Genomic DNA, 41,156 nt, shown 5'->3' on the forward strand with positions numbered 1-41,156 from the left:
CGCCCGAACGCACAGCCGCCAGCGGCTGGGCCGGCCTGGGGCTTTACGGCGTCCCCCGCAATCGGATCCACCCCGCCATCCCCCGGAATGCCAGCTCTTGACGTTGACGTTGCCTCTGCGGGTGCAGGGCGCAGCCCTGCCGCTTACCCAACCGGCTGCAGTGGCACCTTGGCCAGGATCCGCGCCCACGGGAACAGCGGCCCCGGATCGCGCTTGCGCGCCACCGTCAGCGCCGCATCGTCGCTGGCCGGCACCTGCTCCAGGTCCAGCTGGTCATGCCCGGCAATCCGCCGCAGCGACGGATAGTGCGCCACCAGCGCTTGCAGGAGGCCTTCCAGCGCCTGCAGCTGTGCCTCGGTGTAGGGCTCGTCCATCGCCTGGTGGCGGCTGTCGAACCAGTCCGGATAGCGCCCGCGGTTGACCAGCTCGATGCCCAGCGTATGCGCGTTCATGCCGCGCACGTGATGGGCCACGCGTTCCGGCGCCACGTACTGCACCACGCTGCCATCGCGGTCGATGTAGAAGTGCCCGCTGTTGCCGGCGCCGCTGTCGTACAGCACGCGCTCGCCGTACTCGCGGGCCATCGCCAGATCGGGCAGCTCGGTGCAGTGGATCACCACCATTTCCAGCGAGGCGGGATCCCGCAGCGGCAATCGGTCGTGATAGGGCAGGGGCTGCAGCTGCAGGCCGGGCAGGAGCGGGTTGGGCATCCGGCGATGCTAGCATTGCGGCATGAACCTGCCTTCCCTTTCCTCGTCGGCCCGCGCCTACGGAACACGCGCATGAGCCGCGGCCACTGCATCCTCTCCCATGGCTTCGAGAGCGGCCCGGAGGCGACCAAGGTCACCGCGCTGGCCGAGGTGGCGCAACGCCTGGGCTGGACCCACGAGCGCCCCGACTACTCCGACCTGGACGCGATGAGCGAGGTCAGCCGGGTGGGCGACGTGCCGACCCGCCTGCGCCGTCTGGTTGAACGCGCCGCCATCGCTGCCCGCCAGGGGCCGGTGGTGCTGGCCGGCTCCAGCCTGGGCGCCTACATCTCCGCCATCGCCTCGCTGCAGGTGCCGGTAGCCGGCCTGTTCCTGATGGTGCCGCCGACCACCATGGGCCCGATGCCGGCGCTGGACGCCGCTGCGGTGCCGACCACGGTGGTGCAGGCCTGGCATGACGATGTGGTACCGGCTGCCGGCGTGATTGCCTGGGCGCAGGCGCGTTCGGCGCAGTTGCTGCTGGTTGACGATGGCCACCGCCTGGAGCGCCACGTGGAGGCCTCCGCGCAGGCCTTCGAGCGCCTGCTGCGGCAACTGTGAAGCCAGGGCGCACGGCGCGCCCGCCCGCATTGACTACAATGGCAGCCCCGCCGCCCCCGGCGCGGGCCTGCCGGCCGTGCCTACGGCCCTCCTTTCCGACCGGCCCGGCCCCTGTGCCGCGCCCGACCACCTGCGAACCGATCCCGTGAAATTCTTCGTCTCCTGCGCCAAGGGCCTGGAATACCTGCTTGCCGATGAACTGTCGGCCCTGGGCCTTGGCAAGGCCACCGCCACCATTGCCGGCGTCAACGCCGACGGCGAACTGGCGCAGGCGCTGCGGATCGTGATGTGGTCGCGCCTGGCCAGCCGGGTGCTGTGGCCGATCGACGAGTTCGACTGCCCGGACGAGCAGGCCCTGTATGACGGCGTGCGTGCACTGCCGTGGCACGAGCACATCTCGCCGGAGATGACCCTGGCGGTGGATGCGCACGTGTCCGGCGACAAGATCACCCATGCACGCTTTGCCGCGCAGCGGATCAAGGATGCGATCGTCGACCGCATGCGCGACGAAGGCCTGGAGCGGCCTTCGGTCAATACCGATCTGCCCGACGTGCGCGTCAACCTCTCGCTGCGCAAGGGCCGCGCCTCGCTGTCGATTGACCTCGGCGGTGGCCCGCTGCATCGCCGTGGCTGGCGCGGTGCCGCCCACGAGGCGCCGCTGAAGGAAAACCTGGCCGCCGCGCTGCTGCTGCGCGCGCAATGGCCGCGCCTGCATGCCGCCGGCGGTGGCCTGCTGGACCCGATGTGTGGCAGCGGCACGCTGCTGATCGAAGGCGCGCTGATGGCCGCCGACGTTGCCCCAGGCCTGATGCGGCATGGCAGCCTGCCGCCGAGCCGTTGGCTGGGCTTCGACAAGGCGGCCTGGAAGTCCATCCAGAGCGAAGCACGTGAGCGCGAAGCGGCCGGTCTGGCCGCGCTGAAGCCGGTCATCCACGGCAGCGACATCGACCCGACTGCGATCCAGGCGGCCCGCGAGAATGCCGAGGTCGCCGGCGTCGCCCACGCGATCCGTTTCACCCGCGCCGATGTCGCCGACCTGGCCGCGCCGGAACAGGAGATCGGTGCGGTGGTCTGCAACCCACCGTACGACGAGCGCCTGGCCGCCGATCCGGCGTTGTACCGTGCACTGGGCAATGCCTTGCAGAAGGCGGTGCCGCAGTGGCGCGCCAGCCTGCTGTGTGGCAATGACGAACTGGCCTTTGCCACCGGCCTGCGTGCCAGCAAGAAGTACCAGATGTTCAACGGTGCGCTGGAATGCGCGCTGATCGTCTGCGATCCGATCGCTGTGCCAGGCCGTGATCCGGCACAGCCCCGGGAGCTGAGCGAAGGCGCGCAGATGGTGGCCAACCGCCTGCGCAAGAACCTGAAGAAGTTCAAGAGCTGGCGTGCCCGCGAGGACATCACCTGCTTCCGCGCCTACGACGCCGACCTGCCGGAGTACGCGGCGGCCATCGACGTCTACGAGGAAGAGGGGGGCAGGCGCCGTACCTTCCTGCATGTGCAGGAATATGCGGCACCGGCGGCGATTCCCGAGAACGACGTGCGCCGCCGCCGCAATGAGCTGCTGGCCGCCGCGCGCGAAGTGTTCGGCGTGCCACCGGAACAGGTGTCGATGAAATCGCGCGAGCGCGGCAAGGGCGGCAGCAAGTACGGCCGCTTCGAGCAGCGCGACGAGTTCATCGTGGTGCGAGAGAACAACGCGCTGCTGCAGGTGAACCTGTTCGATTACCTGGATACCGGCCTGTTCCTCGACCATCGCCCGCTGCGCCGGATGATGGCCGAGCAGGTGCGTGGCAAGCGTTTCCTCAACCTGTTCTGCTACACCGGCGTGGCCAGCGTGCAGGCCGCCGTGGCCGGTGCCGCCAGCACCACCAGCGTCGACCTGTCGGCCACCTATCTGCAGTGGTGCTACGACAATCTGGCGCTGAACGGGCAGGGCGGCAACCAGCATCTGCTGGTCCAGGCCGATGCAATGGCCTGGCTGGAAGGCGACCGCGGCCAGTACGACGTGATCTTCTGTGACCCGCCGACCTTCTCCAATTCCGCCCGCGCCGATGATTTCGACGTGCAGCGCGAACAGCTGAAGCTGCTGCGGGCGGCGGTGGCGCGGCTGGCACCGGGTGGCGTGCTGTACTTCTCCAACAACTTCCGCCGCTTCAAGCTGGAAGAGAACGCCATCGCCGAATTCGCCCAGTGCCGCGAGATCACCGCACGCACGATTGGTCCGGATTTCGAGCGCAACGCGCGCATCCACCGCGCGTGGGAACTGAAGCGGTTGGGGTAAGCCCGGTAGTGCCGGCCGCTGGCCGGCAACTGCGTCAGAACCGTGGAAGGTCCGCGGGATGCCGGCCAGCGGCCGGCACTACCCCATCTGGCCCGTAGATCCACGCCATGCGTGGATCGGCCTAAAGCACCAACAATCGCCCCGGCGCATGGGCCAGGGGCCAATGACCCTGTTCGTACAGCGCAAGCACAGGCTCCCAGTGTGCCGGCAGGCCGAGATGCGTTTCCAGCAGGCGTTGCCGGAAGGCGAACATCGCCCCATCGCGCGCCACCAGGTGCAGGTCATGCGCACCGCAGCGCAGTGCCGGCAGATCCAGTGCCGAAAGCGCGCGCATCAACGTGCGGTTGAGTTCGCGTCGGGCGTCGGCCAGTTCGGCGGGATGGGGCAGGGCGCCGTGAAACGGATCCGAATCGCCCAGTGTTGTGGGCATCCATTCGAAACCATTTGTATCGACGGTCCGCAGTGCTTCGGCCAGCGATCGAACGGCGACGACGCCGGCCGTTGTGGGCAGTGTTTCACCCAACCGGGAAAAGAAGCCGATTCCAGACATCCGCTGCAGCACGCTATCCATACCGGCATTGTAGTTCGACGCCATGCGTGGACGCCGCCGTCCACGTCCTGCGGCTACAGCAATTCCAGCACCAACCCCAGCACCGGCAGCGCGATCGCCAGAGGCGCAATCCACGTTGGACGATACGGATACAACCCGAACGACAGCGCCACGCCGGCCAGGGTCATCGCGCCCAGCCACAGCAACGGGCCCATCGCCCAGCCGTGGTCGGCCACGCACAGTGCGAACGCCGCCGCCAGCAGCGCCCAGCCCAGCACCCGCCACTGCACCCGCCGTGCGGGTGCGGCCGCGGCCTTGCCATGCAAGTCGTGCTGGTGCTTTTCCATCGACAGCGACAGCGCGGTGAACGCAGAGAACGACAGCGCCAGTGCCAGCAGCATCATGCGCTGGCCTCCGCTTTGGCCGCTTCTGCAGTGCTCACCGATGCCTTCGGCGCAGCCGCAGCGGCGGCACGCTTCTTCTTCTCGGCCGCACTCAGCGGTGGCGTCCAGCGCTGCATGCGCCAGCCGCACAGGGCCAGCATTGCGCCGAATGCGATCATCGAAAGATCGACGCCGGCCAGTACCCAGTCGCCGTTGCGCAGCGTGACCCCGAGGTGGGCATGGGTGGTCACTGCATTGACCACCGGCACCAGTGCGAACGCGGCCGCACCCAGGTACAGCTGCCACGCCCACATCATCCGCTTCGGCCAGATGAAGGCGGCCAGCAGCGCGGCGCCCCAGGCGCAGAAGAACACGTTGGCCTCGGCACTGGAGCGCTCGGCGATCTGCAGCGGCAGCAGGCGGTTGCCCCAGAAGTACGCCGCGAAGGCGATCGGCAGGCCGGCCACGGTGCCGATGTTCAGCGCATCGACCAGGCGCAGGCCGAATCCGGTACGCCCGTTCTTGGCATGCTTGGGACGCTCCTTCACCGCCCACAGCACCACGCCGCTGGCGACCATCAGGCAGCCGACCAGGCCGGACAGGAAGAACAGTGCGCGCAGGCCCCAGTCGGCGAAGCGCGCCAGGTGCAGGCCATACAGCACGCCACGGGTGGCGGTGGCGCCGCCGGACGGCGGCGTCTCTTCCAGCAGCGCACCGTTGACCATGTTGTAGCGCAGCGCCGGGGTGTCGGTGGACAAACGCCTGCCGTCACGTTGGCGGATGTCGATCACCGCATTGGCAGCGCCCGGGTTGGACACGGTGAAGCCGGCCACTTCCACGCCGTGCCAGTGCGCACGCGCGCTGTCCAGCAACTGTGCGATCGGCAGCGGCGTGGCGCGGCCCTGCTCCGGCGCGGTCACCTCTGGCATGCCGCCGAAGGCTTCGCTGAAGAACTTGTCCTCGTCCTGCGGGTAGGCGACTTTCACCCCCCACGGCAGGTACATGATCATCAGAGTGACGATGCCGGTGTAGGTGATCATCGCGTGGTACGGCAGGGCCATCACCGCGCTGACGTTATGGAAATCCAGCCAGGACCGCAGGCCCTTGTCCTTGCGGAAGGTGAAGAAGTCCTTGAAGATTTTCTTGTGGGTGATGACGCCGGTGATGATCGCCACCAGCATGAACATCGCGCAGAACCCGACCAGGTAGCGCGCCCAGTACACCGGGATGTAGTGCAGGTCGAAGTGCAGGCGGTAGAAGAAGTCGCCGCCACGGGTCTCGCGCGCCTTCAGTGCCTGGCCGTTGTTCGGGTCGAGCGTGGCGTCGCCGAAGCCACCGCGACGGCCACGACTGGGGTCGGCCAGTTCCGGTGGCAGCCGCCAGAACAGCTGCATGGCCGGGTTGCGCGGCTGCGGCAGGGTGACGAACCAGTTCTCGGCGTGACTCGCATTGGCCTGCAGGTAGGCCACCGCGCGCTGCGCGGCCACGTCGATGCTGACGTTGCTGGACGGCAGCTCCGGGCGCATCCAGCGACTGATTTCCTCGCGATAGTAGCTGGCCGTGCCGGCCATGAAGATCAGCAGCAGCAACCAGCCGACCAGCAGGCCCGTCCAGGTATGCAGCCAGGCCATCGACTGGCGGAATCCGTTCTTCATGCCCAGGCGCCCAACAGGCGTGCGACCGCCGCCATCAGCAGGGCGGGGGCGAGGATGCCGACCCAGGCCCGCAGTGCGCTGCGGGTGGCAAAGGCCCACAGCGCCGCGCAGGCAGCCACCACAATGGCCAGCAGCATGCCGGTCAGCACGGTCTGGCCGCGCGCGCCGGGCAACGCCACCGCGCAGAACACGCTGGTCATCGAGGCCAGCGCATAGCCGCCGAAAATCGCGGCCAAAGCGCGTGACAGCACGCCCCAGCGCGGGTTGGAGAACAAGGTGCGGGGGCTGGCGGGTGTGGGCGAGCGGTCCACGGCGTTCCTGAAGGTAGGAGAAGGGATGGAACGCGTCCGCGGCCCCCTTGCGCCCTGCGCATGTCGCCCAGCGTGTCCCATCGACGAAGCACTGCCCGCGCAGACGGGCAGCCCAGAAGTCGGGGCAGTACACGGGCGATGGGCACGTTTTTCGTGCCCGTTTGGCTAAGCGTACAACCGATCAGTAAATGATATGTATTCGCATTTCATGAATCAAGCGTGCTGATCGTGGGCGTTGGCCGGGGCTAGAACCTGAACACCACGGTTGCCGCATGCAGCAGCAGGCCGATCAACCCGCCCACCAGGGTGCCGTTGAAGCGGATGAACTGCAGGTCGCGACCCACACTCAGTTCCAGTTGCTCGACCAGGTGCCGCTCGTCCCAGCCCTTCACGGTCTGCGCGATATGCGTGGTCACGCCCTCGCGCAGGCGGCCGGTCAGGCGCTGCGCACCTTCCAGCAGGTGCTGGTTGAGGGCCTCGCGCAGGGCCGGGTCGGCCTGCAGGCTGCTGCCCAGCGACGCCAGGCTGCGCCGCAGGTGTCCGACCAGCGCCGAGTCTTCGCGTTGCAGGTCGACGCGCAGGCTGGCATGGATACGCGCCCACAGCCCCTGCACGTAGTCCTGCAGGGCGGGGTGGTCGATCATGTCCTGCTTGAGCTGTTCGATGCGCTCAGCCAGCGCCGGGTCTTCGCGCAGGCGCTGCACGTAGTTCTGCAGCCAGGTCTCGTAGTCCTGGCGCAGCGGATGCTGCGGCTCGGCCAGCACCTGTTGCAGCTCTTCCAGTACCGCCCGCGCCAGGCGTTCGGCCAGGCTGTCGCCGATCTCGTCGATTGGCTTGACCCAGTTCACCGTGCTCGACAGCGTCGGCCATTCGCGCTGGATGTAGCGCACGATCAGCTGCGAGGCGCGCTCCTTCACCTCCGGCTGCTCCAGCCAGCGTCCCAGGCGCTGCAGGCCCTCGTCAAGCACGCGCTGGTGGCGGCCATCGGCGGTCAGCAGGGCCAGCAGTTCACCGGCGGTGGCAGCAGCGTTCCACTGCCGCAGCTGCTGCACCACGAAGGCATGCAGTTGCCGCCGCACCGCGGTTTCGTCGAAGAAATCCAGTGCCTGCAGCGCCCAGCCGCGGGCCATGTCGGCCAGCATCCGCGAGCGTGCCGGGTCGGCCAGCCAGCTACCGAGACGACTGGCCGGATCGAACACCTGCAGCTTGGCCAGCAGCACACCCGGTTCCAGGAACTGGTCGCGCACGAACAGCGCCAGGCTGTCGCCGATGCGTTCCTTGCTGCGCGGGATGATCGCGGTGTGCGGAATCGGCAGGCCCATTGGCCGCCGGAACAGCGCAACGACTGCGAACCAGTCGGCCAGCGCGCCGACCGCAGCAGCCTCGCAGAAGGCCGACACCCAGGCCCAGATGCCGCGTTCGCCGTGCCAATGGCTGACCGCGAATCCGGCCAGCATCAACAGCAGCAGGCCCAGTGCGAGGGCTTTCAGGCGCCGCAGCTGGGCGCGGCGCGGATCGTGGGCAGGCGTCATCGCACGAGTCTAACCGCAGCCCGGTGATGCCTGCCTGTAGAGCCGAGCCCATGCTCGGCTGCCTTGCGCGCGGCACACCGCAGCCGAGCATGGGCTCGGCTCTACCTGAGAGGTTCGCGCGTTTTTAAAGCGCTTCCAGTTGCTTGCGCAGCGCGGCCAGCTGCGCGCGCAGGGTGTCGTTCTCGCGGGTCAACGCGACCACGCGGCGGCGCAGGGCCGGGGCATCCTCGCCCAGCTGTTCCAGTGCCAACAGTACCTCGGCGTCGCGGCTGGCGATCTCGTCCTCGCTGGGCTCCTCGAAGTCCATCTCGGCCGCGTCCCGCTTCGGCGCGCGCGGCTTGCGCTTGGATTCGCGCACGCGCTTGGCCGCCTGCTTCAGCTCATCCTTGCCGCCGGCGGCGGCGGCGCGTTGCTCCTCTTCGGGCAGATCGGCCACGGCTGCGGCGGCGCTGATCGAGATCACGCCGGCCTTCACTGCCTCCACCACTTCGGGTGCAGCCTGGGCATGGATGCGCTCGATCATGCCGACCTGGCTGGTACTCAGCTTGGCTTCGCGGGCCAGTTCGGCGCGGCTGAGCTTCGGTGCCGGCTCCCACGGCGGGCTGTCCTCGCCCGCCTCATCGGCAATCTCGGCGGTACCGTCGCTCTCGCGCTGCAGCTGCGCCTGCTCGGCCTGCTTGCGGGCGGCCAGGATGTCGCGCTTGCGCAGCGCCAGCACGCCGCGCTGGAAATCGGACACGCTGCGACGGCCCAGATGCTGCTCGATCATCCACAGGTGAACGTCTTCCATGCTCTGGAAGCGCGTGTTCTGCACGGTGTTGAAGGGCAGGCCATGCTTCTGGCAGATGCCGAAACGGTTGTGACCATCGACCAGCACATTACCCCACAGCACCAGCGCATCGCGGCAGCCTTCGGCCAGGATGCTGCGCTCCAGCGCGTCATGTTCGTCCGCGGTCAGCGGGTCGATGTAGGCCTTGAGTTCTTCTTTGACGACGATATCCATGGGCACGGCAACGAGCAGGAGCGGAACCGCCCATTGTACCCGCTCGCCACCGCCGGCCCGGGCTCAGGCGGTGACCCGGATCATCTCGCCCAGGGTGCCGGTGATCTGGTCGATCTGCGCCTTGTCCACGATCAGCGGCGGCGACAGCGCGATGATGTCACCGGTGCAGCGCACCAGCAGCCGGCCATCGTGGAAGCAGCGCCGGAACACCTCGTAGCCGCGGCTGCCAGGGGCATCGCGGCGCGGTGCCAGCTCGACCGCGCCGACCAGCCCGAAGTTGCGGATGTCGATCACGTTGGGCAGGCCCTGCAGCGCGTGCAGCCGTTCCTGCCAGTACTCGCCCAGTTCGATGGCGCGCTCGAACAGGCGCTCCTCGGCGTAGACGTCCAGTGTTGCCAGCGCTGCGGCGCAGGCCAGCGGGTGACCCGAGTAGGTATAGCCGTGGAACAGCTCGATGGCCTGCGGCGGGGCCTGCATCAGCGTGGCATGCACGGCGTCGCTGGCCAGCACGCCGCCCAGTGGCACCGCGCCGTTGCTGACCGCCTTGGCGAAGGTCAGCAGGTCCGGTGTGACCCCGAAGCGCTGCGCGGCGAAGGGCATGCCGACCCGGCCGAAACCGGTGATGACCTCATCGAACACCAGCAGGATGCCGTGGTGGTCGCACAGTTCGCGCAGGCGCTGCAGGTATCCGGGCGCGGGCAGGATCACCCCGGCGGAGCCGGCGATGGGCTCGACGAAGACGGCGGCAATCGTCGAGGCGTCATGCAGCCCGATCAGCCGTTCCAGATCGTCGGCCAGCTCCGCGCCCTGGCGCGGCAGGCCCTTGCTGAACGCGTTGCGCTGCAGGTCCAGGGTGTGGCGCAGATAGTCCACGCCCCCCAGTTGCAGGCCGAACGCCCTGCGGTTGTTGGGCAGACCGCCCAGCGCCATGCCACCGAAACCGACGCCGTGATAGGCCTTCTCGCGGCTGATGAAGCGCGTGCGCTGGCCCTCGCCACGCTGGCGGTGGTAAGCCAGCACGATCTTCATCGCGGTATCCACCGCCTCCGAGCCGGAGCTGGTGAAGAACACATGGTTGAGCGGGGCCGGAGCCAGTGCGGCCAGCCGCTGTGCCAGCGCGAATGCCGGCGGCGAGCCCACCTGGAAAGCGGGTGAGTAGTCGAGCGTGCGTGCCTGCCCGGCGATGGCCTCGACGATGTGCGGTCGCGCGTGGCCGGCGTTGCAGCACCACAGGCCGGCGGTGCCGTCGAGGATCTGTCGGCCATCGATGTCTTCGTAGTGCATGCCTTCGGCGCGGACCAGCATGCGTGGTGCCGCCTTGTACTGGCGGTTGGCGGTGAATGGCATCCAGTAAGCGTCCAGTGACTCGGGGCGCTGTGTGGTCAGGTCGTGCAGGTCGCTTCCGGGACGCTTCATGCCAGCTCCGTCGGGTCCGATGCGACGAATGTAGCGCAGCCACGTCACGGCGGAGTCGCGGTGACCCCGGTATAACCAAGGCTCGTTGAATGCTGGAGCTTCCCATGGCCGATGTTCCCGACCGCAGCCATTGGCAGGCACTGGCCCTCCAGCTGTCGATGCCAGGCCAGGCCTTCATCGATGGCCGCTATGTCGATGCAGCCAGCGGCGCCCGTTTCGACTGCGTCAGCCCGATCGACGGTCGCGTACTGGGGGCGGTCGCCGACTGCGACGCACAGGACGTGGAGCGCGCGGTACTGGCCGCGCGGCGCAGCTTCGAGGCCGGCCACTGGTCGCAGGCCAGTCCGGCCCAGCGAAAGCGCGTACTGTTGGCGCTGGCGGCATTGGTCGAAACGCATGCCGACGAGCTGGCCCTGCTGGAAACCCTGGACATGGGCAAGCCGGTGCGTGATGCGCGCTGCATCGACCTGCCAGGCGCGGTGCGCTGCCTGCGCTGGACCGCCGAGGCCGTGGACAAGCTGTACGGCGAGATCGCGCCGACCGGCCCGCACGAACTGGGACTGGTCACGCGCGAGGCCGCCGGGGTCGTGGCCGCGATCGTTCCGTGGAACTTTCCGCTGCTGATGGCCTGCTGGAAGATCGCGCCTGCATTGGCCATGGGCAACTCGGTGGTGCTCAAGCCGTCCGAGCGCTCGCCCTTGAGTGCGTTGCGGCTGGCGGCGCTGGCCGCCGAAGCGGGCCTGCCAGAGGGCGTGCTGAACGTGCTGCCGGGGCACGGTGCGCGCGTCGGTGAGCCGTTGGCCCTGCACATGGATGTGGACGTGCTCGCCTTCACCGGCTCCACGGCCACGGGCGCGAAGCTGCTGCAGTGTTCAGGGCGATCCAACCTCAAGCGGGTCTGGCTGGAGTGTGGCGGCAAGAGCCCGCATGTGGTGTTTGCCGACGCCCCTGATCTGGACGCCGCCGCGAAGGCGGTGGCACAGGGTATCTTCTTCAACCAGGGCGAGGTCTGTACCGCAGGTTCGCGGCTCCTGGTACAGCGTTCGATCCGCGAGGATTTCGTGCATCAGGTGGTTGCTTATGGCCAGCACATGCACCCCCGCCATCCATTGGACCCCGATGCGCCGATGGGCGCGCTGGTGGATGCCGCGCACCTGGACAAGGTGATGGACGATATCGCGCGCGCCGAAGGCGAGGGTGCCCGGTTGCTGCTGGGTGGGCGGCGCGCCGAAGTGGAAGCCGGCGGCAGCTACGTCCAGCCCACCGTGTTCGACCAGGTGCGCCCGGAGCAGGCACTGGCGCGCGAGGAAGTGTTCGGGCCGGTGCTGGCTGTGCTTGGTTTCGAAGACGAGGCCGAAGCGGTGCGCGTGGCCAATGACAGCCGCTACGGCCTGGCCGCCGGCCTGTGGACACGGGACCTGGGGCGAGCCCACCGCGTCGCGCGCCAGCTGCGTGCCGGCAGCATCTGGGTGAACGGCTGGGATGGCGGCGACATGACCGCTCCGTTCGGGGGCTACAAGCAGTCCGGCAACGGGCGCGACAAATCGCTGCATGCGTTCGACAAGTACAGCGAGATCAAGGCCACCTGGATGCAGCTGTAACGACGCGATTGCTGGACGGCTGTTCGCTCTCTGTAGAGTCGAGCGATGCTCGACTGCCGTTCGTTCTTCTGTAGAGCCGAGCCATGCTCGGCTGCATCTCGCGAAGAACCGTCGAGCATGGCTCGACGTTACAGGAGGCGCCTGCCCCCTCGTCGGCATCGGTGTCGGCTGAAACCATCGTGCCGTACCGCCGCCAGCCCGTGGCAGAATCGGTCGATCTGCCATTTCCCGTGTTGCCGATGTCCTCGATCACCGCTGCCGCGCCGCCCGTGAATTCCCCCCGTCGTGTTCTGCTGGCCAGCCTGATCGGTACCACGATCGAGTTCTTCGACTTCTACATCTACGCCACGGCCGCGGTGCTGGTGTTCCCGCACCTGTTCTTCCCGGACAGCAGCGAACAGGCAGCCCTGCTGCAGTCGCTGGCAACCTTCGCGGTGGCCTTCATCGCACGCCCGGTTGGGTCGGCAGTGTTCGGCCATTTCGGCGATCGCATCGGGCGCAAGGCCACCCTGGTGGCTGCGCTGCTGACCATGGGGCTGTCCACGGTGCTGATCGGCCTGCTGCCGACGCACGCACAGATCGGTCTGTGGGCGCCGGCGCTTCTGGCGCTGTGCCGTTTCGGCCAGGGCCTGGGTCTGGGCGGCGAGTGGGGCGGGGCAGTGCTGCTGGCCACCGAGAACGCACCGCCGGGCAAGCGTGCCTGGTACGGCATGTTCCCGCAGCTGGGTGCACCGCTCGGCTTCCTGCTGTCGGCCGGCATCTTCCTGGTGCTCGGCCGTTGCCTGAGCCAGGCCGACTTCCTGCAGTGGGGCTGGCGCATTCCGTTCGTGGCCAGCGCGCTGCTGGTCGGCCTCGGCCTGTGGGTGCGGTTGAACATCCACGAGACCCCCGACTTCAAGCAGGCGCTGGAGCGCAAGGCGCCGGTGCGGCTGCCGATGTGGACGGTGCTGCGCGACCACCCGGTGCCGATGCTGCTGGGTACCCTGGGCGCGTTCGCCACCTTCGTGCTGTTCTACCTGATGACCGTGTTCAGCCTCGGCCATGGCACGGCGGTGCTGGGTTACAGCCGCGAGCAGTTCCTGCTGATGCAGATGGCCGGCATGCTGTTCTTCGCGCTGGGCATCCCGCTGTCGGCGCGCTATGGCGACCGCTGGGGGACGCGCCGCACGATGATCGTGGCCAGCGTGCTGATCATCGGTTTCGGCGTGCTGTTCGCGCCGCTGTTCCAGCCGCACAGCCCGTGGATGGTCACCGCCTTCCTGTGCCTGGGCCTGTTCCTGATGGGCCTGACCTATGGTCCCTGCGGTACCTTCCTGGCCGAGATCTACCCGGTGGAGGTGCGCTATACCGGCGCATCGCTGTCATTCAACCTGGCCGGCATTCTGGGTGCGGCACCGGCGCCGTACCTGGCCACCTGGCTGGCCGAACGCTTCGGTCTGGTCGCGGTTGGCTACTACCTGTGCCTGACTGCGGCAGCGACGCTGTGCGCGCTGGTGGCACTGCACCGGCGCGCGCTGCGGTTCAGCCAAAGAAGCGCTTGAGCGTGCGTCCCAGCCAGCCACCGCCCTGGTGCTCGCGGGTGAACTGGTTCAGGTGTGCCTTGACCTGTTCGGCGTAGGCCTGGTCATCGCCGCGGATGTGGTTGAACAACCAGCGCGAGAGCATCGTGCGCAGTTCATCGCTGATGTCCTCGCCGGCCTGGAAGCGCAGCCGGTACTCGGCCACACGCTTGATGAAGATCTCATGCACGCGCTTGTGCGCGGCACAGAACGGGTAGCCCGCTTCCTCCATCAGCTCTTCCTCGAACGCGAAGTGCGACATGGTGTAGTCGACCACCTCGTCGATCACTTCACCCACTGCCGCGCGCTGCAGGCTGGACTGGGCCACGTGCAGGTGGTTGAGCATCTCGATGATGCGGCGGTGTTGTTGGTCGATCACATCGATGCCGATGTTCAGATCGTCCTGCCAGACCAGTAGTGCCATCCCCGGCTCCCCTTCATGCGTATGTCGGGGCCGACTGTAGAGCTGTCGTGCGGGAACGGCGTTGATCTGGATCAAAGCGAGCCGGTCAGGTCAGCGCAGGCTCGCGTGGACGCAGCGGGCTGGCCACCGTGGTGCAGCTGACCCGATTGCGGCCACCGGCCTTGGCCAGGTACAGCTGGCGGTCGGCCTCGGAGATCAGCCGGTGCAGCGCATCGCGCTGCGGGCGCAGGCAGCACAGGCCGATGCTGACCGTCATGCGCAGGGTAGCGGTGCCGATGTCCACCTCCAGTGCGGCGATGCGCTGGCGCAGCTCCTCGAAGTACAGCAGCGCCTCGTCCTGTTCCATGTCTGGCACCAGCAGGCAGAACTCCTCGCCGCCGAAGCGCGCGATCAGGTCGTGGCTGCGTGCATGCGCGGTCACCGCGCCGGCCACCGCGCGCAGCGCGTCGTCGCCCGCTTCGTGGCCATGGGTGTCGTTGATGTGCTTGAAGTGGTCGATGTCGATCATCGCCACCGCCACGCATTGGCCGTGCAGCTGCAGCTGCGGCAGCTGACGCTGGCTCTGCTCCAGGAAGAAGCGTCGGTTGGGCAGGCCGGTGAGGAAGTCGCGGGTGGCCAGATCCTGCAGGGTGCCGATCAGTTCCAGCTGGTCCACGTTCTGCGAGACGCGGCAGAAGAACTCCTCGCGCGAGAACGGCTTGCGCAGGAAATCGTTGGCGCCGTTCTTCAGGAAGCGCGGGATCAATGAGGCGTCGGTATTGCCGGAGATGCCGATCACCGCCACCTTGTCGCGCGAGCGCAGGGTGCGCAGACGACGGGTGAATTCCACCCCCTGCATGCCGGGCATTTCCTGGTCGACCACCGCCAGGCGGATCGCCGGATGCGCCTCGATTGCAGCCAGGCCCTCGTTGCCGTCGGCGGCTTCGTGCACCTCATGCCCATACATGCGCAGCAGGGCGGCGGCATAGCCACGCGCGGACGGCGAATCGTCCACCACCAGCGCGGCGATGCGTCGGTTGCGTTCCAGCCGCTGCACCAGCCACACCAGGTAGTCGATGCTGCCCGGGGTGTTCTTCAGCACGTAGTCGATGATCTGCTGCTGTAGTACGCGCTTGCGCAGGTCCTCGTCGTAAACGCCGCTGACCACCACCGTCGGCAGGTCGCGCTTGAGGAAGAACTCGACCACCGCATCGCGGTCGCCGTCGGCCAGCACCAGTCCGGTCAGCACCAGGAACCAGCCCCCGCCTTCGCTGAGCAGCCGGTCGGCCTCGGCCAGGGTGGAGGCGATCACTACCGGCAGTTCCAGGCGCTGCTCGATGGCTTCGCGCAGCATGCCGGTGAACGCACGGGAGTTTTCGACCAGCAGGATCCGCTGCGGCAGCGGATCGGCCAGGTCGCCATCGACGGCGGCCTGCGGCAGCACGGGCATGATGCGGTGGCTCACGAGGGAGGGGCTCGGCACGGATAGCGGCGGTTTCGGGTGTAACTTTAGCGGGGCAGTATGCCCTGCGTGTCGTTCGGCGATCAGGCGGGCGATGTGAATGACGCCGCTGTGCCCGCAATGGATTCGTGGAGGACGAACCGGAGCCGGTTGCCACGGCAATGCACCGTACCGCCGTAGGCCATTATCCGGCCGGCCAGACGCTCCGTGGCCTGCTGAACGGTCCCACTCGACAGCGTGCAGCTGCGGTCAAGCAGGCCCACGACCACCACAATGCCGCGGCGGTCGCCAGCCTGGCCGCTCCGGGCGCGCACGCTGACCTGTCCCGACTCCAGCTCCAGCAGCAGCGACACCGCCTCGATCAGCGAGCGATAGATGGCGAGCTGCAGGTCAACAGTCAGCATGCAGGGGTTCCCCTCCAGCCGGGGCGGTATCACGCGATGGGAGTTGTCCCAGTTCTCGCATGCGCCGCCAACGCGCAGCGCGATATACAGCCCAACCTGCTCCAGCCCCGTGGGGTAGACCAGACTGGCCTGTTCACGGAACAGCCGCGAGTGCACGGATGAGGCGTGCTGCAGGCTGTTGGCCACCGCATGATGCCCCTGCGCCTTCAGCCAGCTGACCATCTCGCCGAGCGAGCTGTCCATGCCTTCGCCGAGTTGCCTGAGATGGGAGGCGCGCGCGCGAAGTTCACGCTCACGGATCTGATGCGAACTACGTGCCAAGCGCAATGTGGTTTCCTCAGCCAGTCCACGGGACCGTGCACGTTCGTGGTGATAGCTGATGCTGGATCCCAGGGCGAGCAGTGCGACACTCATCACGGCCATGTTCTGCTGGGTGGCGAAGGTGCCCAGGTCGAACGAGGACGGTAGGCCGGTGCTGGGAGTGGCGAAATGGAGTGGAAGGTTCAACAGCGGAATCGCGATGGCAGCGCCACGCCACCCATGCATGAAGGTCAGGGCGATCGCCGGTAGGGAGGACAGCAGCACCAGGTGGGTGCGTGTGGTGTGGGCACTGATGGCCGTAAGCTGCATGCACAGGGCCAGGACCAGCATCACTAGGATGGCCGTGACCGTAGGTGCAGCAAAGCGGCGCGTCCAATTGGGGGCCGCCTCTCGTCGCGACCAGAGGAATGCCAGTGGCACGAGGGTAATGATGGCGGCGAAGTGGCCAAAGATCGTGCGATCAACTGCGCTAAGCAGGTTGCTCGGCGGCGGGTTCGACCACAGGGCGAATGAAATGCCCATATTGAGAACCGGGACGAACAACGCCGTGCAGAAGGTCAGCGACAGCAGCCAGAGGCCGGCGGCGGACTCCGATGGCATTCTCATGCGGTGCAGGTGGACCACCAGCATCGCCATCGGCATCAGCAGCGTCGAGGCGAGGATGACCCAGGCCAGGCCGTAGCTGTCGATCATGGGGATGCGCAGGGTTGCGAAGTAGGCGTACTCGCCAAGCAGCAGGTAGGGCCACAGGCGGGTCGGGACGATCAGGAGTGCCGCTGCCCGGATGCCCGCTGGCAGGAAGAACTGATCCAGCGAGAACTGACGCGAGACAAGGCAGCTCAAAGCGTAGACGGCCGCGAGTGCGATTCCGACGGGTCGGATCCGGAAGCTCAGTTCAATTGCTTCTTTGAATCGGTCCAAGCCCCGCCTCTTGCCTCCCGGCCAATGATGACTGGCCACGTCCGTAGACATTATCGACAGTCGGAGAAGGGCGCAATCGAGGTGTCTGGCCTCCCTTTGCGCTGCAATTGCCGGCTTCCTGCGCTTCGTGGCCCTACACGGTCAGCAGTGCGTCGGCATAGCCACCAGCGGACGGTGAATCATCCACAATCAGCGCGTCCTCGGTTCGATCACGTTGCAGCCGTTGCACCCGCTACATTCGGCAGTTGATGCTGTCCACTGTGTTCACTATCGCGCAATCGACAATGTCCTGCTGTTACACGCGCCTGTCCAGGTCATTTGTCGCAGATGCAGCTGACCCGCACCGTGGGCGGGTTTCGCTACGGGTATTGGCGATTTCGGACGCAGCATCGGCGTGGCATGGGTTTGCATCGATCCAGTCGATTATGTCCCATGGGCTTTACGGAGTCCGCCCGGTATATGCTGATGCGATTGGGGGTAGCATCCTGCTTGATCCGTATTGCATCCAACCTGGAGGTTAGTGTGGGAAATTTCCGAATTCATGCATTTGCTGGTGCGTTGATGTTGGTGCCGGTATCCGTTCTTGCTTTTGCCCCAAGTGACGACCATGGAATCAAGATGGCCGGCCAAGGACTCGGCCAGTCGATTCCGCAGGCACAGGACCTGAGCGTGGATCCCGGCTGGTTGGTCTATGGGTTCGAGCGCGATGGCATGGATTATTTCCAGGTAAACGATCTCGCGGGCCACGTGCACATCGTGATCGGCAATGCTGCGGGCACGTTCTGGGTACTGCCGGCAGGTGACCCATCTGCGAAGGTGTCGTTGCCTGAGCAGCGCCTGCCTGTTCCCGCCAAAGCCACCAGGACGGTTGTCTATCGGTCCCCCGCATTCACGCTGGTCAGATATGCAAGCGGAGCTGATGTCTTGTGGGCGGTAGAGGCACCCTGATACCGCCTGTTGCCGGGATATCGGAGAGCGCCAGTGTCAGACTGCATGGGCACCCGGATGTTCGCCGGGTGCCCATGACGCCTTTGGCCAGCGGGATGAGCGGGACGTTCATGCGATACCGCTGCGTTGGTTCGATCCGATCGCTTGACTGTGAAATGCGCTACTGCAGCGCAGAGGGTGCAGGGCAGCTGTACCGTGATGGAGCACTGGGCTGTGTCTCAAGTTTTGTTTCACGGTCGAGGAACAGGATCCTGACCCGGTTGCGATAGCAGTCAACGGTCCCGTCATAGGGCAGGGTTCGCCCGGTCAGCCGCTCGAACGCTGCCATGGTTGTCTGCTGGGAAAGGCGCCGACGCGACTCCAGCAGCGACACGATCATGAGGATTCCGCGCCTGGAGCCCATTCCGCCGCATCTTGCACGAATGCGAATCTGTCCACCTTCATGCTTGAGAAGAATGGAGACTGCATCAATCAGTGTCCGGTAAGCGGCCAACTGCAGTTCCACGCTCAGGTTGCAGGGGTCGCCTTTCAGATCAGGGCGGAGAACGCGCTCCGTCAGCGTCCACGACTCACGGATGCCACCAGCCTGCAAAGCCACGTAAAGCCCAAGATGCTCCAGGCCCGAGGGATAGACCATGCTTGTCTGTTCGCGAAGGAGCCGCGAATGTACATTCGAAGTATGCAGAAGGCTGCTGGCCACTGCGTGATGTCCCTGGGCCTTGAGCCAGTCGGCCAGCTCCACCAGTGAGGTATCAATGCCGTCGCCGAGCTTGCGAAGGTGCAGGGCACGCTCACGCAGCTCCATCTCGCTGGCCAATTGCGAGCTCCTCGCAAGATGGATGGCGTCCCTTTCCCCCATCTCGCGCAGCCTGTAACGATGGTAGAAGTGGGTGATGCGTGATCCGAGCAACAGCAATACGATGCCGCTGATCGCCATGATCTGCTGGGTGATGAAGGCCGCGGGATCGAATGCGGTGGGATGGGTGTTGGGCGTGGTCAGGCCGATGACCATGTTGAGCACCGGTACTGCAAGGGCGGCACCCTTCCAGCCATACAGGCAGGTAAGTGCGGCCGCGGGGAGTGCCAGCAGCAGCAGGAGCGTTGCCTTCAGCGCAACCCAGTCTGCGGGCAGTTGAGTTGCTGCTATCCCGATCAGGAGCATCGATGAAAGTGCCGCCAGCATCGGGGTCTTTCGTCCAGCGTTCCACTCCTGCCCCAGGTCCTGTCGCGCCCACAGCATGGCGATGGGTGCCACCGTCAGAATGCCGATGAAGTCGCCCACGCTGTAACGCGCCGCACTGGTCAGGAAGGGCGTGGAAGGGGGTGTTGGCCAGAGCAGATGGGAAAAGCTGAGGTTCAGCAGCGTAACTACGACGCTGGAAGCGGCGGCAATCAACAAAAGGCCGATCGTCTGCGACTCCGCCATCAGTCGCCGTTGCAGCTTCACAATCAACATCACTGCGGGCATGAGGAACGCGGAGGCAACAATGACCCATGTCAGGCCGTACTTCTCGATCATTGGCACGCGGGACTGTGCAAAGTACGCATATTCGCCCAGCAGCAGATACGGCCACAGGCGCGGCGGGCACAACAGTACGGCCGCCACCCGGATGCCGGCTGGCAAATAGAACTGATCCAGCGACAGCTGTCGGGTTGCCCAATAGGCAACTGCATAAAGCAAGGCAAGCATCAGGCCAGCCGGACGAATGCGCACCTTCAGCAACAATCCTTCTTTCCACCAGTCCAATCGCACGTCCCCCTCTCCTACGTGTCCCCTGTCAGCTTCCATTCGCCGCGAGGCCCGGTTTCTCAGGACGTTATCGGTCTGCGAACGATTATGCAATTGCACAGCGGCGCATTTAGGGAGTTGACCAACCATCCATCACAGATGTTGCGTGAAAATCTGTGACGTGTGCAGCACGATCAGCGCTGCGGTGCGCCTGTCAGAGCGTTCAATCCAGGAGATGCGGAATCTTCACCACAATGCATCCCGCAGCTTGTACCACGACATCGCCGCCACCAGCAGCGGCATGCGCAGCAGCCGGCCGCCGGGGAAAGGCGCATGCCGCAGGCGCTGGAACACGTCCAGGCGCTCGCTCTGGCCGGCAATCGCGGCGGCGATGACCTCGCCGGCCAGCCCGGCGGCGGCCACCCCATGGCCGGAGAACCCCTGCGCGAAGTACAGGTTGCCGTCCAGCCGGCCCCAATGCGGGGCGCGGTTGCGGGTGATGTCCACGTAACCGCCCCAGACCTGCTCCAGCGGCACGTCGGCCAGTTGTGGAAACACCTGGTGCATGCGCCGCTGCATCACCCCGTGCAGGCCGGGTGGGGGCAACGCCGAGTAACTGGCGCGACCGCCGAACAGCAGCCGGTGATCGTGGCTGAGGCGGAAATAGTCCAGTGCCCACGCGGTGTCGGCCACGGCCATGTTGTTGCCGATCAGGGCGCGGGCGCGCTCGGCACCGAGCGGCGCGCTGGCGCCGATATAGGTGCCGACCGGCATGATCCGGCGTTCCAGCTCGGGCAGCAGGCCCTGCAGCCAGGCATTGCCGGCAACCACCAGGTGCGCAGCGCGCACGCTGCCCCGCGCGGTATGCAGGGTGGGCTGCGGTCCGCGCTGCACGCGGGTCACTGCGGAGTTCTCGTGGATCACCACGCCGGCCGCGCGCGCCGCATCGGCCAGGCCACGCGCATAGGCCAGCGGGTGCAAGTGCGCGCTGTGCGGATCGAACATCGCGGCGCGGTAGCGCGGGCTGTCCAGCTGCGCGCGCAGGGCATCACGGTCCCACCACTGCATCGGGTAGTCGTAGTGGCGCTGAAGGTGCTCGCAGTTGGCGTGCAGGTCGCGCTCGTGGCGTTCGCGGATGGCGACGCTGGCGTGGCCCTCCACCCAATGGCAGTCGATACCATGGCGATCGATGCGCCTGCGCATCGCCTGTACCGCTTCGCGCGACCAGTCGAACAGGTGGCGCGCATCGTCACGGCCGAGCTGACGCTCCAGTTCGTCCACCTCGCAGCCATAGCCGGCCAGCGCCTGGCCACCATTGCGGCCGGACGCGCCCCAGCCGACCCGCTGTGCGTCCAGCACCACCACGCGCTGGCCACGCGCGGCCAGTTCCAGTGCGGCAGTCAGGCCGGTATAGCCGGCGCCCAGCACCGCAACGTCGGCCTGCACCTGCCCCTGCAACGAGGGCAGTGCGGGCGGTTCGGGCAGGCTGGAGGCATACCAGCTGGGCGGAAACGCGGCGCTCACTGCAGGCCTCGCGGGTGCAGTGCGGGAGGGCGGAGCAGGGCAGGTCGATCAGCGTTCACCCCGGTAGTTTCGCCGATGCGCGGCAGCTGCGGTGTGACGGCAGCGACTTGCCGCCGTTGCCAGGCGACGGGTAACGTGTCGGCACGCCAAGGAGTGTCCCCATGCGCCGCCTGCCCTGGGTGGGCCTGCCCACCGACAGCACCGTGCTCGGCCACCACCGTTTCGCGGTGGCCGGCGAGAAGTACGTGCGCGCGCTGGCCGAGGCGGCCGAGGTGACCCCGGTAGTGTTGCCGAGCCTGCAGCCACCGTTGCCGGCCAGCGACTGGCTGCTTGGGCTCGATGGCCTGCTGTTGACCGGCGCGGTCAGCAATATCGAACCGCAGCACTACGAGGGTGGCCGCAGTTGGCCAGGCAATCCGCATGATCCGGCCCGGGATGCCAATGCCTTTGCGTTGCTGCACGAAGCGCTGGCGCTGGACCTGCCGGTGCTGGCGATCTGTCGCGGTTTCCAGGAATTGAACGTCGCGCTGGGTGGCAGCCTGCATCCGCAGGTGCATGCGGTGCCCGGCCTGGCCGACCATCGCGAAGACCCGCAGGCGCTGGTGGAAGTGCAGTATGGGCCGGCCCATGCGGTGACCCTGGCCACCGATGGCTGGCTGGCGCAGTGGCACGGCAGTGGCCGCGCGCAGGTCAATTCGGTGCACGGACAGGGCATCGCCCGCCTCGCGCAGGGCCTGCAGGCCGAGGCCATGGCCGATGACGGACTGGTCGAGGCAGCGCGCAGCCTGCACCATGGATTTGTGCTCGGCGTACAGTGGCATCCGGAGTGGCGTGTCACGCAGACGCCGTTCTATCACGCTATTTTCCGTGCGTTCGGCCAAGCTTGCCGGCAGCACCAACAGAACCGACTGGATTCCCGATGAGTTCCCGAACGCGCCCGCGCAAGACGGCCACGCCTCCCGCACCGCAGGAAAGCAGCCTGCTGCGCTGGCTGAAGGAGCGGCGCATCACCGAGGTGGAATGCCTGGTGCCGGACATCACCGGCAACGCCCGCGGCAAGATCATTCCTGCCGACAAGTTCTCGCACGACTACGGCACGCGCCTGCCGGAAGGCATCTTCGCCACCACCGTCACCGGCGAGTTCCCTGACGATTACTACGACCTGACCTCGCCGTCGGACTCGGACATGATGCTGCGGCCCGATCCGGATACGGTGCGCATGGTGCCGTGGGCAGCCGATGCCACCGCGCAGGTCATCCACGATTGCTACACCAAGAGCGGCGAACCGCACGAGCTTGCGCCGCGCAACGTGCTGCGCCGCGTACTGGCGGCTTATGCGGAACTGGGCCTGCGCCCGGTGGTGGCGCCGGAGCTGGAGTTCTTCCTGGTGCAGAAGAACACCGACCCGGACTTCCCGCTGCTGCCACCGGCCGGTCGCTCGGGGCGCCCGGAGACCGCGCGGCAGTCGTACTCGATCGACGCGGTCAACGAGTTCGACCCGATCCTCGACCTGATGTACGACTACGCCGATGCGATGAAGCTGGACGTGGACACGCTGATCCACGAATCCGGCGCAGCACAGCTGGAGGTGAACTTCACCCATGCCGATGCGATGGACCTGGCCGACCAGGTGTTCCTGTTCAAGCGCACCATGCGCGAGGCGGCGATGCGCCACGGGGTGTACGCCACGTTCCTGGCCAAGCCCATGGAGAACGAGCCCGGTAGTGCCATGCACATCCACCAGAGCCTGGTGCGGGTGAGCGATGGCAGCAATGTGTTCGCTGGCGAGACCGATGCTGAGGGTGAGTTCAGCCCGGTGTTCGGCCACTACCTGGGCGGTCTGCAGAAGTACGCGCCGCAGGCGATGGCGTTCTTCGCGCCGAACGTGAATTCCTACCGGCGCCTGGTGTTCGGCGAGGTCTCGCCGAGCAACGTGCACTGGGGTTTCGACAACCGTACCTGCGGCCTGCGCGTGCCGCTGGATACACCGGAAAACATGCGCGTGGAGAGCCGGTTCGCTGGTTCCGACGCCAACCCCTACCTGGCGATGGCCGCGACCCTGGCCTGCGGCCTGCTCGGCATCCGCGAGCGGCTGGCGCCGGACGCGCCGGTGACCGGCAGCGCGAAGGAACTGGGCTACAACCTGCCGCGCTCGCTGGGCGAGGCGCTGGACGGGCTGGAGCAGTGCAGCGAGCTCCAGGCCCTGCTGGGCGAGCGTTTCTGCCGCGCCTACATCTCGGTCAAGCGCAAGGAATACGAGACCTTTTTCCGCGTCATCAGCTCGTGGGAGCGCGAGTTCCTGCTGCTGAACGTCTGAGCATCTGGAATAGAAAAATCCGCCGCCGGGGGGTAGGCTGGCACCCGTCGCCGGCCCCGCCGGCCCCCCTTCCCGCATTCTGGAGCACCCGATGAAGCTGCGTATCCTCACGCTCGGCCTGGCCTCCGCCATGCTTGCCGCCTGTGGCGGTGGCAACGGCGGCGCGCAGGACAGCCAGGTCCTGAACGTCTACAACTACAGCGATTACATCGCCGAGGACACCATTCCGACCTTCGAGAAGGAGAGCGGCATCAAGGTGACCTACGATGTGTTCGACAGCGATGAGATGGTCGAGACCAAGCTGCTGGCCGGCAACAGCGGCTACGACGTGGTGGTGCCGACCCTGAACTTCTTCGGCCGCCAGATCCAGGCCGGCGTGTTCCTGCCGCTGGACAAGAGCAAGATCCCGAACCTGGCCAACCTCGATCCGGCGGTGATGAAGCGCATCGCCACCCAGGATCCGGGCAACCAGTACGGCGTGCCGTACATGATCGGCACCACCGGCATCGGCTACAACGTGGACATGCTGAAGCAGCGCTTCGGCGGCAGCACCGATATCGCCAACAGCTGGGACCTGGTGTTCAAGCCGGAGAACATCAGCAAGATGAAGGACTGCGGCGTGACCATCCTGGACACGCCGGCCGACATGATCCCGATCGCGCTGCATTACCTGGGCCTGGATCCGCACAGCGGCGACCCGGCCGAACTGCAGAAGGCGGCCGACCTGCTGAAGTCGATCCGCCCGTACGTGCAGAATTTCCACTCCTCGCAGTACGTCGGTTCGCTGGCCAATGGCGGCACCTGCCTGGTGGTCGGCTGGTCGGGTGACATCATCCAGGCCCGCGACCGCGCCGAGGAAGCCAGCAATGGCGTGCACGTGGCTTATTCGATCCCGAAGGAAGGTGCGCCGCAGTGGTTTGACATGCTGGCGATCCCGAAGGACGCCAAGCACCCGGAAGCGGCTTACAGGTTCATCAACTATCTGCTGGAACCGAAGGTCGCCGCGGCCAACACCAACTTCATCCACTACGCCAACCCGATCCCGGCCGCGACACCGCTGGTGGACGAGGCGATCCGCACCGACCCGACGATCTATCCGCCGGCTGACGTGGCCGAGAAGATGTTCACCTACTCGATCAACACGCCGGAGACCGACAAGCTCTACACCCGGCTGTGGACCGAGGTGAAGACCGGCCGTTAAGCGGGTCTGGCGCCGCCGGGCGTTGCCCGGCGGCCGCCTTGCTTCACCGTGCCGGAATCGGTACCGCCGCCCTCGCCAAGGTGCCTCAGGATGGCCGGCAGCAGGTCGCGTGCATCGCGGCCGCCGTTGCACAGGAACGACGAACTCATCCGCTGCAGGTTGTGCATGCCGATGAAGAACAAGCCCGGTTGCGGGGAAACGCCAAACTCGCCCAGCGGATAGCCGTGGGCATCCAGCGCGCCCTGTACATCGAGCCAGGGCCACTCGGCGACGAAACCGGTGGCCAGCACCACCGAGCGGATGTCTGCGGACGGCAGATCCAGCTCGCACGGGGACGGGTCCGGCTCCCAGTGCAAGTAGACCTCTTCGGGAATGTAGCGGGCATCGTCGGTGCGCGGTTCGGGCCGCGTGGCGTAGTACGCGCTGGCCAGCGAATCGAGATAGGCATACTCGGCCCGAGTGGCCTTGATCGCGGTGCGGAGCTGCGGGCGGACATCGGCAAAGCGGGCGGTGTTTCCACTGAATTCCTGCAACCGGCCCAGCAACCTGATACCTGCGCGGTGCATCGCCAGCAGGCTGATCGAGCTGCCCCGGCCGCTGCTTCCCTTGCCCGAGATCAGCGGAAACTCCGCAGTGCGGGCCCTGCGCAGCGCATCCGGTTCTCCGGCCAGTACGGCGGCCGCTTCACTCACATGCTGGTGGATGCGCCCGGCCATGTCCCACCAGGTCATCGAGTCCTTGCCGCGCAGCCGGCGGGTGTGCGAGTGACGCTGGGCCAGTGACCAGTACACGCTGCGACCGCTGTCGCGCAGGTCCTGGGCGATCTGCGCGCCGGACTGGCCGCCGCCGATGACCAGCACCGCGCCCTCGGGTAGCTGGCCGGGACCGCGGTAGTCGCTGGAGTGCAGCACGGTGAGGCCTGGTGCGGGCGCGAACGGGGCCCGGGGCAACCGCGCCCGGCGGTATTCACCGGTGGCAACCACCACCGCCTGGGCATGGATCAGCCCCCGGCTGCTGTCGATGGCATAGCCACCGGACTCCGGCCCGACCCGATGGACCACGCACCCCTCGCTGATCGGCAACGCGCGCTCGTCGGCATAGTCGCGCAGCCGTCGGATCACTTCCGGGGCCCCCATGAACCCTTCCGGGTCATCCCCGGCATAGGCATGGCCATGCAGGGCCATGGTCGCGTTGGCGGTGTTGGTCTGGAACGAATCCCAGCGTCGCCGCCAGCTGGCACCCACGGTTTCGGCCTCCAGCACGCGATGCTCGACGCCGGCCTCCTGCAGGAGCGCGCTGAGCGACAACCCGGCCTGGCCGGCGCCGATGATGACCAGCGGCAGCCGTGCAGGCAGGCAGCCTGGCAGGCGGGGCGGGAAAGGGGAGGGGCTGTCCGGGGAAATCACCAGGGTCGGTCCATGCAAGGCCTAGATCCGGGGCATTGCGCGGGGAATGTCCCGGGCTTTCAATGGATCCCGCTCTGAAAAATGTTGCAGATCGGGCCGCCGCCCGTGGTGTCTGGCCGGGACGGCCGTCCGGGCGTCGAGGAGAGCTCGGGCCTTCCGGCGCAGAGGCCACCATGGCGGGGGAAAACCGACACACCTCGGGAGGCCTGGGCGCGCCAGCGGCCGCTTCCACCCACTGCCGTCATATCCCCTTCGGCCCCCGGCCGTTAGAATGGCCGCCGCTGTCCACCGCCCGCTCCCGGAGCCCCCATGCCCGTTGAAGCCCAGCCGGTAGCCGCCGTCGTCGACACGACCGGTGCGCCCGGCTATCTCTCCATTCGTGATCTGCGCAAGGAATTCGACGGATTCGTCGCCGTCGACGACGTCAACCTGGACGTGCGCAAGGGCGAGATCTTTGCCCTGCTCGGTGGCTCCGGCAGTGGTAAATCGACCCTGCTGCGCTGCCTGGGCGGCTTCGAGACGCCCACCAAGGGCAGCATCACCGTCGATGGCCAGCGCCTGGACGCGCTGCCGCCGTACCAGCGGCCGGTCAACATGATGTTCCAGTCCTATGCCCTGTTCCCGCACATGACGGTCGAGCAGAACATCGCCTTCGGCCTGAAGCAGGATGGCCTGGGCAAGGACGCGATCAGCAAGCGCGTCGGCGAGATGCTCGACCTGGTGCAGATGGGCCACCTGGGCAAGCGCAAGCCGCACCAGCTGTCCGGTGGCCAGCAGCAGCGCGTGGCGCTGGCGCGGTCGCTGGCCAAGGGGCCGAAGCTGCTGCTGCTGGACGAGCCGATGGGCGCGCTGGACAAGAAGCTGCGCTCGCAGATGCAGCTGGAACTGGTCAGCATCATCGAATCGTCGGGCGTGACCTGCGTGATGGTCACCCACGACCAGGAAGAAGCGATGACCATGGCCACCCGCATCGCGGTGATGGATGCCGGCTGGATCCAGCAGGTCGGCAAGCCGGACGAGGTCTACGAGCAGCCGGCCAACCGCTTCGTCGCCGAGTTCATCGGTTCGGTCAACCTGTTTGACGGGGTGATCGACGAGGACCTGCCCGAGTACGTGACCGTGCGCTCGCCGCTGTTCCCGGCGCCGATCTACATTGCCCATGGCATCACCTGCTATGAAGGGCAGCCGGTCGCGTTCGCGCTGCGCCCGGAGAAGGTGATGATCGGCAAGGACGAGCCGGAAGGGCACACCAACAAGGCGCAGGGCGTGATCGAGGACATCGCCTACTTCGGCAGCCACTCGGTCTATCACGTGCGCCTGCCCAGCGGCGCCAAGGTGCTGGCCAACTTCGCCAACTCGCAGCGCTGGGCCAGTGATGGCTTCACCTGGGGCGACGAGGTGTGGGTGCACTGGCGCGACAACGACGGCGTGGTGCTCACCTCATGAGCGTCGCCGGCCTGAAGCGCTGGCTGCCGGGGCTGCGTGCCACGGTGATCGGCATTCCGTACCTGTGGCTGCTGCTGTTCTTCGCAGTGCCGTTCCTGATCGTGCTGATGATCAGTTTCTCGCTCAGCCGGGTCGGCTCGCCGCCGTATACCTGGCTGCTGCAGTACGTGGACGGCGGGTTCTCGCTGAAGCTGAACCTGGAGAATTACCTGGCGCTGTTCCGCGATTCGATCTATGCGCAGGCGTTCCTGAGCTCGATCAAGATCGCGGCGATCTCCACCTTCTTCACCCTGCTGATCGGCTATCCGATGGCCTATGCCATCGCGCGCCTGTCGCCGGCCGCACGCAACGTGGCGATGATGCTGGTGGTGCTGCCGTCGTGGACCTCGTTCCTGATCCGCGTGTATGCGTGGAAGGCAATCCTGGACCGCAATGGCCTGCTTGACCAGTTCCTGCAGTTCACTGGCCTGCAGACGCTGATGACGTCGATGGGGCTGCCGAAACTGCAGCTGATCGATACGCCGACCGCCGCCTACATCGGCATCGTCTACTGCTACCTGCCGTTCATGGTGCTGCCGCTGTACGCCAACCTGGTCAAGCATGACCACCGCCTGCTGGAAGCGGCCTACGACCTGGGTGCCAAGCCATGGCAGGCCTTCCTCCGCATCACGTTGCCGCTGTCGAAGGCCGGCATCATTGCCGGCTGCATGCTGGTGATGATCCCGGCCGTGGGTGAATTCGTGATCCCGGAAATGCTCGGTGGTTCGGAGACGCTGATGGTCGGCCGCCAGTTGTGGAACGAGTTCTTCAACAATCGCAACTGGCCGGGCGCTTCGGCGATGGCGGTGGCGATGATCCTGTTGCTGCTGGTGCCGATCCTGCTGTTCAACCGTTCCCAGCAGCGCCTGCTGGAAGGGAAGCAGGCATGAGCCCGCGTACCGCCAAGGGCCTGGGGCTGGGCGTGCTGCTGCTCGGCTTCGCCTTCCTGTACCTGCCGATCCTGTTGTTGATGTTCTACTCGTTCAACAGCTCGCGGCTGGCGATGGTCTGGGCCGGGTTCTCCACCCGCGCCTACAGCGACCTGTTCGCCGACCGCGCGCTGATGGATGCGATGTGGACCAGCCTGGTGGTGGCGTTCTGGACCGCCTGTACCGCCACCGTGCTGGGCACGCTGGCGGCGATGGTGATGACCCGCTTCAAGCGCTTCCGTGGCAAGCCGCTGTTCGGTGCGCTGGTCACCGCGCCGCTGGTGATGCCGGATGTGATCCTGGGCTTCTCGCTGATGGCACTGCTGGCCTCGATGGGCGCGATTCCGGGCTTCCCGGCGCGCGGCCTGGCCACCATCTGGATCGCGCACGTCACCTTCACCCTGTGCTTCGTCACCGTGGTGGTGTCTTCGCGCCTGCAGGAAATGGACCTGTCGCTGGAAGAAGCCGCGATGGACCTCGGGGCCAGCCGGCTGACCGTGTTCACCCGCATCACCCTGCCGATCATCGCGCCGGCGCTGGTGGCGGGCTGGCTGCTGGCGTTCACCCTGTCGCTGGATGACGTGGTGGTGGCCAGCTTCGTCGCCACGCCGGGCTCGACCACGCTGCCGATGAAGGTGTTCGCGTCGGTGCGCATGGGCATCAGCCCGAAGATCAATGCACTGGCCACGCTGCTGGTGTCGGCGGTATCGATCGCCGCGGTGATCGGCTGGTACATCAATGCCCGCGCCGAGAAGCGGCGCCAGCGCGACCTGCAGCTGGCGCGGCAGGACAACGGCTGAGTACACGATCCGTCCACTGTGCCGGCAACACCCGGCTCACGGCCGGCGGCGCACAATGGGGGTCTTCCAGATGGAGATCCCCCATGACCGTCGAGATCGTCGACCCGGCCACCGGCCAGGTGACCTACCGCCATGAACTGATGGGCGCTGCCGACATCGAGCAGCGCCTGCAGGCCGCCGCCGATGCGTTCCCTGGCTGGGCCGAGCGTTCGCTGCAGGAACGCAGCGTGATCCTGCGCCAGATCGCGGCGCAGCTGCGCACGCGCCGCGACGACCTGCAGCAGGCGATGACCCACGAGATGGGCAAGCTCAAGGCCGAAGCGCTGGCCGAGGTCGACAAGTGCGCTGCCGCCTGCGAGTACTACGCCGACCACGCGGCCGACTACCTCAAGCCGCAGTTGATCGACACCGAAGCCCAGCGCAGCTACGTGCGCTACGAGCCGATCGGCTGTGTATTCGCGGTGATGCCGTGGAATTTCCCGATCTGGCAGGTGTTCCGCTTCCTCGCACCGGCGTTCATGGCCGGCAACGTGGCCCTGCTCAAGCACGCCAGCAACGTGCCGCAGTGTGCCGACCTGATCCTGGCGGTGTGCCGTGATGGCGGCCTGCCGGACGGCGTGTTCGACGTGCTGCACATCGACAACGACCAGGCCGCCGACGTGCTGCGCGACGCACGGGTGAAGGCGGTGACGCTGACCGGCAGCGAGCGGGCAGGGCGCTCGATCGCCTCCAACGCCGGCAGCCAATTGAAGAAGTCGGTGATGGAGCTGGGTGGCAGCGATGCCTTCGTGGTGCTCGACGATGCCGACCTCGACAAGACGGTTGCGGCAGCGGTGAAGTCGCGCTTCGACAACAGCGGGCAGACCTGCATCGCGGCCAAGCGGTTCATCGTGGTCGAGGCGGTAGCCGATGAATTCACCCGTCGCTTCGTTGAAGCTGCGGCCGAGCGCCAGTACGGCGACCCCGATGAGCGGGGCACCACGCTGGCGCCGATGGCCCGTGCCGATCTGCGCGATGAACTGCACAAGCAGGTACAGGCCAGCGTGGCCAAGGGTGCGCGGGTGCTGATAGGCGGCGAGCCGATTGCCGGCACCCATGCCGGCTATCCGGCCACGGTGCTCGACCAGGTCGGCCCGGGCATGCCGGCCTACGACGAGGAACTGTTCGGTCCGGTGGCTGCGGTGATCCGGGTCGCTGATGAGAGCGAGGCACTGCGCGTGGCCAACGACACTCGCTTCGGCCTGGGCGGCAGTGTGTGGACGCGCGATCCGGTACGCGGCGAAGCCTTCGCGCAACGCATGGAATGCGGTGCGGCCTTCGTCAATGCCATCGTCAAAAGCGATGCGCGGCTGCCGTTCGGCGGCAGCAAGCAGTCTGGCTTTGGCCGGGAACTGGCCGACCACGGCATCCATGAGTTCATGAACATCAAGACCGTTTACGTGGCTTGATGGATCATGCAATGCGCCACGACCAACGGTCGTGGCCTACCAGTCTGGTGGGTATCGACCGTTGGTCGATATGTCCCCGGTTTCGTGGGTATCGACCGCGGGTCGATACGCTCTACAGCCAGCCCGAACGCTTGAACAACCGGTACAGGCCCACGCAGACGCCGCCCACACCAACGATCATCAGTGGGTAGGCCCACGGTTGGCTCAGCTCCGGCATGTGGCTGAAGTTCATCCCGTACCAGCTGGTGATCAGCGTCGGTGCCGCCAGCAGCGCGGCCCACGCACCGAGGCGCTTGACCGTCTCGCCCTGCGCCAGCGTCACCAGCGACAGGTTCACGCTGAGCGCGGTGCCCAGCATCTCGCGCAGGGTGTCGATCACATCGCTGATGCGTACCGCGTGGTCGTGCACGTCACGGATGTACAGCTTCACTTCGTCCGGAACCAGCTCGCCCTGGTAACGGCGCAGCTGGGCCAGCACATCCTGCAGCGGCGCCACCGCCATCCGCATCTTGTTCAGTTCGCGCTTGAGCTCGTACAGGCGCACCACGGTGCTGCGCTTGTAGTTCTCGGCGAAGATGTCCTTTTCCAGCAGGTCCAGGGTGTCGCGGAAGCGGTGCACGATCGGCAGGTAATTGTCGACCACGAAGTCGGTCACCGCGTACAGGCAGTACGACGGGCCCATCTTCAGCAGCTGCGGCTCACGCTCGACCCGAGCACGTACCGGCGCGTAGGACAGCGAGGCGCCGTGGCGCACCGTCACCAGGAAGCGCGGGCCGAGGAAGGCATGGGTTTCGCCATACTGGATGCGCTCGTCGACCATCTGCGCGGTGGTGACCACCACGAACAGCGAGTTGCCGTAGGTCTCGACCTTGGGCCGCTGGTGCGCGTTGCGCGCATCCTCGATGGCCAGGTCGTGCAGGCAGAATTCTTCCTGCAGTTTCAGCAGCACATCGTCGTTGGGATCGTACAGGCCGACCCACACGAAGCCATTGCCACTGGCGATGACATCGCTGATGGCGTCCAGGCTGATATCGTGGCGTATGCCCTCGTCATCGTAGTGGACGCAGTTGATGACGCAGGCGGGGTTGGCCGAGGCAGGGGCGGAAGCGGAGGCGGGCAATGACATGCCCGCCATCGTGCGTCAGTGCCGTGTTTCGGACAAGTGAGGATGGCGCCCCAGTACCCACGCCAGCGCCACATGCACCGGCAGCAGCAGCACGATCCACTGCACGTTGTACTGCGCCTGCAGGCTCAGCCAGTGCAGCACCAGCGCGGCCACCGCCTGCACCGCCAGCAGCCACAGCACGATCCTGAACATGCGCCCCGGCACGCGCCGACGCAGCAGGCTTATCGCACCCGGCAGCAGCAATACGGCCAGCGGCGAAAGCAGCAGCAGGTTCCGGTTGGCCCAGGCGGCGTAGTGGGTGCTGAAGCCCCACAGGAACACCAGCAGGCTGCCGGCGACGGCGCACAACAGCCAGAACGGCAGGGCCAGCCCAGCCAGCAGGCGCGGGCGGTTGCGCAGCGCCAGCACGCCGCCGGCCACGACCAGACCAAGCAGCAGCCACGGCCACCAACGACGCGCGAACTCCTTCGGCTCCGGATCAATGCGGTGCGGCAGCAGTTCCTGTTCGGACTGCACCAGCGGCCGGCCATCACTGTTGCGTGCCTGGCGCAGCGCATCGGCCAGGCGCATCGGCACGAACGCTTCCTGCCAGCGCGACAGCGGCTGGTCGGCGAACGGCCCCAGGCCGACATCGAAGCCCAGCCACATCCACGGGGCGGGCGAGGCCAGGCGCACCGACTCGCTGCGGTAGGTGTTGCCGCGCGAACGCCCCGACAACTGCGACTGCAGGCCACCGCCCAGTGCCTTGTCCACCGTGTCGCGTACCATCGTGGCGCAGTTGGCGGTGTAGTAGTCGTAGTGGTAGCGCGCGTTTTCCGGCTTGGCCCGCTCGGCCAGGTCAGCGGCCAGGGAACGCGCCTGTCCGGGGCGCAGGTCCAGCCACTGCACGCTGGCACCGCGGCCGGTCTCGTCGTAGTACGACAGGTCCTGCTGCAGCGGCAGCGCCACCAGGTAATACATCATGTCGCCGCGCACGAAGCGGCTGATGAAGTCGTCCTCGGACGGATCGAAGTAGCCGAAGTTGTATGAGGTCGCTTCGCCACTGGCCGGATCGACCACGACGATGGCGTCATGGCCGAAGCGTTCGAAGAAAACCGTGCCCGGCTGCATGGTCACCACGCCGATGCGCGGGGCCGGGGCCTCCGCGTTGGCGGTGGCCGGTGCGGGCACGGCTGCCGCCGGCTGCGCGAAGGCCGCCAGCGGCAGGGCCATGGCCAGCACCCACAGTGCCAGCCACACCATGAGGATCAGGCCGCGGCGTTTCAAGCGTCGTCCTGCGCGTCCGGCGGCAGCACGGTCACGTGGAAGGCCTGAACCCGGCGCGCATCGGCGCGGGCCACGCGGAACATGAAGCGGTCCAGTGCCAGCTCATCGCCGACTTCCGGAAGGTGGCCCACGGCCTCGGTGACCAGGCCACCGATGGTGTCGTAGTCCTCGTCGGAGAACGTCGCGCCGAAGCGCTCGTTGAAGTCGCCGATCGGGGTCAGCGCGTCGACCACGTACTGGCCGTCGGACTGGATGGCGATCTGCGCGGACGGATCCTCGGCCTCGTCGTGCTCGTCGTCGATCTCGCCGACGATCTGCTCCAGCACGTCCTCGATGGTGACCAGACCGGCAACACCGCCGTACTCGTCGACCACGATGGCCATGTGGTTGCGCGACAGGCGGAACTCCTTCAGAAGCACGTTCAGCTTCTTCGCCTCCGGGATCAGCACCGCCGGGCGCAGCAGCTCGCGCACGTTGGCCGGGCCGTTGTCGGCGACCACGCCGCGCAGCAGGTCCTTGGCCAGCAGGATGCCAAGGATGTCGTCCTTGTTCTCGCCGTGCACCGGGAAGCGCGAATGGCCCGATTCGACCACCTGCTTCATCAGTTCCAGGAAGGGCGCTTCGACCGGCAGCGAGACCATCTGCGAGCGCGAGATCATCACGTCGCCCACGGTCAGCTCGGCCACCGAAATGGCGCCTTCCATCATCTTCAGGGTATCGGCGGCGATCAGACCCTCTTCCTGCGCGGTGTGCAGGACAGCGACCAGCTCGTCGCGGGTGTGGGGTTCGCCGGAGAAGGCCGAGGTCAGGCGTTCAAGCCAACCGCGCTTCTTTTCACTGTGCTCCGCAGGGGAGCTACTACTGTCGTCTTCTGACATCTCTGGAAAAAAGGCACCCGGCAGGCCGGGCGTTGGCCCAAGTCTAGCAGGATGTGGCGGCCTGTCAGTGACCGTCGCTGCCCGGTCCGGTGATCGGCGGCGGGGCCAGTTCAGGCCGGGCAGGGGCTTCTTCTTCAGGCAGGTCCAGGCTGTAGGTACAGCCGGCCAGGGTCTTGCCCGGATGGGAGGCCACGGTGGAGACGCTGAGGATGATCGACTCGATCTGGGCCTCGCCGCTCTTCGGGTCGGTCACGTCGCGGCTGACCAGCTCGCGGCCGGCCATGAACTTGCCGTCCTGGTCGTAGCCGGTCTCCAGCGCAAGGCGTTTGGCCAACGGCCGCGGGTCAGCCTGGTCGAGGATCGCCATGATGCTGGAGCCGGCCACGGCGACCCGTTCGGTGCGGTCGCCGAACACGCTGATCGGCTGGGCCAGTCGGTACTCGCTCATGAACTGGTTGCCCTGGGGCAGCGGCTGCAGGCCGTGGGCGACGGCCTTCAGCGGATCAGCCAGCAGCGGCGCCAGCGCAGCGTGATCGGCTACGCCCTGGCGGCATTCGATCAGCGCCGGCAGGTCCAGGCTGGTGGCGAAGGAGGGAGCGGCGAGGGCACAGAGCAGGGGCAGGCAGCAGCGCAGTGACACGGTTGGTTTCCGCAGGCGAAGGGCCGCCATCATAGCCCCGGTGAGCGCCTGAACAGTCCGGTGAGAAGGCGCAGGAAACCGGTCATCGCCCGCCGCACGACCATCAGTGAAAGGGACAGCACGACCGCAAGCATGGCGATGTGCATCGATTGACCCGCAATGCGCGCCACAGCTGGCCACAGGCCTGGGCTGGTAAGCCAGGGCATCAGTTCCGATGCGGCCGTCCTGGCCACTTTCATGTAGATCACGGCCAGCACGAACAGCACCAGCAACGAGGTGCGGCTGGCATGGAAGAACGGAAGCGCGTTGACCGGCCTGCCAAGCCGCTGCTGCAGCAGCGTTCGCCACAGCATTGGCAGGGTCAAGGCACCGACCAGTATCAGTACCATCGATGTTTCCCACAGCCCGGGTAGGTGGGCAGGTTCCACCTTGGTCGTGAGGCGGGGGCCGCTCATGCCGATCGCCAGTCCGGCCAGCAGGCACACGGGCGAGAGCAGGGCCAGGCTGCGCAGCAGCCAGTGCCTGCCGCTGGGGTCGCGGGCGCTGATGCGGCGCACGGCGTAGGCGCCCAGCACCAGCAGGCTGGCGAACAGGCCCGCGCTCATCGTAAACGTCGTGAAGCTGTTTCCCTGCTCCATCCCTTTTCCTTCCGCGTCCTGTCCGGTGTTGAACAAAAGTGCAGCGCATGGGCTGGCCGTCCAGCCCGGGCGCAGTCAGGGCGGATTCCAGCGCGTGGCCGCTGGGTACCAGCGCAGCCGGACCGGGTAGCCCAGATGCACCTGAAGGTGGTCACGCACGGCCGCCGCCGTCGCGCGGTTGGCTGGGGTATCCCGCAGCTCCACCTCCAGCTCCCCGGTCTTGACATCAAGGCTATAGCCGAACAGGTCGGGCAGCTGGGCGAGCAGCCCGTCCCGCTGAGCGTGCAGGCGGCGCCTCATCTCCGCTTCGGTCATCGCGGCACCGGTGATGTAGTGCACACGTTGCGGGCCATCCGCCCCTGGATGTGTCTCATCGGCCTCGGGTGCGGCACCTGTCAGTCGCACTACAACATTCCAGCCCCTCGCATTGTCCACCCATATGCCGGCCAGACGTGCCGCGTGCCGCGCTTCCAGACGCTCGATCAGCGCCCGTTGCTGGGCAGTGGCGACGATGTTGCGGGTGTGGCGCTCGCTGATGCCGAAGAACGCCCGTAGTTCGGCGATCTTTGCGGCGATGTCGGCCTCGCTGTCGCTGGTGGGGAACGGTGAGGGACGGTCAGGATCGGGCATCAGGCCTGCCCCGGACTGCAGCAGTGCGGCAAGCACAAGGGCGGGCAGGGTCATGCTGTGCTCCTCTTCCGTGAGTGCGTGGGTTCCGAACAGAGCCCGGTGTCAGCGCTCGCCCGCGTACGGGTCGTCAATGCCCAGCTCGGCCAGGATGTCGCGCTCGAGCTGCTCCATCGCCTCGGCTTCCTTGTCGTCCTCGTGGTCCCAGCCAAGCAGGTGCAGCACGCCGTGCACGGTCAGGTGCGCGTAATGGGCGTTGAGCGCCTTGCCCTGTTCGTCGGCTTCGCGGGCCACCACCGGTGCGCAGATCACCAGGTCGCCGAGCAATGGAAACTTGACGCCCTTGGGCAGGCCTTCGGGCACGTCGGCCGGGAAGCTGAGCACGTTGGTGGCGTAGTCCTTGCCACGGTAATGGCGGTTCAGCGACTGCCCCTCCTTGGCATCGACCACGCGGATGGCCAGGTCGGCCTCACGGATGCGGCCCTTCAACGCAGCGGCCACCCACTTGCGGAAGCTCACTGCCGCCGGCAGCCCGGTACGCGGCAGGGCATAACTGACGGCGACGTCCAGTCGCACGGGACCACGGGTCATGGCGTTGCTCCAGGCTGGATCTGATGCAGGTCGCGGCGGTCGTAGGCGCTGACGATGCGCGCCACCAGCGGATGGCGGACCACGTCGCGGGATTCGAAGAAGGTGAAGCTGACGCCCTCGACCTCGCGCAGCACATCGATCGCGTCGCGCAGGCCGGACTTCACGTGCTTGGGCAGGTCGGTCTGGGTCAGGTCACCGGTGACCACCGCCGTGGAGCCGTAGCCCAGGCGGGTCAGGAACATCTTCATCTGTTCGATGGTGGTGTTCTGCGCCTCGTCCAGGATCACGAACGCATCGTTGAGCGTGCGGCCGCGCATGTAGGCCAGCGGCGCGATCTCGATGACGTTCTTCTCCAGCAGCTTGACCACCTTCTCCACGCCCATCATCTCGTACAGGGCGTCGTACAGCGGTCGCAGGTACGGGTCGACCTTCTGGCTCAGGTCGCCGGGCAGGAAGCCCAGCTTCTCGCCGGCTTCCACCGCCGGGCGCACCAGGATCAGGCGCTGCACCCGTGACTCGTTCAGTGCTTCGACCGCGCTGGCCACGGCCAGGAAGGTCTTGCCGGTTCCGGCCGGGCCGATGCCGAAGTTGATGTCATGCGTGGCGATCTGGTGCAGGTAGCGGCCCTGGTTGGCGCCGCGGCCACGTACCGTGCCACGCTTGACCTTGATTGCCACGTCCTGCGCTTCGTAGGAGCGTTCGGCGATCTGCTCGACGTTGGCCTGCGCCAGGCGCAGGTGGATGGCGTGGTTGTCGAAGGTGGTTTCGCCGGCTTCGGCGTACAGCGCTTCAACCAGCTTCTGCGCCTCGACGATGGCTTCGTTGGGCCCGCTGATGCGGAACACGAAGCCACGATTGGCGATCTCCACGCCGAGCTTCAGCTCGATCTGGCGCAGGTGCCCGTCGAAGGGGCCGCACAGGTTGGCCAGTCGCTCGTTGTCTTCCGGCGACAGGGTGAAGTCTCGATGATCGATGCTTTTCATTGCTTGGGGTGGGGCGGGGTCGCCGTCCACCACGATGGACTCGGGGTGACAAGGTTACGCGCGTACCGGGCATGCGGCCAGCGGCGGGCCGATACGCGGTTTTCCACACCCGGTGTGGACGGGGGGCGCGAAAAGCTGTGGATAGGCCTTCGCAGTGCTTGTGCCACAAGGCGTATGAGGTGGTGGTGAAAAAACCGTCACGGTCGGCCGCTCCTGTGACGGCAGCGCATCTTCCGCTGCCAGGCAGCCAGTACGGCCGCCCCCGTCCGGTTCTCCACACCGGCTGTGGAATGATGCTGAATCAAGCTGTGGATAGGTGGCGAGGAACCTTGCAGCAAAAGGCTCGCCCGTACGTGGCTAAAAAACCGTCAGGGCTGATCGGAATCATTGAGGGTGCACGGGGCAGGTGGCACCGTGTCGCCGTCGCAGGAGGGGATGGCATGGGCATCGGCAACGGGATGCGTGGACTCGGGCTGGCGGGCATCGGCCTGCTGGCGGGCTGTGGGCAGTCAACGCCAACGGCGCTGGGCACACTGGAGTGGGACCGGATCACGGTGCCGGCGCCGGCGGCCGAGGTGATCGCCACGGTGGAGGTGCGCGAGGGCCAGCGGGTCAAGGCCGGGGCCGTGCTGATGCAGCTCGACCCCGCCCGCGGCGACGCGCAGTTCGCGGCGGCGCAGGCCGACACGGCGCGCGCGCAGGCCCAGCTGGAAGAGCTGAAGCTCGGCCCGCGGCAGGAACAGATCGCACAGGCCCAGGCACAACTGGCCGCGTTGCGCGCGCAGTCTGCTGAAGCCACTGCCTACTATCGTCGGGTGCAACCATTGGCACGCCAGCGCCTGATCGCCGCCGCCGAGCTGGACCGTGCACGGGCAGCCGCCGGCAATGCCGCGGCCAGCGTGCGTGCCGCCGAGCAGGCCTGGCTGGAACGGGTGCACGGCAGTCGCGCGCAGGACATCGCTCAGGGCCAGGCGGCCGCCGACGCCGCACAGGCGCAGCAGGTGGTGCAGGGCGTCAACCTGCAGAAGCTGCAGCTGCGCGCACCGCGCGATGGCGTGATCGATGCCTTGCCCTACCGGCAGGGTGACCAGGCACCGATCGGGGCGCCGCTGGCGGTGATGCTGGTCGGCGAGCGCCCCTATGCGCGCGTCTACCTGCCGCAGCCGCTGCGCCTGCAGGTCAAGGTCGGTCAGCCGGCACAGATACAGCTGGAGGGAGGGGGCACCACCGTACTGAAGGGCCATGTGCGCGCGATCCGCAGCGAGCCTTCTTTCACCCCGTACTACGCACTGACCGGCGATGACGTCGAGCGCCTGAGCTACCTCGCCGAGATCGAAGTGGATGCAGCCAGCGACATGCAGAAGCTTCCGGCCGGACTGCCGGTGCAGGTGCGCTTCTGAACACCGGTGCGGACATCGCGGTGCATGCGCAGGGCCTGACTCGCCGCTTCGGTGAACTGCTGGCCGTGGACAAGGTCGACCTGACCGTCCCGCGCGGGCAGGTGTACGGCTTCCTGGGCCCGAACGGGTCAGGCAAGTCGACCACCATCCGCATGCTGTGCGGCCTGCTGGAACCCAGTGCGGGGCAGATCGAGGTGCTGGGCCTGGCGGTTCCCGAGCAGGCCGAAGCACTGCGCCGGCGCATCGGCTACATGACCCAGCGCTTCTCGCTGTACGAAGACCTGTCGGTACGCGAGAACCTGGAATTCCTCGCCGCCATCCAGGACCTGCCGCGCAACCAGGCCCGGCAACGGGTCGATGCGCTGCTGCAGCAGTACCGGTTGCAGGACCGGCAGCCGCAGCTGGCCGGCACGCTCAGTGGTGGACAGAAGCAGCGCCTGGCCCTGGCCGGCGCCGTGGTGCATTCGCCCGAACTGCTGTTCCTGGATGAGCCGACCAGCGCGGTCGACCCGGAATCGCGCCGCGACTTCTGGGAGGCCCTGTTCGAACTGGCCGACGCGGGAACCACGGTGCTGGTGTCGACCCATTACATGGACGAAGCCGAGCGCTGCCATCGCCTGGCGATCCTTGATCGCGGCGCACTGGTGGCCGACGGCACGCCGGCCGAGCTCTGTTCACGGCTGCAAGGACGCACGCTGCAGGTCACCTCATCGCAGCCACGCCAGGCCAGCCGCGTGCTGGCCGAGCTGCCCGGCGTGCTGAGCGTGGCGCAGATCGGCACCCATCTGCGCGTGCTGTGCAATGAGGGCGCAGCGGATGTCGCAGTGCTGCGGCGCGCGCTGGCCAGCGCCGACCCGCAAGCGCATATCGAAATCGTGGCGCCGAACCTGGAGGACGTGTTCGTGGCCGCCACCCGTGGCCGTGGCAGGGAGCCAGCGGCATGAACCTGCGCAGGCTGTGGGCGATCATGCTCAAGGAGCTGCGGCAGCTGCGCCGCGACCGCATCACGCTGGCGATGATCGTCGGCATTCCGGTGATGCAGCTGCTGCTGTTCGGGTATGCGATCAACCTCAACCTGCGCCACCTCGATACGGGTATCGCCGACCAGGCCAACAGCGCCGCCTCACGCGTGCTGGTGCAGGACATGGTCGCCACCGGCGTGATCACGCCACGCAGCGAGGCCTACACGCCGGACCAGCTGATGCAGGCGCTGCGCCGCGGCGAGATCAGCGTCGGCATCGTGGTGCCGGCGGACTTCGAGCGTCGCCGCTTCGATGGACGCGAAGCGGTACAGGTGCTGGTCGATGGCAGCGACACCGTGGTGCAGAGTGCGGCGATCCAGCTGGCGCAGGTGCCACTGGATGCGCGCCCGACCAGCAATACGCGGCCGCTGCGCGAAGGCAGCATTGCCGGTGGCCAGGTCAGCGTGACCAGTTTCTACAACCCGCAACGGCGCTCGGCGGTGAACATCGTGCCCGGCCTGATCGGGGTGATCCTGACCATGACCCTGGTGATGTTCACGGCGGTGGCGGTGGTGCGCGAGCGCGAGCGCGGCAACATGGAACTGCTGATCGCCACGCCGGTATCGCGCAGCGAACTGATGGTCGGCAAGGTGCTGCCCTATGCAGCGATCGGTCTGCTGCAGACCACGCTGGTGCTGGTGCTGGGCACCTGGCTGTTCCAGGTGCCGATTCGCGGCAGCCTGCTCGACATCTACCTGGCCGCGGTGCTGCTGGTGCTGGCCAACCTGGCGCTGGGCCTGCTGATCTCCACGCGCGCGCGTTCGCAGTTCCAGGCGATGCAGATGACCCTGTTCCTGTTCCTGCCGTCGATCCTGCTGTCGGGCTTCATGTTCCCGTTCGCCGGCATGCCGCGGCCGGTGCAGTGGCTGGCCGAAGTGCTGCCGCTGACCCACTTCCTGCGCCTGGTGCGCGGCATCATGCTGCGCGGCGCCTCGCTGTGGGAGCTGTGGCACGACGCACTGGCGCTGCTGGCCTTCATCGTGGTGATGATGACCCTGGCGATCCTGCGTTTCCGCAAGCGGTTGGATTAGTGAATGCCGACCAACGGTCGGCATCTACCCCGGTGGGTGCCGACCGTGGGTC

Annotated in this window: 37 protein-coding genes; 15 read left to right on the plus strand and 22 right to left on the minus strand. The window is 66.9% G+C overall.

What is annotated here, in order from left to right; translation table 11 throughout:
* Positions 1–143: 143 nt before the first annotated feature.
* Positions 144–710 carry an N-acetylmuramoyl-L-alanine amidase gene (locus HMPREF3114_RS08095; protein WP_053498686.1) on the minus strand — a complete coding sequence of 189 codons (567 nt, stop codon included), beginning with the start codon at positions 708–710 and terminating at the stop codon, positions 144–146.
* A 72-nt stretch (positions 711–782) separates the two neighbouring features.
* On the opposite strand from HMPREF3114_RS08095, the gene HMPREF3114_RS08100 reads away from it, so the two are divergent.
* The gene (locus tag HMPREF3114_RS08100) at positions 783–1,310 is read left to right on the plus strand and encodes an alpha/beta hydrolase (protein ID WP_053498684.1); all 528 of its coding nucleotides are present in this window, start codon (positions 783–785) and stop codon (positions 1,308–1,310) included.
* A 145-nt stretch (positions 1,311–1,455) separates the two neighbouring features.
* A complete protein-coding gene (gene rlmKL, locus HMPREF3114_RS08105; RefSeq protein ID WP_070489524.1) occupies positions 1,456–3,594 on the plus strand; it encodes a bifunctional 23S rRNA (guanine(2069)-N(7))-methyltransferase RlmK/23S rRNA (guanine(2445)-N(2))-methyltransferase RlmL in 2,139 nt (712 codons plus the stop codon).
* A gap of 121 nt (positions 3,595–3,715) precedes the next feature.
* On the opposite strand, the gene HMPREF3114_RS08110 is transcribed toward rlmKL, so the two are convergent.
* The 7 genes from HMPREF3114_RS08110 to HMPREF3114_RS08140 form a co-directional block, all read right to left on the minus strand.
* Positions 3,716–4,189: a hypothetical protein gene (locus tag HMPREF3114_RS08110; RefSeq protein WP_053498681.1), complete on the minus strand. Its 474-nt coding sequence runs from the start codon at positions 4,187–4,189 to the stop codon at positions 3,716–3,718.
* 29 nt (positions 4,190–4,218) lie between these two features.
* Positions 4,219–4,548 (minus strand): DUF3325 domain-containing protein, encoded by a 330-nt coding sequence (locus HMPREF3114_RS08115; RefSeq protein ID WP_053498679.1) that lies wholly within the window; start codon positions 4,546–4,548, stop codon positions 4,219–4,221.
* The gene (locus HMPREF3114_RS08120) at positions 4,545–6,182 is read right to left on the minus strand and encodes a PepSY-associated TM helix domain-containing protein (RefSeq protein WP_070489526.1); all 1,638 of its coding nucleotides are present in this window, start codon (positions 6,180–6,182) and stop codon (positions 4,545–4,547) included. Before HMPREF3114_RS08120 ends, HMPREF3114_RS08115 begins: the two co-directional genes overlap by 4 nt.
* Complete coding sequence (locus HMPREF3114_RS08125) at positions 6,179–6,493, minus strand: DUF3649 domain-containing protein (protein ID WP_053498676.1); 315 nt, start codon at positions 6,491–6,493, stop codon at positions 6,179–6,181. The genes HMPREF3114_RS08120 and HMPREF3114_RS08125 overlap by 4 nt, the downstream gene beginning before the upstream one ends.
* Positions 6,494–6,738: 245 nt before the next feature.
* Positions 6,739–8,025 carry a DUF445 domain-containing protein gene (locus HMPREF3114_RS08130; protein WP_070489528.1) on the minus strand — a complete coding sequence of 429 codons (1,287 nt, stop codon included), beginning with the start codon at positions 8,023–8,025 and terminating at the stop codon, positions 6,739–6,741.
* 124 nt (positions 8,026–8,149) lie between these two features.
* Positions 8,150–9,028 carry a plasmid replication/partition related protein gene (locus HMPREF3114_RS08135; RefSeq protein ID WP_070489529.1) on the minus strand — a complete coding sequence of 293 codons (879 nt, stop codon included), beginning with the start codon at positions 9,026–9,028 and terminating at the stop codon, positions 8,150–8,152.
* Between the two features lie 63 nt (positions 9,029–9,091).
* Positions 9,092–10,444 carry an omega-aminotransferase AptA gene (locus HMPREF3114_RS08140; protein WP_070489531.1) on the minus strand — a complete coding sequence of 451 codons (1,353 nt, stop codon included), beginning with the start codon at positions 10,442–10,444 and terminating at the stop codon, positions 9,092–9,094.
* Positions 10,445–10,548: 104 nt separating this feature from the next.
* Between HMPREF3114_RS08140 and HMPREF3114_RS08145 the strand changes: the two genes are divergently transcribed.
* Positions 10,549–12,045 (plus strand): aldehyde dehydrogenase, encoded by a 1,497-nt coding sequence (locus HMPREF3114_RS08145; RefSeq protein ID WP_070489533.1) that lies wholly within the window; start codon positions 10,549–10,551, stop codon positions 12,043–12,045.
* A 239-nt stretch (positions 12,046–12,284) separates the two neighbouring features.
* On the plus strand, positions 12,285–13,586 hold the full coding sequence (locus HMPREF3114_RS08150; protein WP_032954064.1) for an MFS transporter: 1,302 nt from the start codon (positions 12,285–12,287) through the stop codon (positions 13,584–13,586).
* Here the strand turns inward: HMPREF3114_RS08150 and HMPREF3114_RS08155 are convergent.
* The 3 genes from HMPREF3114_RS08155 to HMPREF3114_RS08165 all read right to left on the minus strand — a co-directional run bounded on the left by HMPREF3114_RS08155 (position 13,567) and on the right by HMPREF3114_RS08165 (position 17,115).
* Positions 13,567–14,028, minus strand: a complete 462-nt coding sequence (locus HMPREF3114_RS08155) for a bacteriohemerythrin (RefSeq protein WP_005415916.1) — start codon at positions 14,026–14,028, stop codon at positions 13,567–13,569. The genes HMPREF3114_RS08150 and HMPREF3114_RS08155 overlap by 20 nt on opposite strands.
* Positions 14,029–14,113: 85 nt before the next feature.
* Positions 14,114–15,457 carry a diguanylate cyclase gene (locus tag HMPREF3114_RS08160; RefSeq protein ID WP_049416322.1) on the minus strand — a complete coding sequence of 448 codons (1,344 nt, stop codon included), beginning with the start codon at positions 15,455–15,457 and terminating at the stop codon, positions 14,114–14,116.
* A gap of 95 nt (positions 15,458–15,552) precedes the next feature.
* Positions 15,553–17,115: an MASE1 domain-containing protein gene (locus HMPREF3114_RS08165; RefSeq protein ID WP_070489535.1), complete on the minus strand. Its 1,563-nt coding sequence runs from the start codon at positions 17,113–17,115 to the stop codon at positions 15,553–15,555.
* A gap of 489 nt (positions 17,116–17,604) precedes the next feature.
* Here HMPREF3114_RS08165 and HMPREF3114_RS08170 point away from each other — a divergent pair, with 489 nt between their 5' ends.
* Entirely contained in the window at positions 17,605–18,063 is a 459-nt protein-coding gene (locus tag HMPREF3114_RS08170; protein ID WP_229766026.1) for a hypothetical protein, read from the plus strand.
* A gap of 160 nt (positions 18,064–18,223) precedes the next feature.
* Here HMPREF3114_RS08170 and HMPREF3114_RS08175 read toward each other — a convergent pair whose 3' ends face one another.
* Both HMPREF3114_RS08175 and HMPREF3114_RS08180 read right to left on the minus strand, forming a co-directional pair.
* On the minus strand, positions 18,224–19,816 hold the full coding sequence (locus HMPREF3114_RS08175; RefSeq protein ID WP_070489553.1) for an MASE1 domain-containing protein: 1,593 nt from the start codon (positions 19,814–19,816) through the stop codon (positions 18,224–18,226).
* 222 nt (positions 19,817–20,038) lie between these two features.
* Positions 20,039–21,277 carry an NAD(P)/FAD-dependent oxidoreductase gene (locus HMPREF3114_RS08180; protein WP_235642933.1) on the minus strand — a complete coding sequence of 413 codons (1,239 nt, stop codon included), beginning with the start codon at positions 21,275–21,277 and terminating at the stop codon, positions 20,039–20,041.
* Positions 21,278–21,477: 200 nt separating this feature from the next.
* On the opposite strand from HMPREF3114_RS08180, the gene HMPREF3114_RS08185 reads away from it, so the two are divergent.
* From HMPREF3114_RS08185 to HMPREF3114_RS08195, 3 genes are all read left to right on the plus strand, one after another.
* Positions 21,478–22,239 carry a gamma-glutamyl-gamma-aminobutyrate hydrolase family protein gene (locus tag HMPREF3114_RS08185; RefSeq protein WP_053498660.1) on the plus strand — a complete coding sequence of 254 codons (762 nt, stop codon included), beginning with the start codon at positions 21,478–21,480 and terminating at the stop codon, positions 22,237–22,239.
* Positions 22,236–23,633, plus strand: coding sequence for a glutamine synthetase family protein (locus tag HMPREF3114_RS08190; RefSeq protein ID WP_005415923.1), 1,398 nt, complete (start codon positions 22,236–22,238; stop codon positions 23,631–23,633). The genes HMPREF3114_RS08185 and HMPREF3114_RS08190 overlap by 4 nt, the downstream gene beginning before the upstream one ends.
* 91 nt (positions 23,634–23,724) lie before the next feature.
* Complete coding sequence (locus HMPREF3114_RS08195; protein WP_005415924.1) at positions 23,725–24,834, plus strand: polyamine ABC transporter substrate-binding protein; 1,110 nt, start codon at positions 23,725–23,727, stop codon at positions 24,832–24,834.
* On the opposite strand, the gene HMPREF3114_RS08200 is transcribed toward HMPREF3114_RS08195, so the two are convergent.
* Complete coding sequence (locus HMPREF3114_RS08200) at positions 24,831–26,258, minus strand: flavin-containing monooxygenase (RefSeq protein WP_053498658.1); 1,428 nt, start codon at positions 26,256–26,258, stop codon at positions 24,831–24,833. The genes HMPREF3114_RS08195 and HMPREF3114_RS08200 overlap by 4 nt on opposite strands.
* Positions 26,259–26,549: 291 nt before the next feature.
* Here HMPREF3114_RS08200 and potA point away from each other — a divergent pair, with 291 nt between their 5' ends.
* The 4 genes from potA to HMPREF3114_RS08220 all read left to right on the plus strand — a co-directional run bounded on the left by potA (position 26,550) and on the right by HMPREF3114_RS08220 (position 30,902).
* On the plus strand, positions 26,550–27,686 hold the full coding sequence (potA, locus tag HMPREF3114_RS08205; protein WP_005415926.1) for an ABC transporter ATP-binding protein: 1,137 nt from the start codon (positions 26,550–26,552) through the stop codon (positions 27,684–27,686).
* A complete protein-coding gene (locus HMPREF3114_RS08210; protein WP_053498656.1) occupies positions 27,683–28,615 on the plus strand; it encodes an ABC transporter permease subunit in 933 nt (310 codons plus the stop codon). Before potA ends, HMPREF3114_RS08210 begins: the two co-directional genes overlap by 4 nt.
* Positions 28,612–29,454, plus strand: coding sequence for an ABC transporter permease subunit (locus HMPREF3114_RS08215; RefSeq protein WP_005415928.1), 843 nt, complete (start codon positions 28,612–28,614; stop codon positions 29,452–29,454). Before HMPREF3114_RS08210 ends, HMPREF3114_RS08215 begins: the two co-directional genes overlap by 4 nt.
* 83 nt (positions 29,455–29,537) lie before the next feature.
* Complete coding sequence (locus HMPREF3114_RS08220) at positions 29,538–30,902, plus strand: NAD-dependent succinate-semialdehyde dehydrogenase (RefSeq protein WP_053498653.1); 1,365 nt, start codon at positions 29,538–29,540, stop codon at positions 30,900–30,902.
* A gap of 112 nt (positions 30,903–31,014) precedes the next feature.
* Here HMPREF3114_RS08220 and HMPREF3114_RS08225 read toward each other — a convergent pair whose 3' ends face one another.
* The 8 genes from HMPREF3114_RS08225 to HMPREF3114_RS08260 all read right to left on the minus strand — a co-directional run bounded on the left by HMPREF3114_RS08225 (position 31,015) and on the right by HMPREF3114_RS08260 (position 37,651).
* Entirely contained in the window at positions 31,015–32,037 is a 1,023-nt protein-coding gene (locus HMPREF3114_RS08225; RefSeq protein ID WP_053498651.1) for a magnesium and cobalt transport protein CorA, read from the minus strand.
* A 6-nt stretch (positions 32,038–32,043) separates the two neighbouring features.
* Complete coding sequence (locus HMPREF3114_RS08230) at positions 32,044–33,294, minus strand: lipoprotein N-acyltransferase Lnb domain-containing protein (protein ID WP_053498650.1); 1,251 nt, start codon at positions 33,292–33,294, stop codon at positions 32,044–32,046.
* Positions 33,291–34,172, minus strand: coding sequence for an HlyC/CorC family transporter (locus HMPREF3114_RS08235; RefSeq protein WP_005408827.1), 882 nt, complete (start codon positions 34,170–34,172; stop codon positions 33,291–33,293). Before HMPREF3114_RS08235 ends, HMPREF3114_RS08230 begins: the two co-directional genes overlap by 4 nt.
* Positions 34,173–34,236: 64 nt before the next feature.
* Positions 34,237–34,842: a hypothetical protein gene (locus HMPREF3114_RS08240; protein ID WP_080375087.1), complete on the minus strand. Its 606-nt coding sequence runs from the start codon at positions 34,840–34,842 to the stop codon at positions 34,237–34,239.
* On the minus strand, positions 34,842–35,450 hold the full coding sequence (locus tag HMPREF3114_RS08245) for a hypothetical protein (RefSeq protein WP_053498646.1): 609 nt from the start codon (positions 35,448–35,450) through the stop codon (positions 34,842–34,844). Before HMPREF3114_RS08245 ends, HMPREF3114_RS08240 begins: the two co-directional genes overlap by 1 nt.
* A gap of 75 nt (positions 35,451–35,525) precedes the next feature.
* Positions 35,526–36,134, minus strand: coding sequence for a hypothetical protein (locus HMPREF3114_RS08250; RefSeq protein ID WP_053498643.1), 609 nt, complete (start codon positions 36,132–36,134; stop codon positions 35,526–35,528).
* Between the two features lie 48 nt (positions 36,135–36,182).
* Complete coding sequence (gene ybeY, locus HMPREF3114_RS08255; protein ID WP_053498641.1) at positions 36,183–36,668, minus strand: rRNA maturation RNase YbeY; 486 nt, start codon at positions 36,666–36,668, stop codon at positions 36,183–36,185.
* A complete protein-coding gene (locus HMPREF3114_RS08260) occupies positions 36,665–37,651 on the minus strand; it encodes a PhoH family protein (protein WP_005415936.1) in 987 nt (328 codons plus the stop codon). The genes ybeY and HMPREF3114_RS08260 overlap by 4 nt, the downstream gene beginning before the upstream one ends.
* A gap of 440 nt (positions 37,652–38,091) precedes the next feature.
* Here HMPREF3114_RS08260 and HMPREF3114_RS08265 point away from each other — a divergent pair, with 440 nt between their 5' ends.
* Genes HMPREF3114_RS08265 through HMPREF3114_RS08275 form a run of 3 tightly spaced genes read left to right on the plus strand, consistent with a single transcriptional unit; the run spans position 38,092 to position 41,104 of the window.
* Complete coding sequence (locus tag HMPREF3114_RS08265) at positions 38,092–39,051, plus strand: HlyD family secretion protein (RefSeq protein WP_053498639.1); 960 nt, start codon at positions 38,092–38,094, stop codon at positions 39,049–39,051.
* Between the two features lie 20 nt (positions 39,052–39,071).
* Positions 39,072–39,995 (plus strand): ABC transporter ATP-binding protein, encoded by a 924-nt coding sequence (locus HMPREF3114_RS08270; RefSeq protein WP_005415939.1) that lies wholly within the window; start codon positions 39,072–39,074, stop codon positions 39,993–39,995.
* Positions 39,992–41,104, plus strand: coding sequence for an ABC transporter permease (locus tag HMPREF3114_RS08275; protein ID WP_070489539.1), 1,113 nt, complete (start codon positions 39,992–39,994; stop codon positions 41,102–41,104). Before HMPREF3114_RS08270 ends, HMPREF3114_RS08275 begins: the two co-directional genes overlap by 4 nt.
* Positions 41,105–41,156: the final 52 nt, after the last annotated feature.

Source organism: Stenotrophomonas sp. HMSC10F07 (genome assembly GCF_001807895.1).
GTDB classification, from domain to species: Bacteria; Pseudomonadota; Gammaproteobacteria; order Xanthomonadales; family Xanthomonadaceae; genus Stenotrophomonas; species Stenotrophomonas sepilia.

What these genes read in the sequence shown, in the direction of transcription:
- HMPREF3114_RS08095 (WP_053498686.1), bottom strand. Translation starts at nt 710, where the DNA reads ATGCCCAACCCGCTCCTGCCCGGCCTGCAGCTGCAGCCCCTGCCCTAT.
- HMPREF3114_RS08100 (WP_053498684.1), top strand. Translation starts at nt 783, where the DNA reads ATGAGCCGCGGCCACTGCATCCTCTCCCATGGCTTCGAGAGCGGCCCG.
- HMPREF3114_RS08110 (WP_053498681.1), bottom strand. Translation starts at nt 4,189, where the DNA reads ATGGCGTCGAACTACAATGCCGGTATGGATAGCGTGCTGCAGCGGATG.
- HMPREF3114_RS08115 (WP_053498679.1), bottom strand. Translation starts at nt 4,548, where the DNA reads ATGATGCTGCTGGCACTGGCGCTGTCGTTCTCTGCGTTCACCGCGCTG.
- HMPREF3114_RS08120 (WP_070489526.1), bottom strand. Translation starts at nt 6,182, where the DNA reads ATGAAGAACGGATTCCGCCAGTCGATGGCCTGGCTGCATACCTGGACG.
- HMPREF3114_RS08130 (WP_070489528.1), bottom strand. Translation starts at nt 8,025, where the DNA reads ATGACGCCTGCCCACGATCCGCGCCGCGCCCAGCTGCGGCGCCTGAAA.
- HMPREF3114_RS08135 (WP_070489529.1), bottom strand. Translation starts at nt 9,028, where the DNA reads ATGGATATCGTCGTCAAAGAAGAACTCAAGGCCTACATCGACCCGCTG.
- HMPREF3114_RS08140 (WP_070489531.1), bottom strand. Translation starts at nt 10,444, where the DNA reads ATGAAGCGTCCCGGAAGCGACCTGCACGACCTGACCACACAGCGCCCC.
- HMPREF3114_RS08145 (WP_070489533.1), top strand. Translation starts at nt 10,549, where the DNA reads ATGGCCGATGTTCCCGACCGCAGCCATTGGCAGGCACTGGCCCTCCAG.
- HMPREF3114_RS08150 (WP_032954064.1), top strand. Translation starts at nt 12,285, where the DNA reads ATGTCCTCGATCACCGCTGCCGCGCCGCCCGTGAATTCCCCCCGTCGT.
- HMPREF3114_RS08155 (WP_005415916.1), bottom strand. Translation starts at nt 14,028, where the DNA reads ATGGCACTACTGGTCTGGCAGGACGATCTGAACATCGGCATCGATGTG.
- HMPREF3114_RS08160 (WP_049416322.1), bottom strand. Translation starts at nt 15,457, where the DNA reads ATGCCCGTGCTGCCGCAGGCCGCCGTCGATGGCGACCTGGCCGATCCG.
- HMPREF3114_RS08185 (WP_053498660.1), top strand. Translation starts at nt 21,478, where the DNA reads ATGCGCCGCCTGCCCTGGGTGGGCCTGCCCACCGACAGCACCGTGCTC.
- HMPREF3114_RS08190 (WP_005415923.1), top strand. Translation starts at nt 22,236, where the DNA reads ATGAGTTCCCGAACGCGCCCGCGCAAGACGGCCACGCCTCCCGCACCG.
- HMPREF3114_RS08195 (WP_005415924.1), top strand. Translation starts at nt 23,725, where the DNA reads ATGAAGCTGCGTATCCTCACGCTCGGCCTGGCCTCCGCCATGCTTGCC.
- potA (WP_005415926.1), top strand. Translation starts at nt 26,550, where the DNA reads ATGCCCGTTGAAGCCCAGCCGGTAGCCGCCGTCGTCGACACGACCGGT.
- HMPREF3114_RS08210 (WP_053498656.1), top strand. Translation starts at nt 27,683, where the DNA reads ATGAGCGTCGCCGGCCTGAAGCGCTGGCTGCCGGGGCTGCGTGCCACG.
- HMPREF3114_RS08215 (WP_005415928.1), top strand. Translation starts at nt 28,612, where the DNA reads ATGAGCCCGCGTACCGCCAAGGGCCTGGGGCTGGGCGTGCTGCTGCTC.
- HMPREF3114_RS08220 (WP_053498653.1), top strand. Translation starts at nt 29,538, where the DNA reads ATGACCGTCGAGATCGTCGACCCGGCCACCGGCCAGGTGACCTACCGC.
- HMPREF3114_RS08225 (WP_053498651.1), bottom strand. Translation starts at nt 32,037, where the DNA reads ATGGCGGGCATGTCATTGCCCGCCTCCGCTTCCGCCCCTGCCTCGGCC.
- HMPREF3114_RS08235 (WP_005408827.1), bottom strand. Translation starts at nt 34,172, where the DNA reads ATGTCAGAAGACGACAGTAGTAGCTCCCCTGCGGAGCACAGTGAAAAG.
- HMPREF3114_RS08240 (WP_080375087.1), bottom strand. Translation starts at nt 34,842, where the DNA reads ATGGCGGCCCTTCGCCTGCGGAAACCAACCGTGTCACTGCGCTGCTGC.
- HMPREF3114_RS08245 (WP_053498646.1), bottom strand. Translation starts at nt 35,450, where the DNA reads ATGGAGCAGGGAAACAGCTTCACGACGTTTACGATGAGCGCGGGCCTG.
- HMPREF3114_RS08250 (WP_053498643.1), bottom strand. Translation starts at nt 36,134, where the DNA reads ATGACCCTGCCCGCCCTTGTGCTTGCCGCACTGCTGCAGTCCGGGGCA.
- ybeY (WP_053498641.1), bottom strand. Translation starts at nt 36,668, where the DNA reads ATGACCCGTGGTCCCGTGCGACTGGACGTCGCCGTCAGTTATGCCCTG.
- HMPREF3114_RS08260 (WP_005415936.1), bottom strand. Translation starts at nt 37,651, where the DNA reads ATGAAAAGCATCGATCATCGAGACTTCACCCTGTCGCCGGAAGACAAC.
- HMPREF3114_RS08265 (WP_053498639.1), top strand. Translation starts at nt 38,092, where the DNA reads ATGGGCATCGGCAACGGGATGCGTGGACTCGGGCTGGCGGGCATCGGC.
- HMPREF3114_RS08275 (WP_070489539.1), top strand. Translation starts at nt 39,992, where the DNA reads ATGAACCTGCGCAGGCTGTGGGCGATCATGCTCAAGGAGCTGCGGCAG.